This is a genomic window from Streptomyces sp. NPDC058470, assembly GCF_042721055.1.
Lineage (GTDB): Bacteria > Actinomycetota > Actinomycetes > Streptomycetales > Streptomycetaceae > Streptomyces.
The window spans coordinates 1-57,671 of record NZ_JBHXMF010000018.1 but is presented as its reverse complement, the minus strand read 5'-3'; the positions used below and the strand labels follow the sequence as shown (position 1 = coordinate 57,671).

General features: G+C 69.0%; 48 protein-coding genes, 1 tRNA gene and 1 pseudogene (1 of these 50 running past the window's edge). 20 read left to right on the top strand and 30 right to left on the bottom strand.

What is annotated here, in order from left to right:
* Positions 1-1,192, bottom strand: partial view of a DUF2075 domain-containing protein gene (locus ACFWP7_RS15605; RefSeq protein ID WP_384381646.1) — the 5' portion only. 722 nt of this gene lie to the left of the window's left edge; 1,192 of the gene's 1,914 nt are visible here — the first part of the coding sequence; it begins with the start codon at positions 1,190-1,192; the stop codon falls past the left edge of the window.
* A gap of 432 nt (positions 1,193-1,624) precedes the next feature.
* Between ACFWP7_RS15605 and ACFWP7_RS15600 the strand changes: the two genes are divergently transcribed.
* Together ACFWP7_RS15600 and ACFWP7_RS15595 are read left to right on the top strand one after the other, a co-directional pair.
* The gene (locus tag ACFWP7_RS15600; protein ID WP_384381644.1) at positions 1,625-3,508 is read left to right on the top strand and encodes a DNA/RNA helicase domain-containing protein; all 1,884 of its coding nucleotides are present in this window, start codon (positions 1,625-1,627) and stop codon (positions 3,506-3,508) included.
* 392 nt (positions 3,509-3,900) lie between these two features.
* Entirely contained in the window at positions 3,901-4,185 is a 285-nt protein-coding gene (locus tag ACFWP7_RS15595; protein WP_384381642.1) for a hypothetical protein, read from the top strand.
* 1,067 nt (positions 4,186-5,252) lie between these two features.
* Here the strand turns inward: ACFWP7_RS15595 and ACFWP7_RS15590 are convergent.
* The 3 genes from ACFWP7_RS15590 to ACFWP7_RS15580 all read right to left on the bottom strand — a co-directional run bounded on the left by ACFWP7_RS15590 (position 5,253) and on the right by ACFWP7_RS15580 (position 7,883).
* A complete protein-coding gene (locus tag ACFWP7_RS15590) occupies positions 5,253-5,507 on the bottom strand; it encodes a hypothetical protein (protein WP_384381641.1) in 255 nt (84 codons plus the stop codon).
* Between the two features lie 157 nt (positions 5,508-5,664).
* Entirely contained in the window at positions 5,665-6,402 is a 738-nt protein-coding gene (locus tag ACFWP7_RS15585) for an aspartate/glutamate racemase family protein (RefSeq protein WP_384381639.1), read from the bottom strand.
* A 2-nt stretch (positions 6,403-6,404) separates the two neighbouring features.
* Positions 6,405-7,883 carry an NCS1 family nucleobase:cation symporter-1 gene (locus ACFWP7_RS15580; RefSeq protein WP_384381637.1) on the bottom strand — a complete coding sequence of 493 codons (1,479 nt, stop codon included), beginning with the start codon at positions 7,881-7,883 and terminating at the stop codon, positions 6,405-6,407.
* A 315-nt stretch (positions 7,884-8,198) separates the two neighbouring features.
* Here ACFWP7_RS15580 and ACFWP7_RS15575 point away from each other — a divergent pair, with 315 nt between their 5' ends.
* Positions 8,199-8,846 carry a GntR family transcriptional regulator gene (locus ACFWP7_RS15575; RefSeq protein WP_384381635.1) on the top strand — a complete coding sequence of 216 codons (648 nt, stop codon included), beginning with the start codon at positions 8,199-8,201 and terminating at the stop codon, positions 8,844-8,846.
* A 66-nt stretch (positions 8,847-8,912) separates the two neighbouring features.
* On the opposite strand, the gene ACFWP7_RS15570 is transcribed toward ACFWP7_RS15575, so the two are convergent.
* Positions 8,913-9,770: a uracil-DNA glycosylase gene (locus ACFWP7_RS15570; RefSeq protein ID WP_384381633.1), complete on the bottom strand. Its 858-nt coding sequence runs from the start codon at positions 9,768-9,770 to the stop codon at positions 8,913-8,915.
* Between the two features lie 121 nt (positions 9,771-9,891).
* Between ACFWP7_RS15570 and ACFWP7_RS15565 the strand changes: the two genes are divergently transcribed.
* A complete protein-coding gene (locus ACFWP7_RS15565) occupies positions 9,892-10,410 on the top strand; it encodes an RNA-binding S4 domain-containing protein (RefSeq protein ID WP_384381631.1) in 519 nt (172 codons plus the stop codon).
* A gap of 188 nt (positions 10,411-10,598) precedes the next feature.
* Here the strand turns inward: ACFWP7_RS15565 and ACFWP7_RS15560 are convergent, their stop codons facing one another.
* The 3 genes from ACFWP7_RS15560 to ACFWP7_RS15550 all read right to left on the bottom strand — a co-directional run bounded on the left by ACFWP7_RS15560 (position 10,599) and on the right by ACFWP7_RS15550 (position 13,164).
* The gene (locus ACFWP7_RS15560) at positions 10,599-11,054 is read right to left on the bottom strand and encodes a DoxX family protein (RefSeq protein ID WP_384381629.1); all 456 of its coding nucleotides are present in this window, start codon (positions 11,052-11,054) and stop codon (positions 10,599-10,601) included.
* Between the two features lie 238 nt (positions 11,055-11,292).
* Entirely contained in the window at positions 11,293-11,970 is a 678-nt protein-coding gene (locus ACFWP7_RS15555) for a class I SAM-dependent methyltransferase (protein WP_384381627.1), read from the bottom strand.
* A gap of 207 nt (positions 11,971-12,177) precedes the next feature.
* Positions 12,178-13,164, bottom strand: a complete 987-nt coding sequence (locus tag ACFWP7_RS15550; RefSeq protein ID WP_384381625.1) for an acyltransferase domain-containing protein — start codon at positions 13,162-13,164, stop codon at positions 12,178-12,180.
* Between the two features lie 84 nt (positions 13,165-13,248).
* Here ACFWP7_RS15550 and ACFWP7_RS15545 point away from each other — a divergent pair, with 84 nt between their 5' ends.
* A complete protein-coding gene (locus tag ACFWP7_RS15545; RefSeq protein WP_384381623.1) occupies positions 13,249-13,515 on the top strand; it encodes a DUF6343 family protein in 267 nt (88 codons plus the stop codon).
* 88 nt (positions 13,516-13,603) lie between these two features.
* Here the strand turns inward: ACFWP7_RS15545 and ACFWP7_RS15540 are convergent, their stop codons facing one another.
* From ACFWP7_RS15540 to rpsA, 6 genes are all read right to left on the bottom strand, one after another.
* Positions 13,604-13,984 (bottom strand): tetratricopeptide repeat protein, encoded by a 381-nt coding sequence (locus ACFWP7_RS15540; RefSeq protein WP_384381621.1) that lies wholly within the window; start codon positions 13,982-13,984, stop codon positions 13,604-13,606.
* 331 nt (positions 13,985-14,315) lie between these two features.
* A complete protein-coding gene (locus ACFWP7_RS15535; protein ID WP_384381619.1) occupies positions 14,316-14,708 on the bottom strand; it encodes a DUF3592 domain-containing protein in 393 nt (130 codons plus the stop codon).
* 21 nt (positions 14,709-14,729) lie between these two features.
* Positions 14,730-15,335, bottom strand: coding sequence for a dephospho-CoA kinase (gene coaE / locus ACFWP7_RS15530; protein ID WP_384381617.1), 606 nt, complete (start codon positions 15,333-15,335; stop codon positions 14,730-14,732).
* Between the two features lie 55 nt (positions 15,336-15,390).
* Complete coding sequence (locus ACFWP7_RS15525) at positions 15,391-16,329, bottom strand: PAC2 family protein (RefSeq protein WP_384381615.1); 939 nt, start codon at positions 16,327-16,329, stop codon at positions 15,391-15,393.
* Positions 16,330-16,466: 137 nt separating this feature from the next.
* Entirely contained in the window at positions 16,467-18,074 is a 1,608-nt protein-coding gene (locus tag ACFWP7_RS15520; RefSeq protein WP_384381613.1) for a flavin monoamine oxidase family protein, read from the bottom strand.
* A 212-nt stretch (positions 18,075-18,286) separates the two neighbouring features.
* Complete coding sequence (gene rpsA, locus ACFWP7_RS15515; RefSeq protein ID WP_365427853.1) at positions 18,287-19,792, bottom strand: 30S ribosomal protein S1; 1,506 nt, start codon at positions 19,790-19,792, stop codon at positions 18,287-18,289.
* A 368-nt stretch (positions 19,793-20,160) separates the two neighbouring features.
* Between rpsA and ACFWP7_RS15510 the strand changes: the two genes are divergently transcribed.
* The gene (locus tag ACFWP7_RS15510; protein WP_384381611.1) at positions 20,161-21,003 is read left to right on the top strand and encodes a class I SAM-dependent methyltransferase; all 843 of its coding nucleotides are present in this window, start codon (positions 20,161-20,163) and stop codon (positions 21,001-21,003) included.
* Between the two features lie 4 nt (positions 21,004-21,007).
* Complete coding sequence (gene hrpB / locus ACFWP7_RS15505) at positions 21,008-23,512, top strand: ATP-dependent helicase HrpB (protein WP_384381609.1); 2,505 nt, start codon at positions 21,008-21,010, stop codon at positions 23,510-23,512.
* Here hrpB and ACFWP7_RS15500 read toward each other — a convergent pair.
* The 3 genes from ACFWP7_RS15500 to ACFWP7_RS15490 form a co-directional block, all read right to left on the bottom strand.
* The gene (locus ACFWP7_RS15500) at positions 23,502-24,494 is read right to left on the bottom strand and encodes a DUF3068 domain-containing protein (protein ID WP_384381776.1); all 993 of its coding nucleotides are present in this window, start codon (positions 24,492-24,494) and stop codon (positions 23,502-23,504) included. The two genes, hrpB and ACFWP7_RS15500, sit on opposite strands and share 11 nt — an antisense overlap.
* A gap of 20 nt (positions 24,495-24,514) precedes the next feature.
* Complete coding sequence (locus ACFWP7_RS15495; protein ID WP_384381607.1) at positions 24,515-24,649, bottom strand: SPW_0924 family protein; 135 nt, start codon at positions 24,647-24,649, stop codon at positions 24,515-24,517.
* Positions 24,650-24,802: 153 nt separating this feature from the next.
* Positions 24,803-26,506: a lytic transglycosylase domain-containing protein gene (locus ACFWP7_RS15490; RefSeq protein ID WP_384381605.1), complete on the bottom strand. Its 1,704-nt coding sequence runs from the start codon at positions 26,504-26,506 to the stop codon at positions 24,803-24,805.
* A gap of 360 nt (positions 26,507-26,866) precedes the next feature.
* On the opposite strand from ACFWP7_RS15490, the gene ACFWP7_RS15485 reads away from it, so the two are divergent.
* Positions 26,867-27,721 carry a DUF4184 family protein gene (locus tag ACFWP7_RS15485; protein ID WP_384381603.1) on the top strand — a complete coding sequence of 285 codons (855 nt, stop codon included), beginning with the start codon at positions 26,867-26,869 and terminating at the stop codon, positions 27,719-27,721.
* Here the strand turns inward: ACFWP7_RS15485 and ACFWP7_RS15480 are convergent.
* Both ACFWP7_RS15480 and polA read right to left on the bottom strand, forming a co-directional pair.
* Positions 27,642-28,604, bottom strand: coding sequence for a serine hydrolase (locus tag ACFWP7_RS15480; RefSeq protein WP_384381601.1), 963 nt, complete (start codon positions 28,602-28,604; stop codon positions 27,642-27,644). The two genes, ACFWP7_RS15485 and ACFWP7_RS15480, sit on opposite strands and share 80 nt — an antisense overlap.
* 328 nt (positions 28,605-28,932) lie before the next feature.
* Entirely contained in the window at positions 28,933-31,659 is a 2,727-nt protein-coding gene (gene polA, locus ACFWP7_RS15475; RefSeq protein ID WP_384381598.1) for a DNA polymerase I, read from the bottom strand.
* Positions 31,660-31,813: 154 nt separating this feature from the next.
* Here polA and ACFWP7_RS15470 point away from each other — a divergent pair.
* Together ACFWP7_RS15470 and ACFWP7_RS15465 are read left to right on the top strand one after the other, a co-directional pair.
* Positions 31,814-32,972, top strand: a pseudogene (locus tag ACFWP7_RS15470) (molybdopterin dinucleotide binding domain-containing protein).
* A 95-nt stretch (positions 32,973-33,067) separates the two neighbouring features.
* On the top strand, positions 33,068-33,529 hold the full coding sequence (locus tag ACFWP7_RS15465) for a hotdog fold thioesterase (RefSeq protein ID WP_384381596.1): 462 nt from the start codon (positions 33,068-33,070) through the stop codon (positions 33,527-33,529).
* Between the two features lie 72 nt (positions 33,530-33,601).
* On the opposite strand, the gene ACFWP7_RS15460 is transcribed toward ACFWP7_RS15465, so the two are convergent.
* Entirely contained in the window at positions 33,602-34,327 is a 726-nt protein-coding gene (locus ACFWP7_RS15460) for a ceramidase domain-containing protein (protein ID WP_384381594.1), read from the bottom strand.
* Between the two features lie 841 nt (positions 34,328-35,168).
* On the opposite strand from ACFWP7_RS15460, the gene ACFWP7_RS15455 reads away from it, so the two are divergent.
* The 5 genes from ACFWP7_RS15455 to ACFWP7_RS15435 all read left to right on the top strand — a co-directional run bounded on the left by ACFWP7_RS15455 (position 35,169) and on the right by ACFWP7_RS15435 (position 40,825).
* Positions 35,169-36,389: a branched-chain amino acid ABC transporter substrate-binding protein gene (locus ACFWP7_RS15455; RefSeq protein WP_384381592.1), complete on the top strand. Its 1,221-nt coding sequence runs from the start codon at positions 35,169-35,171 to the stop codon at positions 36,387-36,389.
* A 113-nt stretch (positions 36,390-36,502) separates the two neighbouring features.
* Positions 36,503-37,435 carry a branched-chain amino acid ABC transporter permease gene (locus ACFWP7_RS15450; RefSeq protein WP_384381590.1) on the top strand — a complete coding sequence of 311 codons (933 nt, stop codon included), beginning with the start codon at positions 36,503-36,505 and terminating at the stop codon, positions 37,433-37,435.
* 5 nt (positions 37,436-37,440) lie between these two features.
* Positions 37,441-39,225, top strand: coding sequence for a branched-chain amino acid ABC transporter permease (locus ACFWP7_RS15445; protein ID WP_384381774.1), 1,785 nt, complete (start codon positions 37,441-37,443; stop codon positions 39,223-39,225).
* 5 nt (positions 39,226-39,230) lie between these two features.
* Positions 39,231-40,112: an ABC transporter ATP-binding protein gene (locus tag ACFWP7_RS15440; RefSeq protein ID WP_384381588.1), complete on the top strand. Its 882-nt coding sequence runs from the start codon at positions 39,231-39,233 to the stop codon at positions 40,110-40,112.
* Positions 40,109-40,825 carry an ABC transporter ATP-binding protein gene (locus ACFWP7_RS15435; RefSeq protein ID WP_384381586.1) on the top strand — a complete coding sequence of 239 codons (717 nt, stop codon included), beginning with the start codon at positions 40,109-40,111 and terminating at the stop codon, positions 40,823-40,825. Before ACFWP7_RS15440 ends, ACFWP7_RS15435 begins: the two co-directional genes overlap by 4 nt.
* Positions 40,826-40,907: 82 nt before the next feature.
* Here ACFWP7_RS15435 and ACFWP7_RS15430 read toward each other — a convergent pair whose 3' ends face one another.
* Positions 40,908-41,564, bottom strand: a complete 657-nt coding sequence (locus ACFWP7_RS15430) for a response regulator (RefSeq protein WP_365427797.1) — start codon at positions 41,562-41,564, stop codon at positions 40,908-40,910.
* Between the two features lie 100 nt (positions 41,565-41,664).
* Here ACFWP7_RS15430 and ACFWP7_RS15425 point away from each other — a divergent pair.
* Positions 41,665-41,737 (top strand) — tRNA-Leu (locus ACFWP7_RS15425).
* Positions 41,738-41,843: 106 nt separating this feature from the next.
* A complete protein-coding gene (locus ACFWP7_RS15420) occupies positions 41,844-42,617 on the top strand; it encodes a helix-turn-helix domain-containing protein (RefSeq protein WP_384381583.1) in 774 nt (257 codons plus the stop codon).
* Between the two features lie 9 nt (positions 42,618-42,626).
* On the opposite strand, the gene pyk is transcribed toward ACFWP7_RS15420, so the two are convergent.
* On the bottom strand, positions 42,627-44,063 hold the full coding sequence (gene pyk / locus ACFWP7_RS15415) for a pyruvate kinase (protein ID WP_384381581.1): 1,437 nt from the start codon (positions 44,061-44,063) through the stop codon (positions 42,627-42,629).
* Between the two features lie 174 nt (positions 44,064-44,237).
* Positions 44,238-44,954: an SIMPL domain-containing protein gene (locus ACFWP7_RS15410; protein WP_384381580.1), complete on the bottom strand. Its 717-nt coding sequence runs from the start codon at positions 44,952-44,954 to the stop codon at positions 44,238-44,240.
* Between the two features lie 139 nt (positions 44,955-45,093).
* Here ACFWP7_RS15410 and ACFWP7_RS15405 point away from each other — a divergent pair, with 139 nt between their 5' ends.
* The gene (locus ACFWP7_RS15405) at positions 45,094-46,899 is read left to right on the top strand and encodes a bifunctional metallophosphatase/5'-nucleotidase (RefSeq protein ID WP_384381578.1); all 1,806 of its coding nucleotides are present in this window, start codon (positions 45,094-45,096) and stop codon (positions 46,897-46,899) included.
* 13 nt (positions 46,900-46,912) lie between these two features.
* On the opposite strand, the gene ACFWP7_RS15400 is transcribed toward ACFWP7_RS15405, so the two are convergent.
* From ACFWP7_RS15400 to ACFWP7_RS15370, 7 genes are all read right to left on the bottom strand, one after another.
* Positions 46,913-48,331 carry a lysine N(6)-hydroxylase/L-ornithine N(5)-oxygenase family protein gene (locus tag ACFWP7_RS15400; RefSeq protein WP_384381576.1) on the bottom strand — a complete coding sequence of 473 codons (1,419 nt, stop codon included), beginning with the start codon at positions 48,329-48,331 and terminating at the stop codon, positions 46,913-46,915.
* Positions 48,328-49,695, bottom strand: coding sequence for a pyridoxal phosphate-dependent decarboxylase family protein (locus ACFWP7_RS15395; protein WP_384381574.1), 1,368 nt, complete (start codon positions 49,693-49,695; stop codon positions 48,328-48,330). Before ACFWP7_RS15395 ends, ACFWP7_RS15400 begins: the two co-directional genes overlap by 4 nt.
* Before the next feature lie 358 nt (positions 49,696-50,053).
* Positions 50,054-52,633 (bottom strand): aminopeptidase N, encoded by a 2,580-nt coding sequence (gene pepN, locus ACFWP7_RS15390; protein ID WP_384381572.1) that lies wholly within the window; start codon positions 52,631-52,633, stop codon positions 50,054-50,056.
* A gap of 57 nt (positions 52,634-52,690) precedes the next feature.
* The gene (locus ACFWP7_RS15385; RefSeq protein WP_384381570.1) at positions 52,691-53,242 is read right to left on the bottom strand and encodes a two-component system response regulator; all 552 of its coding nucleotides are present in this window, start codon (positions 53,240-53,242) and stop codon (positions 52,691-52,693) included.
* A 139-nt stretch (positions 53,243-53,381) separates the two neighbouring features.
* Positions 53,382-53,750 (bottom strand): chorismate mutase, encoded by a 369-nt coding sequence (locus tag ACFWP7_RS15380; protein ID WP_384381568.1) that lies wholly within the window; start codon positions 53,748-53,750, stop codon positions 53,382-53,384.
* A 305-nt stretch (positions 53,751-54,055) separates the two neighbouring features.
* Positions 54,056-54,508: a GNAT family N-acetyltransferase gene (locus ACFWP7_RS15375; RefSeq protein WP_384381566.1), complete on the bottom strand. Its 453-nt coding sequence runs from the start codon at positions 54,506-54,508 to the stop codon at positions 54,056-54,058.
* Between the two features lie 248 nt (positions 54,509-54,756).
* Entirely contained in the window at positions 54,757-55,539 is a 783-nt protein-coding gene (locus ACFWP7_RS15370) for a S1 family peptidase (protein ID WP_384381772.1), read from the bottom strand.
* A gap of 274 nt (positions 55,540-55,813) precedes the next feature.
* On the opposite strand from ACFWP7_RS15370, the gene ACFWP7_RS15365 reads away from it, so the two are divergent.
* Together ACFWP7_RS15365 and ACFWP7_RS15360 are read left to right on the top strand one after the other, a co-directional pair.
* Complete coding sequence (locus ACFWP7_RS15365) at positions 55,814-56,710, top strand: hypothetical protein (RefSeq protein WP_384381564.1); 897 nt, start codon at positions 55,814-55,816, stop codon at positions 56,708-56,710.
* A gap of 83 nt (positions 56,711-56,793) precedes the next feature.
* Positions 56,794-57,540, top strand: coding sequence for an ankyrin repeat domain-containing protein (locus ACFWP7_RS15360; protein WP_384381562.1), 747 nt, complete (start codon positions 56,794-56,796; stop codon positions 57,538-57,540).
* The last annotated feature ends 131 nt before the right edge of the window (positions 57,541-57,671 follow it).

Below are 57,671 nucleotides of genomic sequence, written 5' to 3'. Positions count from 1 at the left end.
ATCCAAGGAGGTCGTGAACCCACTGCCGATAGGCATCACTTCCACCACAGCGGAACTGCTCCTGCAGCGCAAAGGTTGTCGGGGACAGTTCTCGCCGAGCCGCAGCGTCCTCGATGAGTTCCACAGTGCCGACCTCGTTGGGCCTGACCGACTGACGGCCGTCCAGGAGGAAAACCGTCACTCGTGCCGCGTCCAATAGCTCATCGACCTGCGGTCCTGTACCCCATTGCTCCTCAGGAACGCGGTGGTTCGTGGAACGTTCCCGCAATCGGTGCGCCTCGTCGCAGATCAGGAGATCAAGGCGTGGCTTGGGCGGCTTGATGAAGCTACTGAAGAAAACGAACATGTCCTGGAAGGCCCGATCGCGGTAACCCACGTGCCGCTTCATGGTGGCGTCGAAGGCACGTGACCCTGACGCGTACCGCACTCTGTGGCCCTGTAACGCGAGCTGCCGCATCAACTCCAGCCCGATTGCGCTCTTTCCGCTGCCGGCACCTCCTCTGATGACGAAGACGGCATCCTCCTTCCAGACACTCGCAGTCAGCAGATCCTCGCCCGGGGCATCCGAGAGCCGCTCCACCGCCATCCGTACGGCGGCCGCCGCGCGCTTCTGCTCTCCGCGCAGGGTGAAGACGGTGTCCTCACCCTTGGAGGACACCATGGCGTTGAGCAGGGGTGCATTGCGTACCCCCATGCGCTGGAGCAGCAATTCCGCCGACGTGGCACCCGAGGAGCTGTCGAACTGCCTGAGCAGTTCGCGGTGGAGTTCCACCCGGTCGTCCCGGGTGAAGTACATCGAGTAGGGGCTAGTGCTTCGGCCAGGGGCGAACAGCGCCTGCACATCACCCACGTGCGCATTGTGCAGATAGCTGAAGCCTGCGTACTCGATCTGGAGTCCCTTCAAAGGACCGTTTTCTCCGAAGAAGTAGTCAGCGTTTCGGGTCAGCTGATCACTGGGATGGGCCTTCTCTCTCTTCATACCGGGGACCAGAAGCTTGCTCTCGTTCCGCACGCCAACCGCGACGGACGCCCAGCGTTTGAGTTCGATCAGAGCGAAGGAGTCACGTCCAGTACCGGGATGTCGTCCGACGAGCACCACGTCGATGGGAGCCGGTGCGCCATCGGGGCTGCACTCGACGAGCATGTGCACGCCTCCCCTGTCGATCTCCTCAAGTTCCTGGGCCAGTTCCATGAGGCTCTCGGCCCAGGCCTCATGTTCACCCGTCGATGCCGGGGTGCCCTCGATCGCCGCGTGACGTGCCGCGAGATGGGACAGCAGCAGGCGGCGACGCCTATGGAGAGTGAGCAGATCGCTCGCCGACAGGTTCAGCAGAAGCGCGGGCACGAGGTAGGTCCCCCAGGGCACGAGAAGCTCGTGCGGGTGGGGGCATGTCCTCGTGTGGAAGCCCGTCGGGCCGCATCCGACAGAAGATCACTGTACGGAACGTCTCGGGAACAGGAGCAGGGTTCCCAAGGTCCGGATCCCCCACGGCAGCTGAAGGTTTTCTGTGCCTCGTGGAGAGTTCGATAACATTCGATCAGCCATTGCTGCGGCCCGACGGGCTTCCGCTTCAGGACATGCCCCCACCCGCACGAGTCACTTCGTGCTGCCTGGGGGCATTCCTTGCTGTTCCGCGAGTCCGCAGACGCGCTCGCCGCGCGGGCCCTTGACGGCTCACTTTTCCTGCACCTCACTGAACAGTTTGTGCATGCGCACGGGTACAAGCCGAGTCCGTCCGAGGTCAGGTCCTGGGAGCGCTCATTGCCTGCGCTGAGTCGCGCCCTGGCCGATGCCGGGCTGGGGTGTGTCGAGATGCTCGTCGAGTACGCGCTGCCGCTCACCAGCAAGCGGGCTGACGTGGTCCTGGCGGGCGTGCATCCGCGGACGAAGGAACCCTCGTACGTCGTCGTGGAGCTGAAGCAGTGGAGTCAGGCATTCCCTGACAAGGACGACCCTCTGCTCTGCCGGGTCGACGCGTACACCCATCCCGTGCTCAACCCCATCGAGCAGGTGCGCGGCTACTGCGACTACCTGGTGTCCTTCAACGGGGCTCTCGCCGAGCATCCGGAACGGATCTCCGGCGTGGCATACCTGCACAACGCCACGGAGTTCGGGGTCAGCGGACTGTACGAGGTGGAGCAGAACGTGCGCGGGCGGATGTTCACCGCCGAGCGGCGAGGCGAGTTCCTCGATTACCTACACAGCAAACTCGCGCCGGAGCCGGGCGCGGCGGCAGCTGACGCACTGCTCGCAGGGAAGGTCCAGCCGTCGCGGCAGCTGATGGCCGTTGCGGCCCAGGAGGTCCGTGAACGCGAGCAATTCGTGCTTCTGGACGAACAAAAGGTGGCCTACGAGACGGTCCTCTCGGCTGTACGCAGAGCGGAGGAGTCCGACCACAAAGAAGTCATCGTGGTGACGGGCGGGCCCGGCACCGGCAAGAGCGTGATCGCGCTGTCTCTCCTCGGAGAACTCTACCGACGGGGAACGCCGGCGCTGCACGCGACCGGATCGCAGTCGTTCACCAAGACCATGCGGAAGGTCGCGGGCGCACGCAAGCGCGAAGTCCAGGATCTCTTCAAGTACTTCAACAGCTTCATGACGGCACGCAAGAACAGCCTGTCCGTGCTGATCTGCGACGAAGCCCATCGGATTCGGGAGACCTCGGCGAATCGCTACACCGCAGCCGCGCAACGCACCGATAAGCGGCAGGTCGACGAGTTGATAGACGTCGCGCGCGTCCCCGTTTTCCTACTCGACCAGCATCAGGTGGTACGCCCCGGGGAGATGGGCACCGTCGAACAGATCAGGGCGGCAGCTGCAATCCGTGGGCTGCAGTGCCGAGTCGTGGAGCTGGACAGCCAGTTCCGGTGCGGAGGCAGTGACGCCTACCTGCGGTGGGTGGTGCGGTTGCTCGGCCTGGAAGGCAACGGTCCGGTGGACTGGGAGGACGATGGCAAGGTCGGTCTCGAAGTCGTGGACAGCCCGCAGGAGTTGGAAGCTTTTCTCACGGCCAAGCGCGCGCAAGGTTACGGCGCGCGCATGACAGCCGGATACTGCTGGCCCTGGACCAAGAAGGTCCCGCCGGGTCAGGACCTGCCCACCGACGTCACGATCGGTGGCTGGGGCCGCCCGTGGAACGTCTTCGGCGAGCGCGCCGTGAACGGCGCTCCCCCAGCCGCCCTGTGGGCCACCGATCCGGCGGGCTTCGGCCAGGTCGGCTGCGTCTACACCGCCCAGGGCTTCGAGTACGACTGGAACGGCGTCATCATCGGCCCGGACCTGGTGTGGCGCGGCGACCGCTGGATCGTCGACCGTGCAGCCTCCAAGGACCCCGTGTTCAAGAAGTCCACGCCTGGCGCTGACGTCGACCGGCTGATCCGGAACACGTACAAGGTGCTGCTGACCCGCGGCATGGTCGGGACGGTGATCTACTCGACCGACGCCGAGACCCGGGCGAAGCTTCGGCAGCTCGTGGTACCCCTCACTTCCCAAAAAGCCCTGGCGTAGCGCTACGTTCGACATCTACTGACGTCGAACCGCTTCGGAGAGGCCCCGGTCGCAGAGGGCAATCTGGTGTGCGACGAAAGCTGGTCAACGCCACTTCCAGCAGGCCCCTTACGGCAGCCAGTAACCGCCAGCCCGAAGTCCGCCTGGAGATTACGCCGAGCCCCGTGGCGATACGGAGCAGGGGCTCACGCAGAGCCGCGAATTCCGCGCGCGTGGGGTGGCCTCGGGCCAGGCGGCCTCGTGGTCGGGGAGGCAAGCATCGGCGGGGCGGCCGGCCTCGTACGTGGCGAGGCGCGGGTGCCAGGTGGTCGTGAAGGGGCGCAGTGTCGTGTTGACCTGAGGGATCCTTAACCGCTTCGACCCCGAGGTCGCTCCGCCGCTGGCCCGGCCACGTGACGCCCTCAGCCGGGTCCTGCGCCCTCTGCTCGCCTCCTGGCACCCTCGCCTCCTACGCTTCCCACCGCCCCGAGGGCCGGGACCCGGTGGTGTACGAACGGGACTGGAAGCACCCGGACGCCCTCCGGCGCGAGATCACGGCGGTACGCGAGACGCTGGTCTTCCTCGCCCGCGCCTTGCAGCGAGTGGCGGACGTGAGCGACCTGATCGACCTTCCGGTGCTGCGGGCGACGGAGGCGCCCGCAGCACCGGGGCAGATCGGGCCTCCACCCGCTGACTAGGCGGGTTGTTGCGAGCAGAAAGGCCAAGGCGAGCCTGCCGACCCACGACCTGGCCCTGCCTCTGGTTCGGGCAGCCAGAACCCGCGCTCGACCTCCGCATGGCGGCCATTGTCAGTGGTGCGCGCTCTAATGGGAGATGTCGTCACAGAGCGTCACGACTACTGCTGGCTACGGGGGAGGTGGCGAACGTGGGTTACGAGGAGGACGGGCAGAGGTACGTGTCCGTGGCCGGGCTGCGGGCGCGGGGGTGGACCGGCGCGATAGTGCACCGGCTGCTCGGGGCTCCGGACCGGCTCAGTGTCGATCCGCGGCGGAGGTCCGCCCCGCACACCCGGCTCTACCGTGTCGAACGGGTCGAGGCGGCAGAGCGCAGCGAGATCTTCCGGAGCGTGACGGACACCGCGGCACGGCGGTCCGACCTGGTGCGTGCCGCACTGGAGCGGCGACGACAGGAAGTCCTGGAGCGCATCGGAGCCGAGCCGATCGACGTACCACGCCTCGACCCGGGCAAGCTGGCGCTACGGGCCATGGAACACCGGGCACGGAAGGAGTACGCCGCACTCGACACGGACGGCCCCATCCCACCCAGGCCAACGGGCCGCGCCACACCCGGATCGACGGGCCGCACCACATCCGGGCCCACTGGCCCCACCCCACGCCAAGCCACTCGTGCCACGAAACCCGGCACCAGTGGTCCCACGCCACCCGAACCCACTCGCCCCACCACACCTGGACGAGCTGGTCCCACCCCACCCGTATCCGTAGGCCGGGCTGCACCCGCACCCGCCGGTCCCGCCCCTTCCAATCCCCCTGACGCCAGCCCACCCGAACCAACAGGCCGCGCCACATCCGGGACCACTGACCGCGCCACATCCAGACCTACCAATTCAGCCCCACGCCAACCCACTCGCCCCACCACACCCGGACGGGCTGGTCCCACCCCACCCGGGGGACCCGCTGATCCCAACCCACTCAATCCCGCTGGTCCCACCCCACCCGAACCCACAGACCGCGCCTCACCCCATCCCGACAGCCGTCGCTCCTCACCCGGCCCCGGCGAAGGCATCTCACCGACCGGCGTCCCCGGAGTCCCACCGCCGCTCGCCTCCGGCGGTCACCGTGCCTCCCTCGCTCCCTGGAAGGTCGACTATCTGCGGCATCGGCTGGCCCACTACGACCGGCTCCTCGACGGACTTCCCGGGCACGGCCGCTTCTCCGCGCGGGCCACGGCCGCCGCGCTGTTGCGGCGGCGGATCTTCGAGGCCATCGCCGAGGCCTACCCGGCACTTGCGGAGGAGTGCGAGCGGCAGGCGCGTGCTCAAGGGCTCAATGCACCGCCCCGGTGAGGTGAGTTCGGCGTGTGTCTCATGCGCACACGCCGACGGCGGCCGGCCCGGTGGGTCAGGGGTGCCCCTGACCCACCGGGTCCACGCGAGGTGCCCCCGTCCCTTCGTGGGCCCCCGCCGGGTCGCCCCGGAGTCACTCCGCCGGAGGAGAGCCCATGCCCCCGGGGGCACCCCAAGTCCGCCGCTTGGACAGCGCCCGCGCATAGCTCCCCGCCCGGCTCGTGGTCAGCCCCAGCGAGACCAGCGACTCGGCAAGCTTGACCGCGGCCGCCACCCCGTCGACGACAGGAAGCCCCAGCTTCTCCCCAACCACCCGCTGGAGTCCGGTCATCCCGGCGCAGCCGAGCACGAGCACCTCGGCTCCGGCTGCCCGGGCGCGTTCGGCGGCGGTCACGAAGGCTGCCTCGGTGCGTTGGGGGTCGCCGAGGTCGAGGACGCCGAGGCCGGTGCCGACGACGGCGGCGCAATGGGCGGCGACCCCGGCGGCGTACAGGCTGTCCTCGATCTGGCCGCGGGAGCGCTCCAGGGTGGTGACGACGCCATAGCGCCGCCCGAGCAGGCAGGCCAGGTGGGCGGCGGCCTCGGTGATGTCGACGACGGGTACGTCGAGCAGTTCGCGGGCGCCCTCGCGGCCGTGTTCGCCGAAGCCGGCCATGACGACGGCGTCGTAGGGACCCTTATACGTCCGCAGTGTGTCGAGGACGGCCGCCGCCGAGAGATAGCTGTCGAGCCAGCCCTCCGCGGACTCGGGTCCCCAGGCGGGGGTCAGTCCGGTCACCGTGGTGCCCGGACCTGCGGCTGCCCGGGCACCTCGTACGATCTCCTCGGTCATCTCCTGCGTCGTGTTGCAGTTGGTGACGACGATCCGCACGCTCAGCCCGCCGCAGACGCGGAGGCGACGGCAGTCTCAGCGGTCGCGCGCTCGGAGCGGCACAGCACCGCGTACAGACCGGCCGCCAGCGCCGTGCCGATGAACCAGGAGTAGGGGGCCACGTCGCTGAAGTCCTTCACCAGCGCGAGCACCGCCGCGACGGCCGCGGAGGGCAGGAACGCCCACAGGGCCTTGGGGTTGACGCCCTTGCGGTAGTAATAGGGCGATCCCGGCCGGGCGTTGAAGAGCTGGTCGATGTCGATGCGACCGCGCTTGACCCAGTAGTAGTCGAGCATGATCACGCCGAACAGCGGTCCGAGGAAGGCGCCGAGGCCGCCGAGGAAGTAGTTGACGACCGTGGGGTTGGAGAAGAGGTTCCAGGGGGTCACCAGCAGCGCGGCGACCGTGCTGATCATGCCGCCGATCCTGAAGGTGATCTTCTGCGGCCAGACGTTGGCGAGGTCGTACGCCGGCGAGACGAAGTTGGCGACGATGTTGACGCCCATGGTGGCGATGGCAAAGGTCAGGGCGCCGAGGACGAGGACCCAGGTGTTGCCGACCTTGGCGACGAGCAGCGCCGGGTCGGTGATGGCCTCGCCGAACACCTCGATGGAGCCGGCCGTGACGATGACCGAAACGATCACGAAGGCGGTCGAATTGATGGGCAGACCCCAGAAGTTGCCGCGCTTGACGGTCTTGTAGCCGGGCGCGAAGCGCGAGAAGTCGCAGAAGTTGAGCATCAGGGTGCCGTACGTGGCGAGGATCAGCCCGATCGCGCCGAACCACTGCCGCCACTGCTCGCCGACCGACACCGGGTGCGGGGTCGCGGTGAGGGAGATCGTCCAACCCGCCTTGGACAGAACCCAGATGGCGAGCGTGATCATCACCAGCCAGATCGCCGGGCCGCAGAAGTCCTGGAACTTGCGGACCGACTCCATGCCCTGGCTGATGATCATCGCCTGGATGAGCCAGAGCGCGACGAACGACGCCCAGCCGAGCGCGTCCAGGCCGAGGAAGGAGTGATGGGTCCACGACTCCAGGCTCGGCCAGGCCGCGAGCAGCATCACGTTGACGGCGACCGACGCCAGATAGGTCTGGATGCCGTACCACATGATGGCGATGACGGCCCGGATCAGCGCGGGGATGTTGGCGCCCCAGACGCCGAAGCTGATGCGGCTGACGACCGGGAAGGGCACGCCGGTGCGCTGGCCGACGCGGCCCATCAGGTTCATCCCGGCATAGATGATCACGAAGCCGACGAGCAGCGACGTGAAGATCTGCCAGACGTTCATCCCGAGGACCAGCAGGCCCGCCGCGAAGGTGTAGTTGCCGAGGTTGTGGACGTCGGACATCCACATGGCGAAGAGGTCGAAGACCTTCCAGTTGCGCTTCTGCGCGGGCGCGAGGTCTTCGTTGGTGAGCCGGGGATCGGGGACGAACGCGGCGGTGCCGGTGGCTTCGGCACGGTCGGCGAGGGACACGGGGCCTCCATGGGCGAGAGGACGGAGGGCAGCCTTTCGGTCTCGCTCGGAATACCTGGGCACCTTTGGCACCTTTGGCACCCTTGGCACCTATGGCACATCGCCTTCGGCGCACCACCTTCGGCACATCGCCTTCGGCGCACCACCTTCGGCACATCACCGTCGGCACATCGCCTTTGGCGCAGCGCCCTCGGCCACCTTCGGCGCATCTTTGGTATACCAAACTGCCGTCATGGTCCCGCCCCGATGACGCCCGCCCATGTCCTTGCAGTTACGACTCCGTAAAACACCCCCGGAGTCGGCGAACATGGACCCATGACGAAGATCGAACCCCTGGGCGCGGTGCGGGAACGCGTCCTCGCCGCGCTGCGGCAGGAGATCATCGCCGGACGGCTGCGCCCGGGCGACCGACTGGTCGAGCGCGAGCTCGCCGACCGCTTCGGGGTCTCCCGGGTCCCGGTTCGCGAGGCGATCCGCTCCCTGGTCGGCGAGGGGTTCGTGCACTCCGAGACACCACGCCGCACGGTGGTGCGCCGGCTGACCCCGACAGACGTGGCGGAACTCTTCGAGCTGCGCGAGGCCCTCGAGGTGTACGCCTCCGGGCTCGCCGCCACCCGTGCCACGCCGGAGTCCCTGGCAGAGCTGGCCGAACTGCTGGACCAGGCGGCGACCGCGACCCTGGCCGACGACGCGGAGGCGATCACGGACATCAACACCCGCTTCCACGACCACATCCTCGCCATGGCCGGCAACAGCCTGCTGATCTCCGTCATGGAACCGGTCGACGGCCGCCTGCGCCGGCTCACCCGCCAGAACGAGGAATGGCCCCAACTCCTCACCGAGCACCGCGAGTTGTACGAGTCCATCGCGTCCGGCGACCCGGACCGCGCCCGCACACACGCACTCGCACACGTCCAGGCCAACTACCGCTCGACGATGCGCCACCTCTTCGGCGACGGCTAGCGGACCCCGTACACGGGGAAGCCCACACCAAGGACCCGTCGGTACCCGTTCACGGGCAACCGCACACTAGGACCCGTCGAGGTACGGCCTCGTCGGCAGCCCCGCCGCATCCGCCGCCCTACGCAGCACCTCGCGCAGCATCGCGGGGGTCAGCCGCCCGGTGAAGGTGTTGCGCTGACTGACGTGGAAGCATCCGAAGAGCTCGAGCGAGCCGACCGAATCGGAACCGGCCGAATCCGAACCGACCGGTGCCGAACCTGCCGGTGCCGAACCGGTCGGTGCCGAACCGGTCGGTGCCGGTGTCGAACCGGACCTCGGCGAACCGAACCTCGGCGAGTCAGCCGACTCCGAGCCGACCACGACCCGCACCCCATGCCCGAACACCGGCCTGGGCCGAGGCACCACCCACCCCGCCCCCGCCAGCGCCGGCAGCAAGGCCTGCCACCCGAATGCCCCCAGCACCACAACCGCCCGCAGCGAAGGCCGCAGCAGCTCCAACTCCCGTACGAGCCAAGGCCGGCAGGCATCCCGCTCCTGCGGCGTCGGCTTGTTGGCCGGTGGAGCACAGCGCACGGGCGAGGCGATCCGTACGCCGTACAGGGTCAGCCCGTCGTCCGCGCTCACGGCCGTACTCCGCGACGCCAGCCCCACGTCGTACAGCGCCTCGTACAACACATCACCCGACCGGTCCCCCGTGAACATCCGCCCGGTCCGGTTCGCGCCGTGCGCGGCGGGTGCAAGCCCGACGATCAGCAGCGACGCGTCGGCGGGTCCGAACCCCGGGACGGGCCGGCCCCAGTACGTCTCATCGGCGAAGGCCGCGCGCTTGGTGCGGGCCACCTCCTCACGCCATTCGACGAGGCGCGGACAGGCCCGGCACCCGATGATCCGCCCGTCGAGCTCCGCCAAGCCGCCGCTGTCCATGCTCCACCGTACGACGGTGACGACTACGTCATCGTCGCCTGAGGTGTTCCAGTTCGATCAGGGCGGCCATGCGCCAGGACTTCCCACCGACCTGCCCGGCCCGGGGGACTAAAGTCGAGGCATGGCTTCTGAGGGTGCGGACGTCGACGCCGATGTCGTCACGGATGTCGAGAAGGACGATGAAAAGAAGGGCGCGGGCAGCTCGCCCGATGCCGTAGCCGCGGCCAAGGCTGCCGGTCCTGGCGGTGGTGAAACCGTACGGGTCGACAGTTGGATCTGGTCCGTACGTCTCGTCAAGACCCGCTCCATGGGTGCCACCGCCTGCCGCGGCGGGCACGTCCGGGTGAACGGCGACCGCGTCAAGCCCGCCTACGCCGTGCGCGTCGGCGACGAGGTACGCCTGCGGCACGCGGGCCGGGAACGGGTCGTCGTGGTGAAGCGCGTGATCCGCAAACGGGTCGGCCCGTCCGTCGCCGTCGAGTGCTTCGTCGACAACAGCCCGCCGCCCCCGCCGCGCGAGGCCGTCGCCCCCGCGGGCATCCGCGACCGCGGCGCCGGCCGCCCGACCAAGCGCGACCGCCGCGAGCTGGAGCGCCTCCGCGATCTCTCCCGCCCGCAGTGCGGTCCCGACGGCTCCTGAACCCACGACTGCCGACACGACCGCCGGCACGACTGCTGGCACGACTGCTGGCACGACTGCCGACACGAAGGAGAGCACGCGAGCTCCGGGACAGCAGATGCCGTACGACGTCGAGGGCGCCCAAGTTTTCTGGGCGCCCTCGACGTCGTACGAGGGTCGGCGGTCAGCGGTCAGCGGTCAGCCCAGTCTCACGCCCGTCGTCGCACCGGGCGGAGCAGCTCCGTGGTGTGACTCCTGCGGGCCCAGGCGATCAGTGCGAGCGGCAGGATCAGGATGAGCGGTGTCGCCACGTACGGCCCATGCAGGACGGTGACGTTCACGATGAAGGCGCCGACCATCAGCGCGCTGAGCGACACCGCGGCCACGGAGGACAGCAGCGGGATCATCAGCGCGATGCCTCCGGCGAGTTCGAGGGCGCCGATGATGTACATCCCCGTGCTGCCCCATCCGAGCTTGTCGAAGCCCTCGGCCGCCGAGGGGTGTGCGATCAGCTTGGGCAGGGCGCTCGCGACGGCGTAAAAGAGGCCGAGCGTGATCTGCAGAGCGCCGAGGGAGATCCGGGCGCCCCGGCTGCGCGAGGCTCCGGCGGCGGTGGCGGAGGAGGCGCGGGGGACGGAGGTGACGGGGATGGTGGTCTCGGACATCGGGGTCTCCTGTGTGGAACGGTGGCCGTTGCTTTCACACAGGTAGACCAGGTGTGCGTACGGAACTCATCGGTGTGGGAGGGAATTTGATTCGCGCCCGCCGCCCCTGCCCGTCCCCTACCTGGAGCCCGCGGCGGAGCCGCTGATGGAGATGCAGTGCCCCCGGACCCCCGCTCGCCCGAAGGGCTCGTCCTCAAACGCCGGACGGGCTGAAGATCCCCTCCCCCAGCTGAACGGCTCAGCCCTTCACCACCCTCACCCACACCTCGTCCTCCGTCAGATACCGGTCCACCCTCAACCCCGCCTCCCCCAGCGCCTCCTCGAACTGCTGCTTCGTCAACGGTCGGGCCAGGAACGTCTGGGTCCAGATGGCGTCCTGGAACAGATACTCCACGTGTACCGAGTCGACCCCGTCGCCGACTGGCTCCGCCGACACGATCCGTATGGTGAAACCGGTGGGGTCGACCCGCTCGCGGGGCACGTTCGTATGGGAATCCGCCGCCTCGCGCTGGATCAACACGCAGCCGCCCTCCGCGACATGGCGGGCGCATGCCTTCAGCAACCCGCGCCGCACCTCGACGTCGCCACTGTGCACGAGGAACGAGGCGAGCATCACCACGTCGAATGTCTCGCCCAGGTCGAGGCTCTCGATCGGACTGCATATCGTGCGTGCCCCGCGGACCCGCTCCAGCATCTCGGCCGACTCGTCCACAGCCGTGACCGTGAACCCGCGCTCCAGGAGCGGATGGGTCATCCGCCCCACCCCACTGCCCAGTTCCAGAATGTGCGCACCCGCCGGTACCGCCGCGCTGATGATGGCCGGTTCGTCCCCGACGGTCAGCCGCGAATAGAGCTCGACCGCGCAGCCGTCCGGAGTGATCGCACCGGGTCCGGTCCCCTCGTAACCTTCACGCATCTCCATCTTCATACCCGCCCAACGAGTGCCCTCCGTCTGCCCGTTCCCATCCCCCACCACTCGTTCGAGTGAACCGTTCGAAGCACACCGGTCCGGATCACACCGGCCGCATCAGACCAGTCGCACCACACCAGTCGCACCACACCGGCCGCATCAGACCAGCCGCATCAGGCCAGCCGATGTGCCCATGGATCGCACCCGTCCGAATCACCACGCGAACCAGCCATGCCCCCCATACCAATGCCCACCCGCCCGCAGATGGTCCCCCACCGCCCGCTCGACGCTGTTGCGCCGGGGCAGTCCCGCCACCGGCAGTTCCGGATCACCGAAGACGAAGCCGACAGGCACCCCGTCGTCCGGGATCGTCTCCTCGTAGGCGACCTCGAACCGGTCCTGAAAGCGGACGATGTTGGAATCCGCCGGCAGATACCGCTTGAGCTGCGGATCGAGCAGCCACGAGTGGCAGACGGCGACGTCGTAGCGCTCGTCGGGGAAGTGCAGCGCGAAGAACTCCCGTGCCAGGGCGAGCGAACGCTCACAGGCGGCAGGAGACAGAGGGCCGCGGAAGTCGGTGATGTGCAGGTTCAGGCAGGGGTCGCCCGGCCCGGATCCCCGACCCGCCGCCGCGACGGCTCGTCCCATCCGCTGCCCCAGCCGCGCCCGCTGGAACTGCAGACGGCCCAGCTGGAACAGCTCACCGTGGAAGTGCAGGGAGATCCACCACGGGAACAACAGCCCAGGGGTACCGAGCCGCCTGTGGTGCACGGCCACATGCCGTCCGAGGTCGGCGAGCGTACGCCGGGACACGTCGTCCGGGATACCGCGTGAGCGGTGATAGGCACGCACGAACGGGAGCGCCGCGACAAACACGTACACGTGAAAGCAGCGCCCGAGCGCCCCTGTCGACGCCGGGAACGGCGGCGGCTCCCACCCCTTGCCGATCTCCCCCATATCCCGTACGAAGCGGCGGACGCACCGTGCGAGCAGCGTCATCGCCGCCGCGTCCGCCACCAATCGGGCGCGCAGCGCTACGAGTTCGTTGATGTGCTCATGGGCCACGGTCAGATCGAGCAGGACGTCCGCCAGCTCATCGGCTTCCGGTAGCAGCGCCGCCCCCCGCGGCGCGCTCTCGCTCTCCAGGTCCCTCAGCCAGTCGGCGAGCCTCGCATCCGCCCTCAGCGCCTCCAGCAACACCGTCGCCCCCCTTCGTCCGACCGCTGTCCCATGGTGAACGTGCACCACGAAGAGTACGTTTTCTCGGTAGGAGTAGTGATCGGGATGCGTACAGGAAGTGAACCGACGACCGCGCGCAGTGCTCTGCGGATGCGTTTCTGGCTGAGCGCCTGGGGCCTGATCTGGGCGACCGCCGGGACGGCCGGGTTCGCTCTGGCCGGGCGGCCCGGATGGGCGGCCGCCTGCGGTGTGCTGTGGCTGATCGTCACCGCGGACATGGCCGTGATCCTGCGGCACATCCGCCAGGGTCCGCACTACCAGCCGGGCCGCGACGTCCCGCCGTACCGCCCGCCGGATCACCGTCACCCGTGATCGGGCAGGAGTCACGAGGGGCCGACGAAGGACTCACGAGCGCAGTACGACAGTACGAGGTACTCGTCAGAGCCGTCACACGAGGGGCCTACGAGTCGAAGCGCGCCGCTTCCAGATACTGCGGGTTCGGATCAAGCGCCGCCGCCAGCCTGAAGTGCCGTTTCGCCTGCTCGGGGCGGAGCAACCGCTCATAGGTGCGGGCGAGCGCGAAGTGCGCGAACGCGTTGTCCGGCTCGCGCTCCAGGACGATCGTGAACTCCAGCTCGGCGGGGCGCAGTTGCGCGGCGGCGAAGAAGGAACGCGCGCGCAGCAGCCGCGCCGCCGTGTTCTCCGGATGCGCGGCGATCACGGAGTCGAGCAACTTCACCGCGCCCCGCGGGTCGCGGGCGGCGAGCAGTTGCTCGGCGGCACGGAAGTCGATGACATGCGTCTCCGGAGTACGTCCGGTCGAACCGCTGGTCTCGGGCACGGCAGAGTCCTTCCCTCACTGGAGACGTTCAACGCCCCCATCGGCGGCCCCTATTCCATGGTCGTCGCCACAGGGGTCCCCTCACAATCGGCGCAGGGCGCCTGGCATCGACGTCACGCGACGCCAATCGTCCGTGGTCAGAGGCCGTGATCCGCCCTCACAGAACCCCCGCGACCGTCAGCCACCGGCCGTCACCGCAACCCGTCACCCGTCACCCGTCACCCGTCACCCGTCACCCGGTCGATCATCGACCGACAGCCATCGATCATCGGCCCTCGACCATCGACCATCGAGCATCGACCATCGACCACTAACCGTCAGTCATCAACCGTCACAGACCAAGCACCCCAAGCACCCCAAGCACCGTTCCCACCACGATCACCGCCCCGCCCGCCACCACGAAGGCCCAGTCCAATCCGGCGCGCTCGCTCCCGAGCACTACTGTCTCCCGCGGGTCGGCCACGTCGTACGCGAGACGGATGTGGCCGCCCTCGGGCAACGGCCGACGCCGACTGCGCGGCACCGGCGACACGACCTCCACGACCCGTCCGTCCGCCGTCTCGAACTGCAGCAACGGCCGCTCCAGGCCCGGCTGCGGAGGTTTCACCAACGCCTCGGTCACCTGCCCCGCCGCGCTGATGCGGCGCGTCTGCCGCAGGCCGTACGCTCCCGCGCGCAGCGCCACCAGGCCGCCAAAAGCCGTCAGAGCAGCGAGTACGACCATTCCCGCCCCCCGCCCCCGTCCTCAGGCCGCCGTGGACGCCCGCTCCACGAGATCCGCCCATACGTCCCGTACGCGCTGCTCCAGTTCCTGGAGGGGTACGTCGTTGTCGATGACGACGTCCGCGATCTCCAGGCGCTTGTCGCGGGTGGCCTGGGCGGCCATGCGCGCGCGGGCGTCCGCCTGGGTCATGCCGCGCAGCCGTATGAGGCGGTCGAGCTGGGTCTGGGGACTGGCGTCGACGACGATCACGAGGTCGTACAGGGCCGCGAGGCCGTTCTCGGCGAGCAGGGGCACATCGTGCACGACGACGGCGTCCTGGGACGCGGCGTTCTCCAGGTCGCGGGAGCGGGCGCCCACCAGGGGGTGCACGATCGAGTTGAGGACGGCGAGCTTCTCCGGGTCGGCGAAGACGATCGAGCCCAGTTTGGGGCGGTCCAGGCTGCCGTCGGGGGCGAGGACGTCCTCACCGAAGGCGTCGACGACCGCCGCGAGCCCGGGAGTTCCGGGCGCGACGACCTCACGCGCGATCCTGTCCGCGTCGATCAGCACCGCACCCTGCTCGACGAGCAGCCGCGACACCTCGCTCTTGCCGGCGCCGATTCCACCGGTCAGGCCCACCTTCAACATGACGAGAAGCTTAGGGCCCGCCTCTGACAGTCGCCCGCGAGCCCCCGGGCGGGGCTCAGCCCTCGCCCTCCCGCTCCGCCAGGAACCGCTCGAACTCCTGCCCGATCTCGTCCGCGGAGGGGATGTCCACCGGCTCGGCGAGCATGTTGCCGCGCGTCTCGGCGCCCGCGGCGGCGTCGTACTGGTGCTCAAGGCCCTGGACGAGAGCGACCAGATCCTCGTCGCCCTCCTGGATCTGCCGGTCGATCTCGGTCTGCGTGCGGTGTGCCTCGGTGCGCAGGGCGTGCGCGACCGAGGGGAGCACCAGGCCCGTCGCGGCGGTGATCGACTCCAGGACGGTCAGCGCGGCGTCGGGGTACGGAGAGCGGGCGATGTAGTGCGGCACGTGTGCGCCGACCCCGAGGATGTCGTGTCCGGCCTCCATGAGCCGGTACTCGACGAGGGCCTCGGCGCTTCCGGGTACCTGCGCCTCGTCGAAGGGGCTGCGGTGGCCGGGCACCAGGTCGGTGCGGTTGCCGTGCGGGGTGAGGCCCACGGGACGTGTGTGCGGGACGCCCATCGGGATGCCGTGGAAGTTCACCGAAAGGCGGACCCCGAGTCGCTCCACGATCTGCTGGACGGCGGCGGCGAAGCGCTCCCACTCGACGTCCGGCTCGGGGCCGGAGAGCAGCAGGAAGGGCGCGCCGGTGGCGTCCTGTACGAGCCGTACATCAAGGGTCGGCACTTCGTAGTCGGTCCAGCGGTCGCGCTTGAACGTCAGCAGCGGGCGGCGGGCCCGGTAGTCGACGAGCCGGTCGTGGTCGAACCGGGCCACGACCTGATGGGGCAGCGTATCGAGCAGCCGTTCGACGATCTGGTCGCCGGTTTCGCCCGCGTCGATGTATCCGTCGAAGTGGTAGAGCATGACCAGTCCTGCCGACTCCTGGGCGAGCGCCATGTCGACAACAGCCAAGCCCTTCGGCTCCCATGCGTACAAACCCTGCGGATCAAGCACTGTGACCGCTCCTCCTTGTGTTCGTACGGCACAACGTGGTGTGGAGCGCGGGCATTCCCCACCGGCGCTCCACACGGGAAACCTCTTACCGACTTCTCAGCCTCCACGAGAGGCCCCGAAAACGGCTGCAGGAGAGGTCACCCGGACAGCACGCGCGCGTGGAGCGCGGTGACCGCCTTGCGGGCGGAGGTGAAGGCGCCATGCTGCCAGGCATCGGTGTAGCTGAGCCAGTCGCCCGCGAAGTAGACGCGTCCGATGGGCTCGTTCAGGGGCTTGTAGCGGGCATCGTCGGGGCCGCCGGGGGTGCTGTGCCAGGCAGCCTCCAGGTGGGGCGTCTGGCGCCAGTGGTGCGAGAAGGAGGACGCGAGTTCGGTGCGGTACTTCTCGCCGTAGATCTTCACGCCCACGGCCACCGCGCGCTCCTCGCGCGCCTTGGGGGTGAGCTTCGCGTACGAGTCCGCGTCGTCGGCGTAGTTGTAGTAGCCGATCATCACGCCGCGCTCACCGTGGAAACCGTACGACGGATGCCAGATGTGGGAGACGTCCTGGTCGGTCTCCGTGATGCCGCCGTAAATCTTGTGATCAAGCTCCCACCAGCGGGAACGGTACTCAAGTCCGATCTTGCCCGCCGACGAGGGAGTGATCGCCTCCAGAGCCGTCTGCACACCCGAGCCGAGGTTGTGCGGGACCTTGGCGAGGATGTTGGGCGGCAGGGCGCCGATGCAGTAGTCGGCGTCAAGGGACTTGGTGCGGCCACCCTGGGTGTAGGTGACCGTGACGCCACTCCCCTTGTCGGTGATTTTCGAGACGGCCGCCCCTGTGTGGATGCGCTGGGCCCCGATCGCCTTGGTGAGCGCGCGCGGTATCTGGTCCATGCCGCCCACCGGCTGGAACATCAGCATCGCCTGGTCGAAGCCGAACTCGAAGGAGAAGTAGCGGCCCACCCCGGTGGCGAAGATCTCGGAGGCGGAGGGCACGTCGCCGAGGAGCACGCCGGGGGTCCCGGCGGCGGCCGGGACCGTGGTGTAACCGCGGTGCTCACCGCCCTCGTAGGTGAGCTTGTCGCCCAACTCCCCGAAGTCCTTGAGGAACTCGACGAGCCTCTCCTGGTCGGTGGCGGTCAGCTCCTTGTCGAGGGCGCCCTTGTCGGTGGCCTTGGCGAGCAGTTCGGAGACATAGCCGTAGACATCGGCCTTCGCGGTCCGGTACCGCATCGGCTTGGTCATGCCTGTCGACTCGTTGTAGATGTACGCGTCCGCGTTCGTGTTGGTGAACACCTCGATGGGGACGCCGAGTTCGCGGCAGTAGTCGAGGGTGACCATCCACTGCGGGAGCCGGGCGGGGCCCGCGTTCATGTAGTGGCCCTCGCTGAAGCGGGCCTTCTGGGTGTTGCCGTAGAGGTCGGTGGTCGAGTCGCCCCCGCGGACCGTGAAGTTACGGCCGCCGGTGCGGTCCCTGGCCTCCAGGACCGTACAGTCGTAGCCGGCTTTCCCCAGTTCGTAGGCGGCCGCGAGTCCGGCGATACCGCCGCCGACGATGACGACCTTGGCGGCGCCGCGCCCGGTGAGGGTGAAGTCGCTCGACTTCAGGGCGCGGAAGGGCTGTTCACGCTGTGCGGCCTGCGCGGTGGGCGCGAGGCCGAGGGCTCCCATGGTGGCGAACATGGCGCCCGCGCCGCCGGTGAGACCCACATTGCGCAGGAACGAACGACGGCTCGCACCCGGCCCGCTCTGAAGCTCTGTCATGATATTCGACTCCTCTGTCGATCTTGATCGATCGACAGAGCCTCCCAATACCCCGTTACGGCGCGTCGGTTACTCGTGTATCCCCGACGTTTCTGCAATCTCAGCGGTACGGCGGAAATCCGCGCAGGACACCGGAAACGCGCTGTGGGCCCGCACCCAGAAGGGTGCGGGCCCGCAGCAAACAACTACCGGCTAAAAGCCGACCTGTGCGATCAGCTCTGGCCTCCGGCCAGCTTCTCGCGGAGGGCAGCCAGAGCCTCGTCCGACGCCAGGGCGCCGGAGGTGTCGTCCGACTCCGAGGAGTACGAACCACCCGAGACACCAGCCGCGGCAGGACCGGCGACGGGGGCGGCAGCGCCCTCGGCCTCGGCCTGCGCGTCCGCCTCGCGGGACTTGATGACCTGCGCCTGGTGCTGCTCGAAGCGCGTCTGCGCCTCGGCGTACTGGGTCTCCCACACCTCGCGCTGAGCCTCGAAGCCCTCGAGCCAGTCGTTGGTCTCGGGGTCGAAGCCCTCGGGGTAGATGTAGTTGCCCTGGTCGTCGTACGACGCGGCCATGCCGTACAGCGTCGGGTCGAAGTCGACCGAGGCCGGGTCGGCACCGAAGGCCTCGTTGGCCTGCTTCAGCGAGAGGCTGATGCGACGGCGCTCGAGGTCGATGTCGATGACCTTGACGAAGATCTCGTCGTTGACCTGGACAACCTGCTCCGGGATCTCCACGTGGCGCTCGGCCAGCTCGGAGATGTGGACCAGACCCTCGATGCCCTCGTCCACGCGGACGAACGCACCGAACGGAACGAGCTTCGTGACCTTACCCGGGACGACCTGACCGATCTGGTGCGTCCGGGCGAACTGCTGCCACGGGTCTTCCTGCGTCGCCTTGAGCGACAGGGAGACACGCTCGCGGTCCATGTCGACGTCGAGAACCTCGACGGTGACTTCCTGGCCGACCTCGACAACCTCGGAGGGGTGGTCGATGTGCTTCCAGGAAAGCTCGGAGACGTGAACCAGACCGTCGACGCCACCCAGGTCCACGAACGCACCGAAGTTGACGATCGAGGAAACGACGCCGGAGCGGACCTGACCCTTCTGCAGGGTCGTGAGGAACGTCTGGCGAACCTCGGACTGGGTCTGCTCGAGCCAGGCACGGCGGGACAGGACCACGTTGTTGCGGTTCTTGTCCAGCTCGATGATCTTGGCCTCGAGCTCCTTGCCCACGTACGGCTGGAGGTCGCGGACTCGGCGCATCTCGACAAGAGAAGCCGGCAGGAAGCCACGGAGGCCGATGTCGAGGATGAGACCACCCTTGACCACCTCGATGACGGTGCCGGTGACGATGCCGTCCTCTTCCTTGATCTTCTCGATGGTGCCCCAGGCGCGCTCGTACTGGGCACGCTTCTTCGAGAGGATCAGGCGGCCTTCTTTGTCCTCCTTCTGGAGAACAAGGGCTTCGATCTCGTCGCCGACCTTGACGACCTCGTTCGGGTCGACGTCGTGCTTGATCGAGAGCTCGCGGCTCGGGATGACACCTTCGGTCTTGTAACCGATATCGAGGAGAACCTCGTCCCGGTCAACCTTGACGATGACGCCATCGACGATGTCGCCATCGTTGAAGTACTTGATCGTCTCGTCGATCGCGGCGAGGAATGCTTCCTCGTCACCGATGTCGTTGACCGCAACCTGCGGAGTGGTGGCGGTGGTCTCGGTGCTGCTCGTCATGTGGGTAAGGGCTCCGGTACGGACAGTGAGTCGTAGGTACTGCTTACGCCGGGAGCCCGTTTCGCTCTGCAGAAGGCCGGACAGCCAAGGAAGCGCCGGATCCGGAGGGTGTTTGTGGACAAACACCGCCGGTGGCGCCTCGACAACCGAGGGGTCATACATACAGATGCGAGCGCGACCTGCTACGTCTGAGGTGCGCAGGCCCGCAGCGCAACTTGTAGCATACGGGGGCAGCCGGACAGGGTCAATGCGCGAAGGCGCACACCCGGGGCGGAACGCCGCATACCCGGCACAAGACCTGTCACACGAGGCCACGCGGGCCGTAGTTGGCCCCTGCCGTGACCCGTCCCCGGGACAAGTTGAGGCGGATGGGTCCGCAGACTAATACGAGGGAGCCGATCATCCAAGAGCCCGAACCGTTCGAGCCCGAGGCCACCCGACGCGACGCGGGCGGCACGGAGAGTTCCCGCGCCAATCGCGGCTGGTGGGACCGGAACGCGGACGACTACCAGACCGAGCACGGCACCTTCCTCGGAGACGACCGCTTCGTGTGGTGCCCCGAGGGGCTCGACGAGGTGGAGGCCGAACTCCTCGGCCCGCCCGAGGACCTCAAGGGCAAGGACATCCTGGAGATCGGCGCCGGCGCGGCCCAGTGCTCGCGCTGGCTGGCCGGGCAGGGAGCACGCCCGGTGGCCCTGGACCTCTCCCACCGCCAGCTCCAGCACGCGCTGCGCATCGGCGGCACCGTCCCCCTGGTGGAGGCCGACGCGGGCGCCCTGCCGTTCGCCGACGGCTCCTTCGACCTGGCCTGCTCGGCGTACGGCGCGCTGCCGTTCGTCGCCGAACCGGTCCGCGTCCTGCGCGAGGTGCACCGGGTGCTGCGCCCCGGCGGCCGTTTCGTCTTCTCGGTGACGCACCCGGTCCGCTGGGCCTTCCCCGACGAGCCGGGCCCCGACGGCCTGACGGTCGCCTCCTCCTACTTCGACCGCACTCCGTACGTGGAGCAGGACGAGGAGGGCAACGCGGTGTACGTCGAACACCACAGGACGGTCGGCGACCGCGTCCGCGACGTCGTGGCCGGCGGCTTCCACCTCCTCGATGTCGTCGAGCCGCAATGGCCCGCCTGGAACACCCAGGAGTGGGGCGGCTGGTCGCCACTGCGCGGGAACCTGATCCCGGGCACGGCGATCTTCGTCTGCGTACGAGACTGAGCGGGTGATCCGCTACGACGCTCTGGACCCGCTGCCCGTACGCGGCGCGCTGCCCGCCCTGAACGACTCCCTGGAGGCGCACGGCGCGGCGGTCCTCGTCGCGCCGCCCGGCACCGGCAAGACGACACTCGTGCCGCTGGCCCTCGCCGGGCTGCTGGACGAGGGCCCGCCCCGCCGTGTCGTCGTCGCCGAGCCGCGCCGTATCGCCGCCCGGGCGGCCGCGCGGCGGATGGCGTGGCTGCTCGGGGAGAAGGTCGGCGAGAGCGTCGGCTTCACCGTCCGCGGTGAGCGTGTGGTGGGTCCACGCGTGCGCGTGGAGGTCGTCACGACCGGTGTGCTGCTGCAACGCCTCCAGCGGGATCAGGAGTTGGCGGGCGTCGACGTGGTCGTGCTCGACGAGTGCCACGAACGGCATCTGGACGCCGACACCGTGGCCGCCTTCCTGTTGGACGTACGGGCCGCGCTCCGCCCCGAGCTGCGGCTGGTGGCCGCGTCCGCAACCACCGACGCCGGGGGCTGGGCCCGGCTGCTGGGCGGGGCGCCGGTGGTCGAGGCCCAGGGGGTCTCGTATCCGGTCGAGCTGGTGTGGGCGCCGCCCGTGCGCCCTGTACGGCCACCCCATGGGATGCGCGTGGACCCTGTGCTGCTCACCCATGTGGCGTCGGTGGTGCGCCGGGCGTTGGCCGAGCACGACGGGGACGTGCTGTGTTTCCTGCCCGGGGTCGGCGAGATCGCGCGCGTCGCCGGGCAGTTGGGGGATCTCGGCGCTGTCGAGGTACTTCAGGTGCACGGTCGGGCGCCGGCCGCCGTGCAGGACGCGGTGCTGTCGGGCGGGCCGGGGCGCCGGGTGGTCCTGGCCACCGCCGTCGCCGAGTCGTCGCTGACGGTTCCCGGGGTGCGGGTGGTCGTCGACTCCGGGCTCGCGCGGGAGCCACGGGTGGACCACGCGCGCGGGCTGAGCGCGCTGGCGACCGTACGGGCCTCGCAGGCGGCCGGACGGCAGCGGGCGGGGCGGGCCGGGCGTGAGGCACCGGGGCGGGTGTACCGCTGCTGGTCCGAGGCGGAGGACGCGCGTCTCAGCCGCTTTCCCGCGCCGGAGATCAAGGTGGCCGACCTGACGGCGTTCGCCCTCCAGGCGGCCTGCTGGGGCGATCCGGACGCTACGGGGCTCGCACTCCTGGACCCGCCACCGGGCGGCGCGATGGCCGCGGCGCGCACGGTGCTGACGGCCGTGGGCGCCGTCGACGCCGCGGGGCGGGCGACCGAGCGGGGTGTGCGGATGTCCCGCCTCGGGTTGCACCCGCGACTGGCCCGGGCCCTGCTGGACGCGGCACCCGAGGTCGGCACGGACCGAGCCGCCGAAGTGGTCGCCCTGCTGAGCGAAGAGCCACCGCGGGAGTACGGCGACGACCTGGCGGCGGCCTGGCGGGCGGCCCGGCGCGGGGGCGACGCCTACGCGGCCCGCTGGCGCACGGAGTCCCGCCGGCTGCGCACGTCGTCTCCCGCACCCGCCCCTGGCTCCCACTCCGGTGTGGGCGACGACAGGGTGGCCGGACTCGTCGCCGCCCTGGCGTTCCCCGAACGCGTCGCGCGGGCTCAGGGCGGCTCGTACCTCATGGTCTCCGGGACGCGGGCCGAGGTCGGGAACGGTTCGGGGCTGCGCGGAGCGTCCTGGCTAGCCGTGGCTGTCGCGGACCGCCCCGTCGGCGCAGGGCACGCGCGCGTGCGTCTCGCGGCGGTCATCGACGAGGAGACGGCGATACGGGCGGCGGTGAGCCTGCGCTCCGCGGGCGACGAGGTCCACTGGGCCGACGGTGACGTGGTCGCACGGCGGGTCGAGCGGCTCGGGGCCGTGGAGTTGGCGGTGCGACCGCTCAAGAAGCCCGACGCCGGTCTCGTACGCAATGCGCTGCTGGAGGGGCTGCGGGCGGATGGGCTCGGGCTGTTGCGCTGGTCGCCGGACGCCGGGGTGCTGCGGCGGCGGCTCGCGTTTCTGCGTCTGCACCTGGGCGACCCGTGGCCCGATGTGTCCGACGACGCGCTCCACGCGCGCGTGGACGAGTGGCTGGAGCCGGAGCTGAGCCGCGCCCGGCGGCGCGCCGATCTGGCGCGCATCGATGCCGGGCAGGCACTCAACCGCCTGCTGCCCTGGGCGACCGGCGAGGCGGCCCGCCTCGACGAACTCGCCCCCGAGCGGTTCGAGGTACCCAGCGGGTCCAGGATCCGGATCGACTACGCCGACCCCGAACAGCCGGTGCTCGCCGTCAAGTTGCAGGAGATGTTCGGCCTCCACAGGTCCCCGGCCGTCGCCGGGGTGCCCGTGCTCGTGCATCTGCTCTCGCCCGCGGGGCGGCCCGCCGCCGTCACCGCCGACCTGGCCTCCTTCTGGAGAGAGGGCTACAAGGCCGTACGGGCCGAACTGCGCGGACGCTACCCCAAACATCCGTGGCCCGAGGACCCGGCGACCGCCGAGCCGACGCGGTACACGAACGCGCGGCTCAGGCGCTGACCGGTTCCGGTTCCGCGGCGTCCGTGGGCGCGGGGTCGCCCGGGCGGCGGCTGCGTGCCTCCAGGTAGAGGGAGAGCGACAGGAGCCCCGCCCCCAGGATCAGGAAGCCCCAGGGGAGGTACGCGGTCATCAGCAGGACAAGGGTGCGGTTCGACTTGACCAGGTCGACCGTGTACTTGATGTAGTCCTCGCGCATTTTCACGTGCCCGGAGAAGGCCGTCACCTTGTCGCGGTCCCCCAGGAGGGTGCCGCCGCGCAGCTCCTCCTGGTGGATCTCCTCGCCGTAGACGGGCGCTCCGGTGACCGGCTCCACCCAGAACTTGCGCACCGTGGTGTACCAGCGGGTGGTGCCCGTCTCGGCGAGCGACTCCGGTGTGACGCCCTCGATGGGCAGGACGTTCGGGAACGCGACCTTGGTCCAGGGGATGGTCTGCTCGAAGTAGTAAACGTTTACGCCCCGGAAGTCGCGGGTGCCCTCGTAGTGGATGGGGGCGGAGGTGCGGGTCTGCGCGTCGAAGTACTCGTAGTCCCTTTTCTCTGTCATGAAGGGCCACTTGAACTCGATGCCCTCCCGGGTGACGGGCTCGCCGTCGACCGACTCGCCGGTGGCGTGGACGGGCTCCTGGGTGTGCGCGTCGAAGATGTAGCGCTCGGGGAGCTTGGAGACCATCTCCCCGTCCGGGCCCTGCACATAGGAGAGGGAATCCCAGACGACGACGTCCCGGCCGGCGGTCTTCTCGATCTTCTCGGAGGCTTCGACGTTGCCCTTGAGGGTCTGCACGATGGTGACCCTGGGGACCCTCTTGGCCGTCATCGTGCCGTAGTCGAGGAGGGTGGCGTCCTTCGCCTCAAGGACCATGTCCTGGTACTGGTCGGCGGGGACCTTGGCCAGGCGCGGGAAGGCGTACCAGCGCAGCAGGGGGGACAGCGCCGCGAAGAACACGGCGAAGGCGAGCAAGATCAGGCTGACCTTGCGGCGCATTTCGGCGTCCTCCCTGTGCGTCATGGGTGGGTGGGCACGGTGGTGAGCAGCGGCTTCGGAGAGGTCTTGCCGGCCGGTGAGCCCATGGCCGTGATGGTGAACACCAGGGCGAGCGCGACGGCGAGACCGGTCGCGGCGGCGATGAGGGCACGCATGCGGGGCCTCCCCGAGGGCCGGGAACTGGAGCTGATACATCGTCAGGTCCGGCACCGTAGCAACGGCGGGGCGAGATGAGAACACGTTGCACACACAGACGGGGGCGCCCCTCCGCCGGAAGCGGAGGGGCGCCCTGACCGTGCGTGTACGGACTACGCCGTGGCCGTCGGTTCCGGCTCGGGCTCCGGTGTGGCCGCCGCGGCCACGGTCAGCTCGACCGTCAGCGTCGCGCCGCCCGTGGTGGTGATGCGGAGCAGGAAGGTGCCGGTGGTGTCGTCCGCGTACAGCTTCGGGAGTTGCAGCACTCCGTCGGCGTCCGTGGTGAGGTCCGTGAGGGTGCGTACGGTGTTGCCGTCCGCGTCCTTGAAGTACGGGCCCTTGTCGTTCTCGGTCGCGTCGTCCGTCGACTTGATGAGCGTGGCGGTGGCGGCGACCTTGTCCGCGACGGCGCCGTCGTAGGTGGCCTTCACCTCGACCTGGTCCGCGAACTCGCCGCCCGGCACGCAGGTCAGCGCGGTGTCGGTGGTGCGGACGAGGGTGTCGGCCTGGCGTGCGGTGACGCTTGCCGTGTAGTCGAGGCCGGTCAGCGTGCGGCCCACGACGGTGGTCCGGACGATGAAGTCGCCGGTCTGCTCGCCCGCGACGAGCGCGGGCGCGGTGGCCGTGCCCGCACTGTCGGTGACGACCGTGGCGACGGTCTCGCCGCCGGTGAAGGTGGCGTCCGTGGTGTCGCCGACGATCGTGAACCGCACCCGGACCTTGGCGACCGCCTTGCCGGCCGAGGTCTCGGTGCGCACCGCGACCTGCTCACCGAACGTGTCGCCCGCCGTCGCGGTGAGCGCGTCGGTGCCCGCGTCCTCCAGGTGATCCACCGTTTCGGTGGGGGTGGGCGGAACGGGTGGGGTGGGCGGCGGCGTGCTCGGCGGGGTACTGGGGGGCGGGGTCGGGCTCTGGGTACCGCCGCCAGGCGTGGGAGGGGTCGGCGCCGGGGTGCTCGGCGGGGTCGGGCTGGGCGAGGTGGTGGCCCCGTCGGAGTCGTCGCTGCGGTTCTCGGGCAGCGTGCCCGTGCCGTCCGGTACCTCGTGGGTGCCCTTGCGGTAGTAGTCCAGCCACGACAGGACCGTGTTGAGGTACTCGGTCGAGTTGTTGTAGCTGAGGATCGCACTGTCGAGATCTGTCTGGTCGGAGAGGTCCCAGCTGAACCGGCACAGGTAGTTGCCCGCCGCGAGCGCGGCGTCGTAGACGTTGTTGGGGTCCTTCTTGCCGTCGCCGTTGCCGTCCTCGCCGGCCCACTCCCAGGTGGACGGGATGAACTGCATCGGGCCGACCGCGCGGTCGTGGCTGCTGTCGCCGTCGTACGCGCCGTTGTCGGTGTCGCTGATGTTCGCGAAGCCGTTGCCGTCGAGGACCGGGCCGAGGATCGGTGTGATCGTGGTCCCGTCGGAGGTGACGTTGCCGCCGCGAGCCTGGCCCGACTCGACCTTGCCGATGGCGGCGAGGAGTTCCCAGGGCAGGTTGCAGCCCGGCTTGGACGCGCTCAGCGAGGCCGCGGCCTTTTGGTAGGCGTCGAGGACGGTCGCGGGTATGCCGGCCTCGGCCTCACCGGTGGCGGCAGGGGTGCCGATGGTCGGCGTCGGGCTGGGGGTGTTCAGCGGCGGAAGGTCCGTGTAGTACGGCGAGTTACCGGTCGCGCTGCCGTCGGGCATGGACTCGGCGTCGGCGCCGGTGGTCTGTCTGCCCTGGTCGTCGGTGGCCACTCCCGGGGCCTGGGAGGCGGACAGAGCCGCGACAGCGACCGCGGCCACAGCCGTCGTCATCGCTCCCTTGCGCAGCCTCGTGCCGAAATGCGCCACCATTGAGTGAGTCCCTCCCATGGACGACCACTTACGCGCCTTTTGTCGCGCAGTTTGTTTCCGTGCGCGCACTTCTGGTGCGTTTTCTTCTGTCTTCTCTACTGTGTTCTCTGTTGTTTTCTGTCCTGCGTGTTCGACCGTGTTCCCCGCCACGGCAACCCAGGCGACCCTACGACAACTCCTGTCGCCCGGGCACCCGTTCGTGCCCGATTTTCACCAGTTGGCCACGTCCGATGGTGCGGTCGGCAGCTCACCGTGTGCTCTGCCGGGCAGTTCTCACGCGTCCCTCATAATGGGCGTCCGCCGGGACCCGGGGTCGCCGCGACCGGCGTACCCGGCCAACGTAAGCCACAGGGAGACGACTTGCCCTTCACTCTCAGCCACGCGGCGGCCGTACTGCCCGCCGTGCGCGCCGACGGAAGCGGTCGCGGCCGACTGGTGCCGATGGTTCTGGTGGCCGGTTCGTTCGCACCCGACATGACCTATTACGCGGCAGGCGTGCTGCCCGGAGCGATGGAGTTCGGCACCTTCACCCACTCCTTCACCGGTGTCCTCAGCGTCGACGTACTCGTCGCCTGGGCGCTCGCGGGCACCTGGCTGGTGCTGCGCGAACCGCTGGTGGGGCTGCTGCCGCGGGCCCGGCAGGGGCGGGTCGCCGGTCTGCTGCGCTGCGGGGCTCCACGGAGACGGCTGAGTCCGCCGGTGGTGTGGTGGTGGTACGCCTCGGCGGTGCTCGGCGCGCTGACCCATGTCGTGTGGGACGCGTTCACGCATCACGACCGGTGGGGCGTGGAGCTGTTGCCCGTTCTGGGGCGGGAGATGGCGGGTTCGCCGCTGTACTGGTACGCGCAGTACGGCAGTTCGGTGGTGGCGGCCGTCGCCATCGCGCTCTTCGTGGCGCTCGCGGTACGGCGGACGCCCTCGGGCGAGCCCGTGGGGGTGCCGGTGCTGTCCCGTTCCGACCGGTGGGCGGCCGGTGCGGTGATCGGGGGGTGCGCGCTGGTGGGCGCGGTGCAGCGGGCCTCGCTCTGGATGGCTTCCCGGGGCGCCGACGCGAAGATCTGGGAGTGGATCCCGACACTGTGCTTCGGCGCGGGCGCCGGCTTGGTGCTCGGCCTCGCGCTGTACGCGGTCGGGGTCAGGATGTGGCGTCCTGCTCCGGCTCGTCCCAGCCCGCCGGCGGTCCGTACGGAGCCGAGCCGTCCGGCTCCTCGCTGATCGCACTCTCCGGGGTAGGTGCCTGCACGAGTCCGCGTTTGTGGCGCAGGCCGCGGTGGACGGCCTGGGCGATGCGCTCGATGGTGCGCACTCCGTACGCCATCGTCGGGTTGTCGTGCGACAGGACGACGATGCGATACGTGCGGTGGGGGCCGGTGAACGCGCCGACGCTGTGGACACGCCAGCCGTGCGTGGCGCGCGGCAGCCAGCCGTTCTTGACGTGGGCCTTCAGACCGCTCGGCATGCCCGCGGGCACCCCCCAGCGCTGGTCGCGGCGGACCTGGCTGAGCAGTTGCAGACCGTAGGCGCGGGTCTTCAGGAACGAGCGGGTGTTCGTGAGCACCGCCAGCAGCCGCATCTGGTCGGCTGCCGTGGTGCGGGTCAGGCCCCAGTAGCCGTTGGGGCCGAGGGCGGTGCCTGTCGTCCCGGCGCGGGTCAGAAGGCGGCTCAGGCGGGCGTGGCCGAGGTCGGCCCACAGTCGTACGGCGGCGGTGTTGTCGGACCTGGTGATCATCGGGCGCAGGTTGGCCAGTTCCCAGTCGGTGAGTCTGCGCCCGAGCTCCTCCGCCCGGCGCAGCACGCCCTCCATGATCACAACCTTGGCGACGCTCGCCGAGTCGTACTGCCGCGTGCTCGCGATTGCACAGGTCAGCCCGGTGTCGTCGTCGCGCACCGCCACGGACACGGTGCCCTGGCGGGACGACAGCGCCGCCCGGATGTCGCGGGACATCCGGGCGGCGAGGTCGGGGTCACGGGGGGAGCGGCAGGCCGCGGGAACCTGGGCGGTGCTCGCGTGCGCGGCGACCGCGGGTACCGGCGCGAGGAGCGCAGAGACGACGGCCGTGGCTATGGCCGTACGACGGTTGAGCATGCGTATACCCATGCCCGCATCCTTACGGGCGCCTCGGGCGCGAGGCCCCTTTGCGGGGGCCACGCGAGTGACGCGGGGGCCAGGGCGGCGGGCGTCCCTCAGATATCCCGCACCGGTCCCCGTCCGCTGGACGGGCCGAACGGGGCCGACGAAGCCTTGTGCGGTCCGGCAGCGCCCCAAAGGAGCGCGGGGAACTGGGCCACCAGCCCCCGCCGGCCCGCAGCGAACGAACCGCACCCCAGGTCCGGTGCAGCTCGCCCACGTCCCAAAGGAGCACGGGCAACTGCACGACCAACCCCCACCGACCCGCAGCGAACGAACCGCCTATCCAGCGGAGCGCCTAGTGCGCCGCCGACTCCCAGTCGTCCCCCGAGCCGATGGAGACGTCGAGCGGAGCCTGGAGCTGGACGGCGGACGCCATCTCGCGTCGGACCAGTTCCTCGGTCCTGGCGCGCTCACCGGGGGCGATCTCCAGGACGATTTCGTCGTGGACCTGAAGGAGCATGCGGGACTTGAGGCCGGCTTCCCGCAGGGCACGGTCCACGTTCAGCATGGCGATCTTGACGATGTCGGCTGCCGTGCCCTGGATGGGCGCGTTGAGTGCCATCCGCTCGGCCGTCTCGCGCCGCTGGCGGTTGTCGCTGTTGAGGTCGGGAAGATGCCTGCGCCGGCCGAAAAGCGTCTCCGTGTAGCCCGTGGCACGCGCCTCGTCGACAGCGCGGCGCAGATAGTCGCGTACGCCGCCGAAACGCTCGAAGTACGTGTCCATCAGCCCACGCGCCTCACCCGCATCGATGTTCAGCTGCTGGGAGAGACCGAAGGCCGACAGCCCGTACGCCAAGCCGTACGACATCGCCTTGATCTTGCGCCGCATCTCCGCGTCGACCCCGGACCGCTCCACGGAGAACACCTGCGAGGCGACCGTGGTGTGCAGGTCCTCGCCGGAGGTGAAGGCCTCCAACAGGCCCTCGTCCTCGGACAGATGGGCCATCACGCGCAGTTCGATCTGGCTGTAGTCGGCCGTCATGAGGGACTCGAAGCCCTCGCCGACCACGAAGCCGCGGCGGATCGCGCGGCCCTCGTCGGTGCGGACCGGGATGTTCTGCAGGTTCGGGTCCGTCGACGACAGGCGGCCCGTCGCGGCCACCGTCTGATTGAAGGTGGTGTGGATACGGCCGTCCGCAGCGATCGTCTTGATCAGGCCCTCGACCGTCGACCGGAGCCGCGCCTGCTCACGGTGACGAAGCATGATCACCGGCAGTTCGTGGTCGGTCTGCCCGGCCAGCCAGGCCAGCGCGTCCGCGTCCGTGGTGAAGCCCGTCTTCGTCTTCTTCGTCTTGGGCAGGTCGAGTTCGCCGAAGAAGACTTCCTGGAGCTGCTTGGGCGAGCCGAGGTTGAACTCGTGGCCCACGGAGGCGTGTGCCTCCTTCACGGCCTGCTGTACGGCGGCCCCGAACATCTGCTCCATGGCTTCCAGATGCGTCCGGTCGGCAGCGATGCCGTGCCGCTCCAGACGGGCAAGGAGCGCGGACGTCGGCAGTTCGATGTCGCGCAGCAGGCCGGCCGCGCCGACCTCCTCCAGCTTCTCGCCGAACGCCTCGCCCAGGTCGAGGATCGTGCGCGCCTGCACCATCAGCGCGTCGGCCTCGGCCTGGTCGTCCGCGCCGAAGGCGAGCTGCCCGTCGGCCGCCGCGGTGGGCCCCAGCTCCCGGCCGAGGTACTCCAGGGACAGCGCGTCAAGGGCGAAGGAACGACGCCCCGGCTTGACCAGGTACGCGGCGAGCGCGGTGTCCATGGACACGCCCTCGACGGTCCAGCCGTGCTCGGGGAAGACCCGCATCGCACCCTTGGCGTTGTGCATGACCTTGGGCTGGTCGGGGTCGGCGAGCCACTTCGCGAACGCGTTCTCGTCGGCCTCGTCCAACTGCGTCGGGTCGAACCACGCGGCCTTGCCGTCGGCCGTCGCGAGCGCGACCTCGGCCACCGCGCCCGTGCCCAGCGCCCAGGAGTCGACCGTGGCCAGACCCAGGACCGCCCGGCCGTGCTCGGCCAGCCACGGCTTCAGCTCGCCCGCGCCCAGCACCGTGCCGTCGAGTTCGACACCCTCGGTGACCGGCCGGGTGTCCTCGGTCTCCTCGGCCCCCGGGTCGACCGCGAGGAGCCGCTCACGCAGCGACGGGTTGCGGATCTCCAGGGTGTCCAGGACCATCGCCACCGCCGTGCGGTCGTACGCGGCGCGCTCCAGCTCGGTGACCGTCCTGGGCAGCGCCACGTCCTTCACCATCTCCGTGAGACGGCGGTTGAGCTTCACCGACTCCAGGTGGTCGCGGAGATTCTGCCCGACCTTGCCCTTGACCTCGTCGACGCGCTCGACCAGCTCCGCGAACGAACCGAACTGGTTGATCCACTTCGCCGCCGTCTTCTCGCCCACACCGGGAATGCCCGGCAGGTTGTCGGACGGATCGCCGCGCAGCGCAGCGAAGTCGGGGTACTGCGCCGGCGTCAGCCCGTACTTCTCGAAGACCTTCTCCGGAGTGAAACGGGTCAGCTCCGAGACGCCCTTCGTCGGATACAGCACCGTCGTGTGCTCGGACACCAACTGGAAGGAGTCGCGGTCACCGGTGACGATCAGCACGTCGAAACCCGCGGCCTCGGCCTGCGTGGCGAGCGTCGCGATGACGTCGTCCGCCTCGAAGCCGTCGACCGCGAACCGCTCCGCGTGCATCGCGTCGAGCAGCTCGCCGATCAGCTCGACCTGCCCCTTGAACTCGTCCGGGGTCTTCGACCTGTTCGCCTTGTACTCGGTGAACTCCTCGGAGCGCCACGTCTTGCGGGAGACGTCGAACGCCACCGCGAAGTGCGTGGGCGCCTCGTCGCGCAGCGTGTTCGCCAGCATCGACGCGAAGCCGTAGATCGCGTTCGTCGGCTGGCCCGTCGCGGTGGTGAAGTTCTCCGCGGGCAGCGCGAAGAACGCGCGGTACGCCAGCGAGTGCCCGTCCATGAGCATCAGCCGCGGACGCGTCTCGCCGGAGGTGCTGTCGGTCTTCTTCGATGCTGTTTCTGCCACGACCCCGATCCTGCCACGTGCCACTGACAGTGAGAGCCCTCACGGCCCGGCACGGCTGCTGTCGGCACCCCGTGCGAGGATTCGAAGGGGTGCGAGGGCCGGGGCCCGCGGCGGCCGACCGCTGGTGTCACAGCGCCGGGCCAACACCGCACACATGCACGCGAAGGGGCCCCCAGCGAGGGCCGGCAAACCGCCCAGGAGCGGTCCTGTTCAGGACGCGCCGCAGGTCACCGAGCCGAAGCACGCGGCAGCCGGACTCCCCGCCATCGGGCACACCCTGCGCATCGCCCAGCAGCAGATGGGCGTGTACCGCACCGCGCTCACCCTCCTCCGCGTCAACCAGAAGGACGGCTTCGACTGCCCCGGCCGCGCCTGGCCCGAGCCCGAACACCGGCACGCGGCGGAGTTCTGTGAGAACGGCGCGAAGGCGGTCGCCGAGGAGGCCACCCTGCGCCGGGTCACCCCGGACTTCTTCGCCTCGCACACCGTGGCCGACCTCGCCACCCGCAGCGGCTACTGGCTGGGCCGACAGGGCCGCCTCACCCACCCCATGTACCTGGCCCAGGGCGCCGACCATTACGAACCGGTGCCCCGGGAGCGGGCCTTCGACATCGCCGCCGAGGAACTCACCGCGCTCGGCTCCCCCGACGAAGCCCTCTTCTCCACCTCGGGACGCACCAGCAGTCCGAACCGGCCATCGTGTGCCGCCTCGCACGCCGCGTCCTCGGCCATGAATCCCCTACGCCCTGGGAGGAGTTCGAGAAGGACTACACGACCGTCCGTGACCGCATCGCACGCGTGATCCCCGGCGTCGACGACTTCAACGCGCGCGTGGCGCACCCTTCGGGCTTCGCGCTCCCGCACGCCCCACGCGACGAGCGCCGCTTCCCGAGGGCCACCGGCAGGACCAACTTCACTGCCGCCCCCGTCGAGTACCCGAGGCTCCCCGAGGGCCGCCTGCTCCTGCAGACCCTGCGCTCGCACGACCAGTACAACACCACGATCTACGGCCTGGCCGACCGCTACCGAGGCATCAGGAACGGCCGCCGGGTCGTCCTCGTGAACCCGGAGGACGCCCGGGAGCTGAACCTCGCGGACGGCTCGTACGTCGACCTCGTCGGCGAGTGGAAGGACGGCGTCGAGCGCCGCGCCCCGGCTTCCGCGCCGTGCACTCCCCCACCGCCCGGAGCTGCGCGGCCGCCTACTACCCGGAGACCAACGTCCTGGTACCTCTGGACGCGACCGCCGACACCAGCAGCACCCCTGCCGGCAAATCCGTCGTCGTACGTCTGGAACAATCGAGAACCGACTGAGCGTTTGCTCAGTGAGTCAGTGAGCTTGATCCACCACGCAGTGATCCCGCACAGTGTTCCCACCCAGTGATCCACGACGGACGGAGTCGGGCCCGATGGGCGAGCAGCGCACCGTGAAGTTCCCGCAAGAGGTCATCGACGAGTACGCAGCGCTCGGCGTCGACCTGCCCGCACTCTTCTCGGCGGGCCACCTCGGCACCCGCATGGGCGTTCAGCTCATCGAGGCCTCCGCCGAGCGCGTCGTCGCCACGATGCCGGTGGAGGGCAACACCCAGCCCTACGGCCTCCTGCACGGCGGCGCCTCCGCCGTCCTCGCCGAGACCATCGGCTCCGTAGGCGCGATGCTGCACGGCGGCAGCTCCAAGATCGCCGTGGGCGTCGACCTGAACTGCACCCACCACCGCGGGGTGCGCTCCGGGCTGGTCACCGGCGTGGCCACCCCCCTACACCGGGGCAGATCCTCGGCGACGTACGAGATCGTCATCACGGACGAGGCCGACAAGCGCGTCTGCACCGCCCGGCTGACCTGCATGCTCAAGGACGTCCCCACCGGCTGACACACCCGCTCGAAGAGGCGCCCACGGCTGACTGCCACGAGCCGGCCGTCCGGGACCACGCCTGCGCGGCCGTCACGGGGCGGACGCCGCAAGACGGTCCCGATCCACCAGGTACCGCCAGCGGCGGACCAGGGCGCGGGACACCAGGAAGACCAGTACGCCGTCGAGGGTGTGCCACAGGAAGTGCGTGCCCAGCGGGAACGCACCGCAGATCTCCTCGTCGACCGTACGGGCGGACAGCGCCGCCGCGAACACCACGGCCGCCGCCGCGAACTGCCGCCACTGGGCGGCCCTGCCCGCCTCCCGCGACCCGCGCAACGTCACCGCCAGGCCGGTCATCAGCAGCAGCACAGGGATGTACACGCCGGAGCGGTTGGGGATCAGCCCGCCGACCAGCACGTCGAACACAGCGGTGAAGACCACGAATCCGGCCACACCGAGCACACACCGCTGCCACGCGAGACCGTAGAACCGGCGCAGGAAGCACCCGAGGTAGAAGAGCACGAACAGCGTGATCGGCGCGACGTCCAGCGCCTGGGACCACCGCGTCGCCAGCGTATGGAAGGCGAAGCTACCGATGCCGATGAGCGCCATGAAAGGCGCCAGCAACCCGATGTCGGCGGGCACGCGCCGGGAGGGCTCAACGTCAGCGGGCACGCGCCGGTAGGGCCTGAGGATGCGCCAGAGCGCGAGCGCCGCCACGACGAAGGCGAGGTTGCTGACCGCGTTGACGGGCTCGGCCCAGAAGGCCGCCGACCCCCGCTCGCAGTACTCGTCGAGGTGCTCGCTCCAGTTCACGGTCCTCATCCTGTCGGGCTGCTTTCGAAATCCTGTCGAGCGGTCCGTCGAACTGTCGGGGTTCCGGGAGGCGACGAGCGGCAGCGAACCCCAGGGCCTCGACAGGGAACCGTAACCAAGTCAGCGCAGGACTGCGCTGATTGAGCGCAACCACCACACCCCGGCTGCCATGGACAATGAAGTCGGCCCACCTCGCCCCGACGGCGCGCGGATCTCCGTCTACAAGCGCGGCCTCTGCCGCCCGCCCCCGACTCATCACACCCCGACCGGTCATCAGCAACCAGACCGCGCGGCAACAACACGGCTTTCCGCCTGGGGCACCCCTTCACGGAACGTGTCGCCGGCCCACGCCACCCGCTTCCCCAGCCTGGCCACCACCGCACCCATTCTTCGCCACCCGGCCATCCCGCACGATCTAACACGGCGGTAACAGACGGTTACCTGTTTCGAAATGAAGTAATGCGTGCGGCACACCCACCCCGCGCAGCCTCGTACGCGGCTCCGCGCCGAACGCACCACTCCGCTGCAGTATTGACCAAGATCACCCGACACCACGAAGCGGAACAGGGAGTTCTCACCATGCGAACACGGAGTCACCCCAGGACGGTGCACCGAAATGCTCCGAACGTCCGTCCAACACCCGCCAGAACATCCCCCGCATAACAAGAGCGTCACAGCCTCCCCCACGCTCCTGCCCGCTCGCCCTACCTGCGCTTATAGTCACGGCCAGTCACCGCGCCGCCGGGCGCGTCTGCTGCACGGCCTTGAACCACCCAGTACGGCCCGGCGAGACACACGGCCCTCACCATGGGGGACCCGCGCCAGGGAGAGGATTTTCGACGTGCGACAGCGTTCTTTGGTCATACTCACCTCCGTGCTCACCACAGGAGCACTCACGCTGACCGCCTGCGGCTCGCGCGACGACAGCGGGGACAGCAACAGCAACGCGAAGACCGAGATCATCATCGGCGTGGACGCGCCGCTGACCGGTGCGAACTCCGCCACGGGCCTCGGCATCCAAGGCGGCGTACAGATCGCCGTCGACGACGCCAACAAGAACAACACCGTTCCCGGCGTGACCTTCAAGGTCCAAGCTCTCGACGACAAGGCGATCCCGGCCAGCGGCCAGCAGAACGCCACCCAGCTCGTCCAGAACGAGAAGGTCCTCGGCGTCGTCGGCCCGCTGAACTCCGGCGTCGCCACCCAGATGCAGCAGGTCTTCGACACCGCCAACCTGGTCGAGATCTCGCCCTCCAACACCGCGCCCGAGCTCACCCAGGGCAAGAACTGGCAGACGGAGAAGGTACGCCCCTTCAAGACGTACTTCCGCACCGCCACCACCGACGCCCTGCAGGGCGGCTTCGCCGCCGACTACGCGTACAACACCCTGAAGAAGACCAACGTCTTCGTCGTCGACGACAAGCAGACCTACGGCGCCGGCCTGGCCAAGCTCTTCAAGGCCGGCTTCACCGGGTCAGGCGGCAAGGTGGCCGGCGAGGACCACGTCAACACCGGCGACACCGACTTCTCGGCCCTCGTCACCAAGATCAAGGACTCCAAGGCCGACCTCGTCTACTACGGCGGCCAGTACGACGAGTCCGAGAAGCTCACCAAGCAGCTCAAGGACGGCGGCGTCGACATCCCGCTGTTCGGCGGTGACGGCATGTTCACCCCGACCTACATCGAGACCGCCGGAGACACCTCCGAAGGCGACCTCGTCACCTCCGTCGGAGCGCCCGTCGACTCCCTGCCCTCCGCCGCCGACTTCATCAAGAAGTACAAGGCCGCCGGCCTCAAGGGCGACTACGGCACCTACGGCGGCTACTCCTACGACGCCGCCACCGCCATCATCAAGGCGATCGGCAACGTCGTGAAGGACGGCAAGATCCCCGACGACGCCCGCGCGAAGATCGTCGACGAGGTCCAGAAGACCGACTTCGAGGGCATCGCGGGACCGGTTGCCTTCGACGAATACGGCGACACCACCAACAAGCAGCTCACCGTCTACCAGGTCGTCGACGGCAAGTGGAAGGCCGTCAAGAGCGGCACATTCAACGGCTGATCCCCACCGCCGCTAGCACCACCCCCAGGGCCGCGCGGCCACGACCACACGTCACCGCGCGGCCCGTTCCATACGCCCTGTTCAACACTCCCCACCCACATGGAGGCCATGCGGTGAACACCCTGCCGCAGCAGCTGGCCAACGGGCTGTTCCTCGGCTCGATGTACGGGCTGATCGCCATCGGCTACACGATGGTGTACGGCATCGTCCAGCTCATCAACTTCGCCCACGGCGAGATCTTCATGACCGGAGGCTTCGGCGCACTCACGGTCTCCCTCTACGTCCTGCCCGACGGCACCACCATGTGGATAGCCCTACCGGCGATGCTCATCGGCGGCGGACTCGTCTCCGTCCTCATCGCCGTCGGGGCCGAACGATTCGCCTACCGCCCACTACGCGGCGCACCACGGCTCGCACCACTCATCACCGCCATCGGCCTCTCCCTCGCACTCCAGCAGGCCGTCTTCAACTGGTACCCCGACTCCAAGACCGACATCACGTTCCCCCAACTCGACTTCGGTCCCTGGCACATCGGATCCGTCAGCGTCCAGAGCGGCTCCGTCTTCGTGATCGTCGCAGCCCCCCTCTGCATGGCCGCCCTCGCCCTCTTCGTCAACCTCTCCCGCACCGGCCGCGCCATGCAGGCCACCGCACAGGACCCGGACACCGCCCAGCTCATGGGCATCGACACCAACCGCATCATCGTCATCGCCTTCGCCATCGGCGGCTTCTTCGCCGCCGTAGCCGCCGTCGCCTACGGCCTGCGCTACGGCACGATCAAGTACGACATGGGCTTCCAAATGGGCCTCAAGGCCTTCACCGCGGCCGTACTCGGCGGCATCGGCAACATCTACGGCGCCATGATCGGCGGCCTCGTCCTCGGCCTCGCCGAAACCCTGGCCACCTCCTACATCGACGGCATCCCCGGCATGCAGCAGCTCGGCGGCGGCGGCTGGTCCTCCGTCTGGGCCTTCGTACTCCTCATCCTCGTACTGCTGTTCAGGCCACAAGGCCTAGTCGGCGAACGCGTCGCGGACAGGGCGTGAGCACCATGGCAACCACCGAGAAGACCACGGCCACCACCGCGGACCCCGCACGCGGCCTGATCGCACTCCCCCAGCCCACAGCCCGCGCCCTCATCACCATCGGCGCCGTCGGCACCATCGCCAGCACCTTCATGTCCTGGACCTACACGTCCGAATTCCCCGGGGACCTCACCTACTACGGCTCCCCGGCCGGACTCCAGATCCTCGACCTCATCGCCGGGGCCCTCACCCTGCTCTACGCACTCACCCTCTGGAACGTCCGCGGTCTGCGCTGGCTCAACCCGGCAGGCGCCGTACAGCCAGTCGTCCTCGCCGCCGCGTCCGCCTTCGCGGTCAGCTGGTTCAGCGCCATCGCCATCGCCGTCGACCTCAAGGGCCTCGTGGCCCTCGACCCAGGCGCCTACATCGCCGCCATCGCCTCGCTGGCAGCCCTCCTCGGCACCCTCGCACTCCCCAAGCCCGGCAGCACGTTCAAGGACTACGTCACCAAGCCCGAGCACATCCCCCCGGCCGCCAAACTCCCCGGCTGGGGCGAACGCCTCGTCATCACCGCCACCACCGCCGTGGCCCTCATGGTCTTCACCTACGGCATCGGCGTCGACCCCGAAGCCAGCGAAACGTTCCTCGGCTACCTGCTCCTCGTCGTCTTCGGCACCTGGGCACTCCTCGCCGCCGGCCTCTTCGACCGCTTCGCCCACCTCAACGCCCGCCACAAGGGATTCGCCACCTCCATGGCATTCCTCGCCGCGGCGCTCTTCCCCTTCGTCGAGAACGACGAACACAACGCCAACCTCGGCGTGAACATCCTCATCGTCGCCACCGTCGCCCTCGGCCTCAACATCGTCGTAGGCCTCACCGGACTTCTCGACCTCGGATACGTCGCCTTCCTCGGCGTCGGCGCATACGCAGCCGCCCTCGTCTCCGGCTCCGAGTTCTCCCGCTTCTCCGGCGTCCAGTTCCCCTTCTGGGCAGCCATGCTCACCGGCATGCTCGCCTCACTCGTCTTCGGCGTCCTCATCGGCGCCCCCACCCTGCGACTCCGCGGCGACTACCTGGCCATCGTCACCCTCGGTTTCGGAGAGATCTTCCGGATCTCCGTCAACAACCTGGACGGAGCCTCCGGACCGAACATCACCAACGGCCCCAACGGCATCTCGATGATCCCGGACCTCAACATCTTCGGCTTCAACTTCGGAAACAGCCACGACGTCGGCGGAATCATCCTCGGCCGATTCGCGAACTACTTCCTCCTGATGCTGATCATCACCGCGATCGTCGTGATCGTCTTCAACCGGGCGGCGGACTCCCGCATCGGCCGCTCCTGGATCGCCATCCGCGAAGACGAGACCGCCGCCACCGCCATGGGAATCAACGGCTTTCGCGTCAAACTCATCGCCTTCGCACTGGGCGCATCACTGGCAGGCCTCGCCGGTACAGTCAGCGCCCACGTCGGATACAGCGTCAACCCGGCCCCCTACCAGTTCGCCGGCTCCGTACCGCCGAACTCGGCCTTCCTGCTGGCCGCGGTCGTCCTCGGTGGCATGGGCACCGTCAACGGCCCCATCCTCGGCGCAACCCTGCTCTACCTCCTCCCCGAGAAGCTCGGCTTCCTCAAGGAGTACCAACTGCTGGCCTTCGGCCTCGCCCTGGTGATCCTCATGCGCTTCCGACCCGAAGGCATCATCGCCAACCGCCGCCGCCAGCTCGAGTTCCACGAAACCGGACAACTCGACATCCCCGAACAAGACCTCCCCGACAACACCGTCGGCGTCACCAAGACGGGGGCGTGACCCACATGGCCACCACCGCGGACACCAGCCCCGTCCTCGAAGCCACCGGCGTCACCATGCGCTTCGGCGGCCTCACCGCCGTACGCAACGTCGACCTCACCGTCAACACCGGTGAAATCGTCGGCCTCATCGGCCCCAACGGCGCAGGCAAAACCACCTTCTTCAACTGCCTCACAGGCCTGTACGTACCCACCGAGGGAAGGGTCGCCTACAAAGGCACCGTCCTCCCACCCAAGCCCCACCTCGTCACCAGCGCAGGCATCGCCCGCACCTTCCAGAACATCCGGCTCTTCGCCAACATGACCGTCCTGGAAAACGTGCTCGTCGGCCGCCACACCAGGACCAAGGAAGGCCTCTGGTCCGCCCTGCTCCGCGGCCCCGGCTTCCGCAAGGCCGAAGCCACATCGCGCGAACGCGCCATGGAACTGCTGGAGTTCATCGGCCTCGCCCACAAAGCCGACCACCTCTCCCGCAACCTCCCCTACGGCGAACAGCGCAAGCTCGAAATCGCCCGCGCCATGGCCAGCGAACCAGGACTCCTGCTGCTCGACGAGCCCACCGCAGGCATGAACCCCCAAGAGACCCGGGCGACCGAAGACCTCGTCTTCGCCATCCGCGACCGAGGCATGGCCGTCCTCGTCATCGAGCACGACATGCGCTTCATCTTCAACCTCTCCGACCGCGTCGCCTGTCTCGTCCAAGGCGAAAAACTCGTCGAAGGCACCTCGGAAGTCGTCCAGGCCGACGAACGCGTCATCGCCGCCTACCTCGGCACCCCCTTCGAAGGCGCCCCCGGCGCCGAAGAACTCGCCGAAGTAGAAGCCGCCGAGGCCCACGACGCCGCCGAAGCGCACAGCACCACCAGCACGGAAGGACGCGCCCAGTGACCGCACTGCTCGAGGTCGAAGACCTCAAGGTCGCCTACGGCAAAATCGAAGCCGTCAAGGGCATCTCCTTCACCGTCGAAGCCGGCCAGATCGTCACCCTCATCGGCACCAACGGCGCCGGCAAAACCACCACCCTGCGCACCCTCTCCGGGCTCCTCAAGCCCAGCAGCGGCCGCATCCTCTTCGACGGCAAACCCCTGACCAACATCCCCGCCCACAAGATCGTCGCCCTCGGCCTCGCCCACTCCCCCGAGGGACGCCATATCTTCCCCCGGCTGACGATCACCGAAAACCTCCAGCTCGGAGCGTTCCTCCGCACCGACAAACCAGGCATCGAGAAGGACATCCAGCGGGCCTACGACCTCTTCCCCATCCTCGGGGAACGGCGGAAGCAGGCAGCGGGAACCCTGTCGGGCGGCGAACAGCAGATGCTGGCCATGGGACGGGCACTCATGTGCCAGCCCAAACTCCTCATGCTCGACGAACCCTCCATGGGCCTCTCACCGATCATGATGCAGAAGATCATGTCCACCATCGCCGAACTCAAGTCCCAGGGCACGACGATCCTCCTCGTCGAACAGAACGCCCAGGCGGCGCTCTCCCTCGCCGACCACGGCCACGTCATGGAGGTCGGCAGCATCGTCCTCTCCGGTGCGGGACAGGACCTGCTCCACGACGAGTCCGTCCGGAAGGCGTACCTGGGCGAGGACTGACAGTCCTCCGCGGATACGAGAAGGCCCGCACCCTTGCTTTCAAGGGTGCGGGCCTCTCTCTGTACCGGGGGTCCGGCTCTGGCTAGTCCTTCGCGGACTTCTTCTCCTCGGCGTCCTGAATAACCGCCTCAGCGACCTGCTGCATCGACATCCGCCGGTCCATCGACGTCTTCTGAATCCACCGGAACGCGGCCGGCTCCGTCAGCCCGTACTGCGTCTGCAGCACCGACTTCGCCCGATCGACCAGCTTCCGCGTCTCCAGCCGCTGACTGAGGTCCGCGACCTCCTGCTCCAGCTGCTTCAGCTCCGTGAACCGCGACACCGCCATCTCGATCGCCGGCACCACGTCACTCTTACTGAACGGCTTCACCAGGTACGCCATCGCGCCCGCGTCACGAGCCCGCTCGACCAGGTCGCGCTGCGAGAACGCCGTCAGCATCAGCACGGGGGCGATGCCCTCTTCGGCGATCTTCTCGGCGGCGGAGATCCCATCGAGCTTGGGCATCTTCACGTCCAGGATCACCAGATCCGGCTTGTGCTCCCGCGCCAACTCGATGGCCTGCTCACCATCGCCCGCCTCGCCCACGACGCTGTAGCCCTCTTCCTCCAGCATCTCTTTGAGGTCGAGACGAATCAGCGCCTCGTCCTCAGCGATGACGACGCGGGTCGTCAGCGGAGGCACGTGCGACTTGTCGTCGTCGGGCGCGTCTACGGGCTGGGGCGACTCGGGGGCGGTCACGGGGGCTCCTCGTTCGGGCGGGGTACTGCCTACAAGAGCCTACCTAGCTGCGCTAAAGTAGGTACACGGCGGGTGACCGCTAGCCTTTGTTTTAGAGGAAGCCCCGGTAGTCCAGCGGTAGAGACGATGGATTCAAAACCCATACAGCGTCGGTTCGAATCCGACTCGGGGCACTTTTCCTTGGATTCCAAGGTCGCCATCAAAAAGCGGATGTCCACGTTCTCGTGAACATCCGCTTTTTGCTGCACACCGTGACAATCAGTCGCGCAGGGTGGCCGCATGTACGACATGGGCACACGTAAGCGGGCACTGGCTCTGGTCGCCCAGGGGCGCAGCATGAACTCGGTAAGCAAAGAGACCGGGGTCTCCCGAGCAGCGATCCGTTCCTGGCAATCACGAATCGATCCGTTACCGCAAATGCAGCACAAGCCGTGCGCAAGATGCGGTCCAGCAGATGAGCCGCCCACCGACAAAGCGGCCTACAGCTACCTCCTGGGGATCTACCTCGGTGACGGCTGCATCAGCGGCATGCGAGCGGGTTACGTTCTGCGCATCGCATGCGCCAACGCCTGGCCCGGCCTCATCGAGGCCTGCGCTGCCGCCATCGAGGCCATCAACCCCAGCAAGAAGTCGAACCGAGTTCAGGCAGTGGGCTACGTCTCAGTCGTCGGCTACAGCCGACACTGGCCCTGCTTCTTCCCTCAGCACGGCCCCGGCAAGAAGCACGACCGCCCCATTGTCCTCGAACCCTGGCAGCAGGAAATCGTCGATGCCCACCCCTGGGAGTTCATCCGAGGCCTCATCCACTCCGACGGCTGCCGCACCACCAACTGGACGACCCGCCTCGTCGCCGGTGAGCGCAAGCGCTACGAGTACCCCCGGTACTTCTTCACCAACGTGTCCGACGACATCCGCCAGCTCTACACGGACACCCTGGACAAGCTAGGCATCGACTGGACGCACTGCACGCGCCACGGAAACCCATACAACATCTCCGTCGCGCGCCGCGCCTCCGTCGCCCTCATGGACACCCACGTAGGCCCCAAGTACTGACGGAGACAGCTACTTGGGACTGTCGTCCTCACCGACGTGGTGGATGCGTACGAGGTTGGTCGAGCCGGAGACTCCGGGCGGGGAGCCGGCCGTGATGACGACGATGTCGCCCTTCTCGCAGCGGCCGTACTTCAACAACAGCTCGTCGACCTGGTCGACCATCGCGTCGGTGGAGTCGACGTGGGGGCCGAGGAAGGTTTCGACGCCCCAGGTGAGGTTCAGCTGGGAGCGGGTTTCCGGGGCCGGTGTGAAGGCGAGCAGCGGGATCGGGGAGCGGTATCGCGACAGGCGGCGGACGGTGTCGCCGGACTGGGTGAAGGCGACGAGGAATTTGGCGCCGAGGAAGTCGCCCATTTCGGCGGCGGCGCGGGCTACGGCGCCGCCCTGGGTGCGGGGTTTGTTGCGGTCGGTGAGGGGCGGGAGGCCCTTGTCGAGGATGTCCTCTTCGGCGGCTTCGACGATGCGGCCCATGGTGCGGACGGTCTCGATGGGGTATTTGCCGACGCTGGTCTCGCCGGAGAGCATCACGGCGTCCGTGCCGTCGATGACGGCGTTGGCGACGTCGGAGGCTTCGGCGCGGGTGGGGCGGGAGTTCTCGATCATCGAGTCGAGCATCTGGGTGGCGACGATGACGGGCTTGGCGTTGCGCTTGGCGAGTTTGATGGCGCGTTTTTGGACGATCGGGACCTGTTCCAGGGGCATTTCGACGCCGAGGTCGCCGCGGGCGACCATGATGCCGTCGAAGGCGGCGACGATGTCGTCGATGTTGTCGACGGCCTGGGGCTTCTCGATCTTGGCGATGACGGGGAGGCGGCGGCCTTCTTCGTCCATGATGCGGTGGACGTCGTCGATGTCCTTCCCGCTTCTCACGAAGGACAGCGCGATGACGTCGCAGCCGATGCGCAGGGCCCAGCGGAGGTCTGCTTCGTCCTTGTCGGAGAGTGCGGGGACGGAGACGGCGACGCCGGGGAGGTTGAGGCCCTTGTTGTCGGAGACCATGCCGCCTTCGATGACGGTGGTGTGGACGCGAGGGCCGTCGACGGAGGTGACTTCGAGGGTGACTTTGCCGTCGTCGACGAGGATGCGTTCGCCGGTGGTGACGTCGGTCGCGAGTCCGTCGTAGGTCGTTCCGCAGGTCTGGCGGTCGCCTTGGACGCCTTCTTCGACGGTGATGGTGAAGGTGTCTCCGCGTTCAAGGAGTACGGGGCCTTCGGTGAAGCGGCCGAGTCGGATCTTCGGGCCTTGAAGGTCGGCGAGGATGCCGACGCTGCGGCCGGACTCGTCGGAGGCCTTTCGTACGCGCTGGTAGCGCTCCTCGTGGTCGGCGTAGGTGCCGTGGCTGAGGTTGAAGCGGGCTACGTCCATTCCGGCGTCGACCAGTGCCTTGATCTGGTCGTACGAGTCGGTGGCGGGGCCCAAAGTACAGACGATTTTTGCTCGGCGCATGTTTCGAGCGTAGGCCTTACCGGCGGGTAGGGAATTGGCGCCGCATGACTACTCAACAACCTTTGTGTGAAGGGTTATTGACAAGCGTTGAATTGTGCGCCGGGGTGCTCTGATGAGCGCGGGGGTCGCTTTCCGTGCCCCCTCGGGCACAATTCCGCATATCTGCGGCTGGGGCTACAGCTGGGGTGGTGCCATGGTGAATCGGGCGTTGACCTGGGCGTAGACGTGCTGGCGTTGGGGTTCGAGGTCGAGGGCGGCGACTTCGGTGTCGGTGGTGTCTGCGGCGTAGGACATGGAGCGCATGGCGCGGCCGGGGGCCTGGGGGTATTGCTGGGTGTTTTCGGCGCCGATGTCGGCGAGTTCGATGAGGGCGGCGAGGGTGGTGCCGAGGGCTTCGGCGTATTCGCGGGCGCGCTGGACGGCTTCGCGGACGGCTTGTTGGCGGGCTTGGCTGTGGGAGGGGGAGGTGGGGCGCAGGGCCCACCAGGGGCCGTCGACGCGGGTGAGGTCGAGGTCGGCGAGTCGGGTGGTGAGTTCGCCGAGGGCGGTGAAGTCGGTGAGTTCGGCGGTGATGTGGACGCGGCCGTGGTAGGCGCGGATGCGTTCGCCGCGGCCGTGTTTGGTGAGTTCGGGGCTGATGGAGAAGGCGCCGGTTTCTACGCGTTCGACGGCGTCGCCGTAGGTTTTGACGAGGTCGAGCGCGGTGGTGTTGCGGCGGGTGAGGTCGATGAGGGCGCCTTGTCGGTCGGTGCCGCGGGCGCTGACGGTGATGCCGATGCGGGCGATTTCGGGGTCGACTTCGAGGTGGGCTTCGCCTCGGACGGCGATGCGGGGTGAGTCGGGGGTGCCGTAGGGGAGGGCGGGTTGGGGTTCCTCTGCGGTGGGTGCCATACGTCCCACTCTGTCACTGGTGGGGTCGGTTGTGGCGGCGGTAGGTCACCAGATCGAAACCTTCTGGACCTGTTGTGGTGGTGGCTGGTGGGCCAGAATCTACGCGCGTCGTTGGCTTGTTTCCTGAGGAGTCGCTGAGATGTCGTTGAACCGCCGTAGGTTTCTGAAGAAGTCCGCTGTGACGGGGGCGGGGGTCGCGCTCGCCGGGGCGGTGGCGACTCCGGCCGCGCAGGCCGCTGAGGCGAAGAAGGGCGGGAGGCCCGTGAAGCGGTACTCGCTGACGGTGATGGGCACGACCGATCTGCACGGTCATGTTTTCAACTGGGACTACTTCAAGGATGCGGAGTACAAGGACACGGCGGGCAACGCGCAGGGGCTGGCGCGGATTTCGACGCTGGTGAACGCGGTCCGCAAGGAGAAGGGGCGCTCCAACACGTTACTTCTGGACGCGGGTGACACGATTCAGGGCACTCCGCTGACGTATTACTACGCGAAGGTGGACCCGATCACGGCGAAGGGCGGCCCGGTCCACCCGATGGCGCAGGCGATGAACGCGATCGGCTATGACGCGGTGGCCCTTGGCAACCATGAGTTCAACTACGGCATCGAGACGCTGCGGAAGTTCGAGGAGCAGTGCCGTTTCCCGCTCCTCGGTGCGAACGCGCTGGACGCGAAGACGCTGAAGCCGGCTTTCCCGCCGTACTTCATGAAGACGTTCCACGTGAAGGGTGCGCCGTCGGTCAAGGTCGCCGTTCTCGGTCTGACGAACCCGGGTATCGCGATCTGGGACAAGGCGTATGTCCAGGGGAAGTTGACGTTCCCGGGTCTGGAGGAGCAGGCGGCGAAGTGGGTGCCGAAGCTGCGGTCGATGGGTGCTGATGTGGTCGTGGTGTCGGCGCACTCGGGTTCGTCCGGCACGTCGTCGTACGGTGATCAGTTGCCGTATGTCGAGAACTCGGCGGCGCTGGTGGCGCAGCAGGTTCCTGGCATCGACGCGATTCTGGTCGGGCATGCGCATGTGGAGATCCCGGAGCTGAAGGTCACGAACACGGCGACCGGTAAGACGGTGGTGCTGTCGGAGCCGTTGGCGTATGCGGAGCGGCTGTCCCTCTTCGACATCGAGTTGGTTTTCGAGAAGGGGAAGTGGTCGGTCGAGTCGGTGGCGGCGTCGGTCCGTAACTCGAACTCGGTCGCCGACGACCCGAAGATCACGAAGTTGCTGAAGGACGAGCACGATGTGGTCGTCGCGTATGTCAACCAGGTGGTCGGTACGGCGACTCAGACGTTGACGACGGTGGAGGCGCGGTACAAGGACGCTCCGATCATCGATCTGATCACCAAGGTGCAGGAGGACGTGGTCAGGGCGGCGTTGGTGGGTACGGAGTACGCGTCTTTGCCGGTGATCGCGCAGGCGTCGCCGTTCTCGCGTACGTCGGAGATTCCGGCGGGGAATGTGACGATCCGGGATCTGTCGGGTCTGTATGTGTATGACAACACGCTGGTGGCGAAGGTGCTGACGGGTGCGCAGGTGCGGGCGTACCTGGAGTATTCGGCGAACTATTTCGTGCAGACGGCGGCGGGCGCGGTGGTCGACGTGGAGAAGCTGACGAACGCGAACAACCGTCCGGATTACAACTACGACTATGTGTCGGGTCTGACGTACGACATCGACATCGCGCAGGCGGAGGGTTCGCGGATCAAGAACCTGGCGTACAACGGTGCTGCGTTGGATGACGCGCAGCGGTTCGTGCTGGCGGTGAACAACTACCGGGCGAACGGTGGCGGTGCGTTCCCGTATGTGGCGTCGGCGACGGAGGTGTGGTCGGAGTCGACGGAGATCCGGACGCGGATCGCGGAGTGGGTGACGGCGAAGGGTTCGCTGGATCCGGCGGAGTTCGCTTCGGTGGACTGGAAGCTGACGCGGGACGGTACGCCGGTCTTCTGATTCCTTGTTTGTCTCAGATCCCGTCTGCGAGGGGGATCAGGACGCGTTCCTGGCGGGCGGACGGGATCTGGGGTTGTGGGGTGAGTCCGAAGGTGGTGAAGGCGGTTCGGTCGGGGAGGGGGTAGGGGTCTTCCCCGGTCAGGGCGTTGAGGATGGTGGCGCTGCGCCAGGCGGCGAGGCCGAGGTCGGGGGCGCCGACGCCGTGGGTGTGGAGTTCGGCGTTCTGGACGTGGACGTGGCCGGTGACGGAGGGGTCGAGGATGAGGCGGAACTGGTCGTCGATGCGGGGGCGTTCGGAGCTGTCGCGGCGGAGGTAGGGGTCGAGTCCGGCGAGGATGCGGCCGAGGGGGCGTTCGCGGTAGCCGGTGGCGAGGACGACGGCGTCGGTGGTGAGGCGGGAGCGGGCGCCTTGTTGGGTGTGTTCGAGGTGGAGTTCGACTTTGGTGGCGGCGACGCGTCCTGCGGTGCGGACGGTGACGGCGGGGGTGAGGACGGCGTCGGGCCAGCCGCCGTGCAGGGTGCGGCGGTAGAGCTCGTCGTGGATGGCGGCGATGGTGTCGGCGTCGATGCCTTTGTGGAGTTGCCATTGGGCGGCGACGAGCCGGTCGCGTACGGGTTCGGTGAGGTGGTGGAAGTAGCGGGTGTAGTCGGGGGTGAAGTGTTCGAGGCCGAGCTTGGAGTACTCCATGGGTGCGAAGGCTTCGGTGCGGGCGAGCCAGTGGATTTGCTCGCGGCCTGCGGGTCGGTTGCGCAGCAGGTCGAGGAAGACTTCGGCGCCTGACTGTCCGGCTCCGATGACGGTGATGTGTTCGGCGGTGAGGAACTGTTCGCGGTGTTTGAGGTAGTCCGCGGCGTGGATGACGGGTACGCCGGGGGCCGCGGCGAGGGGTTTGAGGGCGTCGGGGATGTTGGGGGCGGTGCCGACGCCGAGGACGATGTTGCGGGTGTAGGTGCGGCCGAGGGATTCGGCTTCTCCGTCGGTGTCGAGTTGGGTGAAGTCGACTTCGAAGAGGGCGCGTTCGGGGTTCCAGCGGACGGCGTCGACCTGGTGGCCGAAGTGGAGTGCGGGGAGGCTGTCGGCGACCCAGCGGCAGTAGGCGTCGTATTCGAGGCGCTGGATGTGGAAGCGCTCGGTGAAGTAGAAGGGGAAGAGGCGGTCGCGGGCTTTGAGGTAGTTGAGGAAGGACCAGGGGCTGGTGGGGTCGGCGAGGGTCACCAGGTCGGCGAGGAAGGGGACTTGGAGGGTGGCGCCGTCGATGAGGAGGCCGGGGTGCCAGTCGAAGCCGGGGCGCTGTTCGTAGAAGACGGTGTCGAGTTCGGCGAGGGGTTGGGCGAGGGCGGCGAGGGAGAGGTTGAAGGGGCCGATGCCGATGCCCACCAGGTCGCGGGGTGCTTCGGTGGCGGGGTGTGGGGGGTTGGGCGTCGGGCTCATCGGGGTGTGTGTCCTTCCACCAGTTTCAGGAGGGTGGCCAGGTCGTCGGGCCGGGTGTGGGGGTTGAGGAGGGTGGCTTTGAGCCAGCGTCGGCCGTCGAGGGTGGCGCGTCCGAGGACGGCGCGTCCTTGGTGCAGGAGGGTGCGGCGTACGGCGGCGACGGCGTCGTCGGTGGCTTCGGTGGGCCGGAACAGGACGGTGCTGATGGTCGGCCGGTCGTAGAGCTCGAAGCCGGGGTGGGCAGCTATGAGGTCGGCGAACTCTTGGGCGCGGGCGCAGACTTGGTCGACGAGTGCGCCGAGTCCTTCCCTCCCGAGTGTTTTGAGGGTGACGGCGATTTTGAGGATGTCGGGGCGTCGGGTGGTGCGCAGGGAGCGGCCGAGGAGGTCGGGGAGGCCTGCTTCGGTGTCGTCGTCGGCGTTGAGGTAGTCGGCGCGGTGTTGCAGTGCGGTGACGTCGTGTGCGTCGCGGAGGGTGAGGAGGCCGGCGGCGACGGGCTGCCAGCCGAGTTTGTGCAGGTCGAGGGTGATGGTGTCGGCGCGCTGGAGTCCGTCGAGTTTGTGGCGGTGGCGGTCGCTGAAGAGGAGGCCTCCGCCGTAGGCGGCGTCGATGTGGAGGCGGGCGCCGTGGGTGGCGCAGAGGTCGGCGATCTCGGGGAGCGGGTCGATGAGGCCGGCGTCGGTGGTGCCGGCGGTGGCGGCGACGATCAGGGGGCCGCACAGCTTGGTGAGGGCTTCGTCGAGGGCGGCGGGGTCCATGGTGCCGGCGGGGGCGGGGACGACGACGGGGTCGGGCAGGCCGAGGAGCCAGGCGGCGCGGTGCAGGGAGTGGTGGGCGTTGGCGCCGTGCACGAGTCGTACGCCGCCGTGTGCGCCGTGGTGGGCTTCGCGGGCGAGGAGGAGGGCGAGTTGGTTGGACTCGGTGCCGCCGGTGGTGACGAGTGCGTCGGCCGCGTCGACTTCGCTCGCCAGCGCCCGTGTCACGAGTGCCTCCAGTTCGGAGGCGGCGGGGGCCTGGTCCCAGGAGTCCAGGGAGGGGTTGAGGGCGGAGGTGGCGAGGTCCGCGGCGGTGGCGACGGCGAGGGGTGGGCAGTGGAGGTGGGCGGCGCACAGGGGGTGGGCGGGGTCTGCGGCGCCTTCGGCGAGGGCCCGTACGAGGGTGCGCAGGGCGTTTTGGGTTCCCTGCCGGGGCAGTACGTCCCCGACCGCGTCCCGCAGCCGTCGCGCCACCGCCGCCGGTCCCCCGGCGGGCAGTGGTCCTCCCCTGGCCTCGCCGCCTTCGCGGAGCGCGTCGAGCACGGTGTCGAGCAACGGCCGCAGGGCGTCGGGGCCTTGGGGGCCTGAGGCGAGGGGCGGCGTGCTCATGGGGGTGTCCTCCGGTGGGCGCGCGGCAGGGTGGGGTCCAAGCCTGTACGCGGATCGGGTCGGCGCGCCCGCGAGGGACAACGATCCGACCCGAAAGGGGGTACTGCCGTGCGGAGGAAATGCGTTGGAGCGGGTGGGGTGCTAAGGGGTTTTTCGCCCCCGCCGCCCCTACCCGTCCCTTGTTCCTGGGGGCTCCGCCCTCAGACCCCCGTATCGCGCTGAACGCGCTCGTCCTCAAACGCCGGACGGGCTGGAGACAGCCCCTCCGGCGTTTGAGGAGCAGGGGTTTGGGGGCGGAGGGGGCGAGAAAATCCCCGGCCCGCACCACAACGGGGCCGGGGATCGCGGGGGCCTACGCCTACGCCCCCCTGACCCGCAACGCCCTTTCCAGGTCGTCGAGTTGGTCGGCGAGTTTGCGGCGCAGGGCCGGGATGGGGTCGGCGTCGCGGAGGCAGGCTTCGCCGAGCGCGAGGGTGTGCGGGGTGACGGCGTACACGGGGAAGGCCCAGCGGCCGGCGGCGTCGGCGATGGCGGGGCCTCGGCGGGCGGCCAGGGCGACGGCGTCGGGCCAGTAGCGCTCGACGTACTCCCTGACGAGGTCGGCCTGTTCGGGCTGCCAGAAGCCCTGGGCGGTGGCGGTGAAGAGGTAGTTGGAGAGGTCGTCGGTGGCGAACATCGATTCCCAGGCGGCGCGTTTGGCCTGCGGGTCGGGCAGCGCGGCGCGGCAGCGGGCGGCGCCTTCCTGGCCGGCGGCGCTGGGGTCCTGGACGAGTTCGGCGTCGATGACCGCGTCGTCGATCGCGCCGTGGACGGCGAGCCGGCCCAGGATGCGCCAGCGCAGCTCGGGGTCGAGTTCGGGTCCGCCGGGGACGGTGCCCTCGGAGAACCAGGCGCTGATGGTGTCGGGGTGGGCGGCGACGTCGATGAAGTGGCGTACGGCGGTGAGGCGCAGGCCCGGGTTGGTGCCGTCCTCGGTGCGGCGGAGCAGGTCGCGGCACAGGGAGGTGAGGGTGGCGAGGGCGGTGGGCCGGTCCTCGGCGGGCAGGTAGCGGTCGGCGACCTGGGCGGCGGCGAAGGACAGGACGCCTTGGACGAGGGCGAGGTCGCTCTCGTGCGGGAGGTGGGCGCGGGCGGCGTCCAGGTAGGCCATGGCGGGGAGTTCGCCGTCGCGTACGGCGTCGCGCAGGGCGTTCCAGACGACGGCGCGGGTGAGCGGGTCGGGCAGGCCGGAGAGACGGGTGCGGACGGCGTCGAGGGACTCGGCGTCGAAGCGGACCTTGGCGTAGGTGAGGTCGCCGTCGTTGAGGAGGACGAGGGCGGGGCGTGGGCCGGCGGTGCTGATGCCGATGTTGCCGGTGGCGGGGAGGTCCGCCTCCAGTCGGGTGCGCAGGGTCAGCAGGCTCGCGTCGTGGAGGTCATGGTCGTAGACGCCGATGGTGATGCGGTGCGGGCGCCTGCCGCCGGGGGACTTGCGCGTGGTGAGGTGCTTGAGGCCGTTGCGGTCCTTGGCGGGGTCGGGCTTGGACCAGACTCCGCCACTGCTCTCGTGCCCGATGTCGAGGTGCCAGTTTCCGTTCTCGGCTCGGACTTCGGGGGTGAGGGTGTCGACGCCGGTGGTGCGCAGCCAGGCCTTCGCCCAGGCGTGTACGTCCCGTTCGGTCGCTCCGGCGAGGGAGTCGATGAAGTCGGCGAGGGTGGCGTTGCCGAACTTGTGGCGGGCGAAGTGGGTGTTGATGCCGGCGAGGAAGTCCTTCTCGCCGAGCCAGGCGACGAGTTGGCGTAGTGCGGAGGCGCCCTTGGCGTAGGAGATGCCGTCGAAGTTGAGCATGGCGGAGGCGGTGTCGGGGACGGCGTCCGGGTCGGGGGCGACGGGGTGGGTGGAGGGGCGCTGGTCGGCGTCGTAGCCCCAGGGTTTGCGGGTGACGCCGAAGTCGGTCCAGGTCTGGGTGAATCGGGTGGCTTCGGTGAGGGTCTGGTAGCCCATGTATTCGGCGAAGGACTCGTTCAGCCAGATGTCGTCCCACCAGCGCAGGGTGACGAGGTCGCCGAACCACATGTGGGCCATTTCGTGGGCGATGACCATGGCGCGGGTCTGGCGCTCGGTGTCGGTGACGGCGGAGCGGTAGATGAACTCGTCGCGGAAGGTGACGAGTCCGGGGTTCTCCATGGCTCCGGCGTTGAACTCGGGGACGAACGCCTGGTCGTAGGAGTCGAAGGGGTAGGGCTCGTCGAACTTCTCGTGGTAGCGGTCGAAGCAGGCGCGGGTGATGTCGAGGATCTCGTCGGCGTCGGCGTCCAGGTGGGGGGCCAGTGAGCGGCGGCAGTGGATGCCGAAGGGGAGGCCGCGGTGTTCGGTGCGTACGGAGTGCCAGGGGCCTGCGGCGACGGCGACGAGGTAGGTGGAGATGAGCGGGGTGGCGGCGGCTTCCCAGCGGCCCTTGCCCAGGTGCTCGGTGACGCCGTTGGCGAGGACGGTCCAGCCCTCGGGGGCGGTGACGGTCAGTTCGAAGACGGCCTTCAGGTCGGGCTGGTCGAAGGCGGCGAAGACGCGCTGGACGTCTTCCATGAACAGCTGGGTGTAGAGATAGGTCTGGCCGTCGGCGGGGTCGGTGAAGCGGTGCATGCCCTCGCCGGTGCGGGAGTAACGCATCGCCGCGTCGACGCGCAGTACGTGCTCACCTGCGGTCAGGCCCTTGAGCGGCAGCCGGTTCTCGTCGAGGGTCTCGAGGGCGAGGGGCTGTCCGTCGAGGGTGACGGAGCGCAGCTCGGCGGGCTTCAGCTCGACGAAGGTGTCCGCGTCGGCGCGGGCGGTGAAGCGGATGACGGTCCTGGAGTCGAAGGTGTCGTCCCCGCCGGTCAGGTCGAGGTCGATCCCGTAGTGGTGGACGTCGAGGAGCTTGGCACGGGTCTGCGCTTCGTCGCGCGTCAGTACGGACATGAGGACATGCTGCCTGATGGGTCCGACAGCGCACAGGGGCGGACCGGTATACGGCTTTTACGCCCCGTTTCCGGAGGACCACGAGGTCTGGTCCTGCTCCAGCTTCCCGTGGTGGGCGTCGCGCTGGAGGGGTACGCGGGTGTCAGGGTGCGCGGGGGCGGGGTCAGGGGTGTGTTCCTTGACCAGGGCGCGCAGTTCGCGCACTTCGCGTTCCAGGCTCAGGTAGCGGCGGTGGGTGTCGTACAGGTAGCGGACCTTGGTGCGCAGCGTCCAGGGGTCGATGGGTTTCATGACCAGGTCGGCGACGCCGAGGCCGAAGGCGGCGGAGGTCAGTTCGGCGTCGGGGCCGAAGCCGGTGACCAGGAGGACGGGGATGTGCTGGGTCTGTTCCAGGCGTTGCATGTAGCGCACGACGTCGAGGCCGCTGACGCCGGGCATGCGCACGTCGAGGACGAGCAGTCCGACCTGGCCGCGCAGGACCTCCTTGAGTGCCTCGTCGCCGCTGGTCGCCCGGGACAGGAGGTAGCCCAGCGGGGCCAGCGCGCTCTCCAGGGCGTACAGCGTGTCCTCATGGTCGTCGACGATGAGGATCTTGGCGTCCGAAGGCATGGCCCGACGTCCCCTCGTTTGGACATACCAGCTTATGCCCGTCCGGACTCACGACGTGTGCCCGTGGTTGACAAGGAGTGCTCGACTCGAAGGCGGCGCAGAGTGCTCAGCGCAGGATGCCCGGTCGGACCGCCCGGTGTCACTCCCCCGTCGCCGTTGCGGGGCCGTCGACGCCGTCCGCGATGCGCTCGTGGTGGCGGATGACCTCGGCGATGATGAAATTGAGCAATTTTTCGGCGAAGGCCGGATCCAGTTTGGCGTTCTCGGCGAGCCGGCGCAGTCGGGCGATCTGGGCGGACTCACGGGCCGGGTCGGCGGGCGGCAGTTGGTGGGCGGCCTTGAGGTGGCCGACCTGCTGGGTGCATTTGAAGCGCTCGGCGAGCATGTGCACGACGGCGGCGTCGATGTTGTCGATGCTGTCGCGCAGCCGGTCGAGTTCGGCGCGGACGGCCGGGTCGACCTGGCCGGCCGCGCCGCCGGCCGTCTCGTTGGTGTTACTGGTGGTCATGGGGACCAACCCTAAGGGGCGTGCGGAGGCTCTCCACGGGGCGGGCGAATGTTCCCACGTGCTGTGCGGAGGTTCCCGCATACTCCGCGGTTGCTCCCGCGTGCCCTGCGGTTCCTCCCGCATACTCCGCGGTTGCGCCCACCTGCTCGGCGGATGTTTCCGCATTGCTCCGCGGTTGCCCCCGCATGGCCTGCGCGCGCTCCCTGCGTCCGGCGACGGACGTGGCTGGAACGCGTCGCGGGCGGGGGCCGCCGGGACCGGGGCCCGCCGGGACCGGGACGGCGCCCGTGGCCCCGTACCGCACATCAGTGATCGGTCTTCAGCGCCTTGTGGAAGTGCACGTCCTGATGACCGCCCGGAATACCCTCCGTGCGGCCCGTCTCTCGGTAGCCGTGCCCTTGGTAGAAGCCGGGGGCCTGGAAGGTGAAGGAGGAGACGATCACCTCGGTGCAGCCCCGCCGGGCGCCCTCCTCCTCGGCCGCCCGCAGCAGCTTGCTCCCCCAGCCCGCGTGCCGCTGGTCCTCGCGCACCCACAGCATGTCGATGGCGCAGAGGCTGCCCCAGGCCCAGGCGGTGAGGCCACCGACGAGGTCGCCCGCGGAGTCGGTCACCCGGACGGAGAGCGGGACCGGCTCCCCGGCGCCGGTGGCACGGCCGTTGAAGGCGGTCAACTCGTCGTCGAGGCGCTGCCGCAGGGCCTCGTCCTTGTCGCCGACCTGCAACGACGCGGGTGCGGGCGGCTGATGTGCGGTACTCATGGCGCGGAGTATCCCAGCCTCGGGGGCCAGGGTCCGAACGCCCTTCCTGCGGCCCGCACGCACGGCGGGACGCGCCCGGCCGGAGACGTACGGCCCATGACGTACAGCCAGAGACGCACAACCAGAGACGTACAGCCGGAGACCTACAGCCGGAGACCTACAGCCGGCTGCATGCGCCAGGGCGTCCGCGACACCAGAACGGGTCGCGGACGCCCACGAACAGGCGTGTGCCGGCACAGAGTCAGGGATCAGAGAGTCGCCGCGGCGCTGGCGATGGCCGACGCGAAGGTCGAGACCTCGGAGTAGACGCCGGGGGCGTTGGCCCGGGCGCAGCCTATGCCCCAGCTGACGATGCCGACCTGGATCCAGGCGTTGGCGCTGTCCCGGCGGAACATCGGGCCGCCGGAGTCGCCCTGGCAGGTGTCGACGCCGCCCGCTGCGTAGCCGGCGCAGATCTCGTCGCTGGCGACAAGACCGCTGTAGCCGCTGTAGGCGCGACAGGTGGCGTCACTGATGAAGGGCACGGTCGCCTTCAGCAGGTAGCGCTGCTGAGCGCCGCCTTCGCTGGCCGATCCCCAGCCGGCGACGGTGAAGGTGCCGGTGTTGTACGTCGTGGTGGTGGCGATCTTCAGGGTGGACTGGGTGGTGATGGGCGAGGCGAGCTTGATGAGCGCCCAGTCCTTGCCGGCGCCGGTGTAGCCGGGGGCCCGGTAGACGTAGGTGGACTTGACCTGGACCCGGCCGGTGGTGGACTGGAGGTCGACGACGCCGGCGGTGGCGGTGATGCTGGTGTTGGCGCCGGTGCCGCTCACGCAGTGCGCGGCGGTGAGCACGATCTGCTGGGTGTAGAGCGCGCCGCCACAGCCCATGGAGAGCCGGACCATGAACGGGAACTCGCCCTGCGCGGCCCGGGTTCCACCGATGACGGGCGCGGGTGCGGCCTGTGCGGTGGAGAGGGGCTGGAGGGAGACGGCCGCGAGGAGGACGGCACCGATGGCGAGCGTTCTCTTGACGCCGGTGAACTTCTTCAGGAACTTCAACGTGCTTCCCTTCGTGGGGGGTTGAACGTGCGGCGGGGAGCCGCACGTCACGCACAGCACTGGGACGCGGCACCGATAGCGCCACTGACCCGAGGTGCCTGGCATGTTCCTGCCAAGCTGTTGCGGATTATGGAGAGCGCGCCACGACCCCGGCAAGGGGCTCATTTTGGCCATGTCCGGTTCGCCGCCCTCGTCCGCACTCCGCCGCCCGACGGAACCCGGCCTACAGTGGAAGTCGGTTCCGGCGTCTTCAGGGGGTGCGGACGTGGCGAACGGCGGACCCGTCGAGCACGGCTTCCCGCACCTCGACACGGTGCGGGCCTCGATCACCGCGGTCTACAGACGCCTCTCGTACGACACCGTCCACACCTTCGCGACCAGCGTGGCCCCCGCCGACGTGGCCTTCAGTGACAGCGACGACCTGCATCTGGGCGCCCAGCGCGTGGCCCGCGAGATGGTGCGGCACTACCGGCTGCCGGACGCCCGGATGATCATCGGCTTCCGCGAGATGACCCACGCGGCGAACGTCGAACTCGCCGCGGGCCCCGAGTACTTCATCGAGCTCAACGACCGGTTCCGTACCCACCGCCGGGACATCGGTGCCGCCCTCGCCCACGAGGTCATGCACGTCTACCTGCACCGCCTGGACCTCGCCTTCCCCGGCACCCGGGACACCGAGATCCTCACGGACACCGCGGCGGCCTACCTCGGCGCCGGCTGGCTCCTTCTCGACGCCTACCGCGAGGACGCGGCCTCCTCGCAGAAGCTCGGCTATCTGACGCCGGAGGAGTTCGGATACGTCCTCGCCAAGCGCGCCCTGGTCTTCGGCGAGGACCCCGCGATCTGGTTCACCAGCCCCCAGGCGTACACGGCGTACACCAAGGGCATGGCCCAGGCCCGCCGCGACGAGCAGCAGCAGCCGCTGACCGCGGCCGGCTGGGCGGGCCGCCGCCGCTACGCCAAGGACCGCCGCTACGCCCAGGACCACCCCGGCCACGGCTCACCGTCCGGCGTCCCCTACACCTTCAGCGCCGACGGTCGCGGCCCACTGGGCGTCTCGTTCCCCTGCCCGACCTGCCACCAGCGGATCAGGGTGCCGGTACGAGGCCGGGTACGGGCACGCTGCGCGCTGTGCCGGACGGTGCTGGAGTGCGACACGTAGGAACCCGGGATGGGTGGGAGGAGTGAGGCAGAACACCCCAAAAGCCTTTGCCTCGGGCGCCCTTCGAGAGCGAGGGTCGAAGGATGAGCAAGAACGACCCTGCGGCGCTCGTCTTCACCGCTGTGTACGAGGGTGACGAGGACGCGGTCGTACGGCTGCTGCGTTCCGGCGCGGATCCGGAGTCTGTGGACGAGGACGGCCAGACGGTGCTGTACCTGGCGGCGGTCAGCGACCAGCCCGACATCGTACGGCTGCTGCTTGCGGCCGGCGCCGCGCCCGACCGGCTCAGCGCGGGCTCCGATGCTCCCCTGTGCGGGGCGGCGTGCGGCGGCCACACGGAGGTCGTACGGGCCCTGCTGTCGGCCGGGGCCGGACCCGACACGGTGGAGGAGCACGGGTTCACCGCGCTGGCGTGGGCGCTGCGGTGCGGCCATGTCGCGGTGACGGAGGCCCTTCTCGCGGGCGGCGCGGACCCGGACCGTCCCGGTCCGACCGGCGAACCCCCGCTGGTGGCGGCCGCGCGCCGGGGCTCCCCCGGCTGTGTACGCGCCCTCCTCACGCACGGCGCACAGTCCCGGTCCGAGGCCCTTGCGGAGGCCCGCCGCTGGCTGACCCTCGACGTGGAGGCCGAACTCCGCGCGGGCCTGGAGCAGGCCTACGATCCCGGCTGCCGCTTCGTCACCCACCGCTACCCGGACGACGGCGGCGACATCATCGAGGTCCAACTCCTGGACCCGCGAGGCCGCGCGGTGGCGGGGAACGACCAACAGACGGGGCACCTGGAGATAGCCGCCCTGCTCGAAGCGGTCCTGCGCGGCACGGGTTCCTGAGCGGGGCGGGCCGGGGAGGTTTTTTCGCCCCCTCCGCCCCTACCCGTCCCTTCTTTCTGGGGGCTGCCGCCCCCAGGCCCCCGCTGTCGCGCTGGACGCGCTCGTCCTCAAACGCCGGACGGGCTGAGGGG

Excerpts from the sequence above, each read along its gene's own strand:
- ACFWP7_RS15575 (WP_384381635.1), top strand. The coding sequence starts at position 8,199 with ATGACGAAGATCGAACCCCTGGGCGCGGTGCGGGAACGCGTCCTCGCC.
- ACFWP7_RS15570 (WP_384381633.1), bottom strand. The coding sequence starts at position 9,770 with ATGGACAGCGGCGGCTTGGCGGAGCTCGACGGGCGGATCATCGGGTGC.
- ACFWP7_RS15565 (WP_384381631.1), top strand. The coding sequence starts at position 9,892 with ATGGCTTCTGAGGGTGCGGACGTCGACGCCGATGTCGTCACGGATGTC.
- ACFWP7_RS15560 (WP_384381629.1), bottom strand. The coding sequence starts at position 11,054 with ATGTCCGAGACCACCATCCCCGTCACCTCCGTCCCCCGCGCCTCCTCC.
- ACFWP7_RS15555 (WP_384381627.1), bottom strand. The coding sequence starts at position 11,970 with ATGCGTGAAGGTTACGAGGGGACCGGACCCGGTGCGATCACTCCGGAC.
- ACFWP7_RS15545 (WP_384381623.1), top strand. The coding sequence starts at position 13,249 with ATGCGTACAGGAAGTGAACCGACGACCGCGCGCAGTGCTCTGCGGATG.
- ACFWP7_RS15535 (WP_384381619.1), bottom strand. The coding sequence starts at position 14,708 with ATGGTCGTACTCGCTGCTCTGACGGCTTTTGGCGGCCTGGTGGCGCTG.
- coaE (WP_384381617.1), bottom strand. The coding sequence starts at position 15,335 with ATGTTGAAGGTGGGCCTGACCGGTGGAATCGGCGCCGGCAAGAGCGAG.
- ACFWP7_RS15520 (WP_384381613.1), bottom strand. The coding sequence starts at position 18,074 with ATGACAGAGCTTCAGAGCGGGCCGGGTGCGAGCCGTCGTTCGTTCCTG.
- rpsA (WP_365427853.1), bottom strand. The coding sequence starts at position 19,792 with ATGACGAGCAGCACCGAGACCACCGCCACCACTCCGCAGGTTGCGGTC.
- ACFWP7_RS15510 (WP_384381611.1), top strand. The coding sequence starts at position 20,161 with ATGGGTCCGCAGACTAATACGAGGGAGCCGATCATCCAAGAGCCCGAA.
- ACFWP7_RS15500 (WP_384381776.1), bottom strand. The coding sequence starts at position 24,494 with ATGCGCCGCAAGGTCAGCCTGATCTTGCTCGCCTTCGCCGTGTTCTTC.
- ACFWP7_RS15495 (WP_384381607.1), bottom strand. The coding sequence starts at position 24,649 with ATGCGTGCCCTCATCGCCGCCGCGACCGGTCTCGCCGTCGCGCTCGCC.
- ACFWP7_RS15490 (WP_384381605.1), bottom strand. The coding sequence starts at position 26,506 with ATGGTGGCGCATTTCGGCACGAGGCTGCGCAAGGGAGCGATGACGACG.
- ACFWP7_RS15480 (WP_384381601.1), bottom strand. The coding sequence starts at position 28,604 with ATGGGTATACGCATGCTCAACCGTCGTACGGCCATAGCCACGGCCGTC.
- ACFWP7_RS15465 (WP_384381596.1), top strand. The coding sequence starts at position 33,068 with ATGGGCGAGCAGCGCACCGTGAAGTTCCCGCAAGAGGTCATCGACGAG.
- ACFWP7_RS15445 (WP_384381774.1), top strand. The coding sequence starts at position 37,441 with ATGGCAACCACCGAGAAGACCACGGCCACCACCGCGGACCCCGCACGC.
- ACFWP7_RS15440 (WP_384381588.1), top strand. The coding sequence starts at position 39,231 with ATGGCCACCACCGCGGACACCAGCCCCGTCCTCGAAGCCACCGGCGTC.
- ACFWP7_RS15420 (WP_384381583.1), top strand. The coding sequence starts at position 41,844 with ATGTACGACATGGGCACACGTAAGCGGGCACTGGCTCTGGTCGCCCAG.
- pyk (WP_384381581.1), bottom strand. The coding sequence starts at position 44,063 with ATGCGCCGAGCAAAAATCGTCTGTACTTTGGGCCCCGCCACCGACTCG.
- ACFWP7_RS15410 (WP_384381580.1), bottom strand. The coding sequence starts at position 44,954 with ATGGCACCCACCGCAGAGGAACCCCAACCCGCCCTCCCCTACGGCACC.
- ACFWP7_RS15405 (WP_384381578.1), top strand. The coding sequence starts at position 45,094 with ATGTCGTTGAACCGCCGTAGGTTTCTGAAGAAGTCCGCTGTGACGGGG.
- ACFWP7_RS15400 (WP_384381576.1), bottom strand. The coding sequence starts at position 48,331 with ATGAGCCCGACGCCCAACCCCCCACACCCCGCCACCGAAGCACCCCGC.
- ACFWP7_RS15395 (WP_384381574.1), bottom strand. The coding sequence starts at position 49,695 with ATGAGCACGCCGCCCCTCGCCTCAGGCCCCCAAGGCCCCGACGCCCTG.
- pepN (WP_384381572.1), bottom strand. The coding sequence starts at position 52,633 with ATGTCCGTACTGACGCGCGACGAAGCGCAGACCCGTGCCAAGCTCCTC.
- ACFWP7_RS15385 (WP_384381570.1), bottom strand. The coding sequence starts at position 53,242 with ATGCCTTCGGACGCCAAGATCCTCATCGTCGACGACCATGAGGACACG.
- ACFWP7_RS15380 (WP_384381568.1), bottom strand. The coding sequence starts at position 53,750 with ATGACCACCAGTAACACCAACGAGACGGCCGGCGGCGCGGCCGGCCAG.
- ACFWP7_RS15375 (WP_384381566.1), bottom strand. The coding sequence starts at position 54,508 with ATGAGTACCGCACATCAGCCGCCCGCACCCGCGTCGTTGCAGGTCGGC.
- ACFWP7_RS15360 (WP_384381562.1), top strand. The coding sequence starts at position 56,794 with ATGAGCAAGAACGACCCTGCGGCGCTCGTCTTCACCGCTGTGTACGAG.